Raw genomic sequence first — 57,671 nt, forward strand, 5'->3', positions numbered from 1 at the left:
ACCGGATACGTCACCGACCCCCTCCACACCCCTGTGCAGAACGTCAAACTTCACCCCCCTGTTTTGTACACATACGGCTCATGACGTGCCCCGGGTGAGGAGCGATAGCCTTGTGGCGTGATCAGCGCGATATCTCGCGGGGACGATCGTGTCCCTGCCCTGCGCCCGGGTTGCACGGAACACCTCCGTGACCGGGCGGCGGTCGCTGGTCTTCGCGGGCGGGGCGGGGCCGCAGGGGCTCCCGGGACGCCGAGGACGACCCCGGACACGGCGCTGCCGAGAGCAGCGTCACATCCGACGAGCACGTCGAGAATGGCCGAATTCCCCCCGCTCATCTCACCTCGCGGCATAGCGTCTGAACGGTCCGGACACCCCGGGCTGTGGCGTCGAGCCGGAGGGAAAGAGACCGTACTTCCTTCTACGTCACGCAACGGCGCGCGACAGGAGCCAGAGGACAATGCAGACCAAGCTGGACGAAGCCAAGGCCGAGCTGCTCGAGAGGGCTGCCCGGGTAGCTGAGAACAGCCCGGTCGGGGGGCACCTACCGACCGGGACCGCGGGCGAGGGCTCTCCGGACACCCCGGACAGCGAGTCCGTGCTCGCGTTCCTCCAGCGCTACTACCTGCACACCGCCCCGGAAGACCTCGCCGACCGCGACCCGGTCGACGTCTTCGGCGCCGCGGTCTCGCACTACCGCCTCGCCGAGAACCGCCCCCAGGGCACGGCGAACGTCCGGGTCCACACCCCGACCGTGGAGGAGAACGGGTGGACCTGCAGTCACACCGTCGTGGAGGTCGTCACCGACGACATGCCCTTCCTCGTCGATTCCGTCACCAACGAGCTGACGCGGCAGGGGCGCGGGATCCACGTCGTCATCCACCCGCAGTTCGTCGTCCGGCGTGATCTCACCGGCAAGCTGATCGAGGTCCTGCCGACCCCGCCGGGCGGTGACCTTCCGCACGACGCGCACTTCGAGTCCTGGATCCACGTCGAGATCGACCGCGAGACCGACCGCGCCGATCTGAAGCAGATCTCCGCCGATCTGCTGCGCGTGCTGTCCGACGTCCGCGAGGCCGTCGAGGACTGGGAGAAGATGCGCAGCACGGCGACCCGGATCGCCGACGAGCTGCCGGCCGAGCCCGCCCCGGGCGATCTGGTCACGCCCGAGGTCGAAGAGGCCCGCGAGCTGCTGCGCTGGCTGTCCGACGACCACTTCACCTTCCTCGGCTACCGCGAGTACCAGCTGCGCGACGACGACACGCTCGCCGCCGTGCCCGGCACCGGCCTCGGCATCCTGCGCTCCGACCCGCAGCACGCCGAGGACGACCAGCACCCGGTCAGCCCCTCCTTCGAGCGGCTGCCCGCCGACGCCCGCGCCAAGGCCCGCGAACACAAGCTGCTCGTGCTGACCAAGGCGAACAGCCGGGCCACCGTGCACCGGCCGTCGTACCTGGACTACGTCGGCGTCAAGAAGTTCGACGTGGACGGGAACGTCGTCGGCGAGCGGCGCTTCCTCGGGCTCTTCTCCTCCGCCGCGTACACCGAGTCCGTGCGCCGGGTCCCGGTGATCCGCCGCAAGGTCGAGGAGGTGCTGCACCGCGCCGGGTTCTCGCCGAACAGCCACGACGGCCGCGACCTGATGCAGATCCTGGAGACCTACCCGCGCGACGAGCTGTTCCAGACGCCCGTCGCCGAACTGCAGTCCATCGCCACGTCCGTGCTGTACCTGCAGGAGCGGCGGCGGCTGCGGCTGTACCTGCGCCAGGACGAGTACGGGCGCTACTACTCGGCCCTGGTCTACCTCCCGCGCGACCGCTACACCACCGGCGTCCGGCTGCGGATCATCGACATCCTGAAGGAGGAGCTCGGCGGCATCAGCGTCGACTTCACCGCCTGGAACACCGAGTCGATCCTGTCCCGGCTGCACTTCGTCGTGCGCGTCCCGCCGGGCACCGTGCTGCCCGAGCTGTCGGACACCGACAAGGACCGCATCGAGGCCCGCCTGGTCGAGGCCGCCCGCTCCTGGACCGACGCGTTCGCCGAGGCCCTGACCGCCGAGTGCGGCGAGGAGCACGCGGCCGAGGTACTGCGCCGCTACAACCACGCCTTCCCCGAGGGCTACAAGGCCGACCACACCCCGCGCGCGGCGGTCGCCGACCTGGTCCACCTGGAGCAGCTCAGCGAGGACAAGGCCTTCAGCCTGAGCCTGTACGAGCCGGTGGGTGCCGGACCGGAGGAGCGCCGGTTCAAGATCTACCAGAAGGGCGGCTCGGTCTCCCTCTCGCACGTGCTGCCGGTGCTCAGCCGGCTCGGCGTCGAGGTCACCGACGAGCGGCCGTACGAGATGCGGTGCGCGGACCGTACGACGTCCTGGATCTACGACTTCGGTCTGCGCATGCCGAAGTCGGTCAACGGCGGCGGGGAGTACCTCGGCGACGACGCCCGCGAGCGCTTCCAGGAGGCCTTCGCCGCCACCTGGACCGGCAAGGCGGAGAACGACGGCTTCAACGCCCTCGTGCTGAGCGCCGGGCTGTCCTGGCGGCAGGCGATGGTGCTGCGCGCCTACGCCAAGTACCTGCGGCAGGCCGGTTCGACCTTCTCGCAGGACTACATGGAGGACACCCTCCGCAACAACGTCCACACCACCCGGCTGCTCGTCTCGCTGTTCGAGGCCCGGATGTCCCCGGAGCGGCAGAAGGCCGGACTGGAGATCACGGACGCCCTGCTGGAGGAGCTGGACGCCGCCCTGGACCAGGTGGCGAGCCTGGACGAGGACCGGATCCTGCGGTCCTTCCTGACCGTCATCAAGGCGACCCTGCGCACCAACTTCTTCCAGGAGAAGGTCGACGGCACGCCGCACGACTACGTCTCCATGAAGTTCGACCCGCAGGCCATCCCGGACCTGCCCGCGCCGCGCCCCGCGTACGAGATCTGGGTGTACTCGCCGCGCGTCGAGGGTGTGCACCTGCGCTTCGGCAAGGTCGCGCGCGGCGGTCTGCGCTGGTCCGACCGGCGTGAGGACTTCCGTACCGAGATCCTCGGCCTGGTCAAGGCGCAGATGGTGAAGAACACCGTCATCGTGCCGGTCGGCGCCAAGGGCGGCTTCGTCGCCAAGCAGTTGCCGGACCCGGCCAAGGACCGCGACGCGTGGCTCGCCGAGGGCATCGCCAGCTACAAGACGTTCATCTCGGCGCTGCTCGACATCACCGACAACATGGTCGCCGGCGAGGTCGTGCCGCCGCAGGACGTCGTCCGGCACGACGGAGACGACACCTACCTGGTGGTCGCCGCCGACAAGGGCACCGCGACCTTCTCGGACATCGCCAACGGGGTCGCCGAGAAGTACAACTTCTGGCTGGGCGACGCCTTCGCCTCGGGCGGCAGCGCGGGCTACGACCACAAGGGCATGGGCATCACCGCGCGCGGTGCCTGGGAGTCCGTGAAGCGGCACTTCCGCGAGCTGGGCGTGGACACGCAGACCGAGGACTTCACGGTCGTCGGCATCGGTGACATGTCCGGTGACGTGTTCGGCAACGGCATGCTGCTCTCCGAGCACATCCGCCTGGTCGCCGCCTTCGACCACCGGCACATCGTCATCGACCCGACCCCGGACGCGGAGACGTCGTACGCCGAGCGCCGCCGTCTGTTCGAGCTGCCCCGCTCCTCCTGGGCCGACTACAACACCGAGCTGCTGTCGGCGGGCGGCGGGATCTTCCCGCGCAGCGCCAAGTCGATCCCGATCAACGCCCACGTCCGCGAGGCCCTCGGTATCGAGGACAAGGTCACCAAGATGACCCCGGCCGACCTGATGAAGGCGATCCTGCACGCGCCGGTCGACCTGTTGTGGAACGGCGGCATCGGCACGTACGTGAAGTCGTCGGGCGAGTCCAACGCCGACGTCGGCGACAAGGCCAACGACGCCATCCGCGTCGACGGCAAGGACCTCAGGGTCAAGGTCGTCGGCGAGGGCGGCAACCTGGGCCTGACCCAGCTCGGCCGGATCGAGTTCGCCCTGCACGCCGGCAAGATCAACACCGACGCGATCGACAACAGCGCCGGGGTGGACACCTCCGACCACGAGGTGAACATCAAGATCCTGCTGAACGGCCTGGTCGGGGACGGCGACATGACCGTCAAGCAGCGCAACAAGCTGCTCGCCCAGATGACCGACGAGGTCGGCGCGCTGGTGCTGCGCAACAACTACGCGCAGAACACGGCTCTGGCCAACGCGCTGTTCCAGGCGAACGCCATGCTCCACGCCCAGCAGCGGTTCGTCCGCCACCTGGTGCGCGAGGGCCATCTGGACCGGGCGCTGGAGTTCCTGCCCACCGACCGCCAGATCCGTGAGCGCCTGGGCCAGGGTCAGGGTCTGACCGGCCCGGAGACCGCGGTCGTGCTGGCGTACACGAAGATCACGGTCGCCGAGGAGCTGCTGCACACCTCGCTGCCCGACGACCCGTACCTGCGCGGCCTGCTGCACGCGTACTTCCCGACGGCGCTGCGCGAGCGGTTCGCCGACGCCATCGACAACCACCCGCTGCGCCGCGAGATCACCACGACCGTGCTGGTCAACGACACGGTCAACACGGGCGGTACAACGTATCTGCACCGGCTGCGCGAGGAGACCGGCGCCTCCCTGGAGGAGATCGTCCGGGCGCAGACCGCGGCCCGCGCGATCTTCCGCTCGGCGCCGGTGTGGGACGCGGTGGAGGAGCTGGACAACAAGGTCGACGCGGCCGTCCAGACCCGGATCCGGCTGCACTCGCGCCGGCTGGTCGAGCGCGGCACGCGCTGGCTGCTCAACAACCGGCCGCAGCCGCTCCAGCTCGCCGAGACGGTCGAGTTCTTCGCCGAGCGGGTCGAGCGCGTCTGGCAGGAGCTGCCGAAGCTGCTGCGCGGCGCGGACCTGGACTGGTACCAGCACGTGTACGACGAGCTGTCCGAGGCCGGCGTCCCGGACGAGATCGCCACGCGCGTGGCCGGTTTCTCCTCCGCCTTCCCGGCGCTGGACATCGTCTCGGTGGCCGACCGCACCGGCAAGGAGCCGCTCGACGTCGCCGAGGTCTACTACGACCTCGCCGACCGGCTGAACATCACCCAGCTGATGGACCGCATCATCGAGCTGCCCCGCGCAGACCGCTGGCAGTCCATGGCCCGCGCCTCCATCCGCGAGGACCTGTACGCGGCGCACGCGGCGCTCACCTCGGACATCCTCGTGACCGGCAATGGCACGTCGACGCCCGAGCAGCGCTTCAAGGCGTGGGAGCAGAAGAACGCGCCCATCCTCGGCCGGGCGCGCGCCACCCTGGAGGAGATCCGCAGCTCGGACTCCTTCGACCTCGCCAACCTGTCGGTGGCGATGCGTACGATGCGGACGCTGCTGCGTACGCATTCGTAAGATCCGTAGGGCCGTTACGGCACTGAAGACGCCCCGGGCACCCAGCGGCCCGGGGCGTCGCGTTTCTTGCTGACCCTTAAGAAAACTTGTGCAGCGAATTTACCGTTTCCTGCTAATCGGTATGGTTGGGCTAGGGTCGAGCGCGTGACAGTGAACCTCGAGACCCGCCCGGCGCCTCCCGCGCCGGCACCGGCGGCCCGGCCCGTCACGCGCGTCGTACTGGAGGTCGTGAAATTCGGGATCGTCGGTGGCAGCGGCGTCCTCGTCAATTTCGCGGTCTTCAACCTGCTGCTGCACGGCCTGGGTTGGCAGGCGATGACCGCGACGGTCCTGGCCAGCTGTATCGCGATGTCGGCCAATTACGCCGGCTTCCGCTATTTCGCCTATCGTGACCGGGCCTCGCGCACCCGCCGGCAGATCGCCCTGTTCTTCGTCTTCAGCGGCCTCGGGGTCGTCATGGAAATCGGCCTGTTCTGGATCGGTTACCACGGACTCGGTCTGCACAGCGTGATCGAGTCGAATCTGGCGAAGGCGCTCTCGATCGTGATCGCTTCCGCCTTCCGTTTTGTCGTCTATCGCACATGGGTATTTCAGCAGGATGCACGCCGCACCGTCTGACACCGAGCCGGTGAGGCGTACGACGCCGCCGCACCGCACCACCGCGCGGGCCGGGCGGATACTGCCGCAGGCCGTCGCCGCACTCGTCGTCGTACTGCTGCTCGCGGTGGTCGTCCGTCTGCCGTGGGCGGGCGACCTCGGCATGCACGCGGCCACCATCGAGCGGCTGCGCCACAACCTGCTGCATCCCGGCAACCCGCTGGTCGACGCGGACACGCCGAGCCCGTACTACTCGCCGTGGATGCTGCTGCTCGGCTGCCTCGCCAAGCTCACCGGTCTGTCGGTGTTCGTGATCCTGCGCGCCGGCGCGCTCGTCGGACTCGGGCTGCTGGTCACGGGCGTGTGGCGGTACGTCCGTACCCTCAGCGCCCATCGTGCGGCGCCCGCCCTCGCGCTGCTGAGCCTGGTCTTCCTGTGGGGCCCGGTGCTGTTCAACTGGTCCGGCTTCGTGGGCCTGAACTCGCTGGCGCTGACGGTGTCGTACCCGAGCGTGTTCGCGATCGGCCTCACCTTCCACTTCTGGGCGTGGCTGACGCGCGCGCTGCGTGCGAGCGAGCCGGTGGCATGGGTGCGCTGGGCGGCGTTGGGCCTGCTCTGGGCCGTGATCCTGCTCAGCCACCAGTTCACCGGAGTCGTCTCGTCCCTGGGCGCGCTGGCCATGGTGATCGCGGCCCGGCCCTCCCGCCCGGTACTGCTGCGACTGGCCGCCGCGCTGGCGCTCGGCATGCTGCTGCTGGGCCTGTGGCCGTACTACGACTTCTTCTCCCTCTTCTCGGCGGGCGCGGATCTGGAGGCCATCCACAAGCCGCTCTACGAGCACCTGGCCGGGCACTTCGGCTTCGTCCTGCTGGGCGTGGCGGCCCTCGTCCTGCGCTTGCGGCGCGACCGCTGGGACCCGCTCGTCCTGTTCTTCGCCCTGGGCGCGCTGATGTTCGCCGCGGGCGGGCTGACCGGCCACTACTCCTGGGGCCGCGCGCTGCCCGCCGCGCTGATCCCGGCCCAGCTCGCGGCCGCGCTGGAGGCCGTGACGGCGGGGCGGCGGGCGGTCCGGACAGGTTGGGCGTGCGTGCTCGGCGCCGTACTGGCCGTGGGGGCGTGGACGCAGGCCGGCACGCTCGGCTATGTGATCCCCAAGAGCTCGCTGCCGGCGCCGGTCGCGGACAAGTACCACACGCCGTGGGTGGGCTACCACTGGATCACGCCGTGGGCGAAGTACGGCGACGTAGTGATGGCACAGACGTTCCCGGCGCGGCAGATCCCCGCGTACGGGCCGTACACCGTGACGCCCGGCTATCCCGACTTCTTCCTGCCGGACGAGAAGCAGCGGGACGCGGCGGTGTCGCACTACTTCGCCACGGACACGTCCGCCGCCGAACGGCAGGCGATCCTGCGGAAGTACAAGGTGCGGTGGGTCGTCGGGGCGAAGAGCCTGGCGGGCCCGGGGCTGAAGAGGGTGACGACGGGTCCGGGGGACCAGGTCCTGTACCGGGTGGTGGGCTGAGCCACGAACGCCTGAATGCCGAAGGGGCGCGGGGAACTTCCCCGCGCCCCTTCGGCATTCAGGCGTTCGGCGCTGAAACAGCTACCGCAGCACGCTCGACAGCAGCTTCGCCGCCTTACGGACCTTGGGCCGCGCCACCTTCTTGATGACCGGACGGATCACCTTGGCCGTCACTCCCACCGGGCGCCAGCGGATCTGCAGACGGCCGGGGTTGCGGCCCTCCGGCTCCAGCGTGACCTCGTGCGGGGTCGCGCCGGAGCGGTAGTCGACGCGGGCCGTGACCGCCGTGAAGTCCAGCGGGGCCAGCAGGACGCCCGAGTGGGCCAGGCCCTGCTGCTGGAGGCGGACCTGGGGGTGCCGGATGCCCTCGAAGCCCTGGAAGGGGAGGGGCGCGGCCGACAGGTCCAGGTGGACCGTGCCCTCGAAGAAGCCCGGGCTGACGGGGTCGAGACGGAACGGGACCGTCATCCGGCGGTTGCCGGGCGACAGCAGCAGGCTCGCGCGCTGCGGGCCGACCGGCAGGCGCAGGCCCGGGTCGTAGGTGCGGATCGAGAGCGTCAGCGTGGCACCCCGGCCGCGCGTCAGTTCTGTGATCTCGTGGCGGAACTGCGCGCTCGGGAACGGGCGCGTGTCCAACTCGAGGTCGGAGAGGTCCAGTTCGCGGCGGGCGCGGTCCGACGCGGGAACCGTGTCGCCCCAGTACGGGACACCCGACGCGTCGGCCGTCACCTGGCGCGGTGCCACCCGGTCGCCGAGGCCGCGGGCCGCGAGCTGGGCGTCGGCCAGGCGGCCGTCCCGCAGCAGCTCCAGCACCACCCGCTCCGGACGCGGCAGCCGGGTGAAGGCACCGTCGGCCAGCGTGTCCAGGTACGGGTTCATGATCTCGGCGAAGGAGCGCATCCACTCCTCGTCCCGGAAGGGCAGGTCACCGGCGTACATCCGGAAGTCGTGCTTGAGGAACTTGTAGTCCTTGTCCTCGCGCAGGACCGCGTGCCCGCTCTCCACCAGGAACTCGTCGATCAGCGTCTGCACGTAGACGCGGTCGCGGACGTTGGTGACCTTGTGCCGCTGGTTGGAGATGGACGCCGAGGCGGCCGCCGCGTACGGGTCGATGTACCAGACGTACACCGGGTCCGGGATGATCGTGAACGCCTGGGCCAGGCAGTAGGCCTGGGCCGAGAACAGCTGGTCCTCGTAGTGGATGCCCTCGGGGAACCGCAGGTCGTGCCGGTCCAGGAAGGAGCGCGCGTACATCTTGCTGGTCGACAGGTGCTCGAACAGCAGGCGCGGGTCCTGCTCGATGCCCTCGACCGTGCGCTTCTCGGTCACCACGTGCGGCATCCACGTCGAACGCTTGCCGTTGTCCACGCGCACCCGGCGGACCGCGCCCATGGTGAAGTCGACCTCGCGCTCGCGGTGCGCGGCGAGCAGCAACTCCACGGCGCGGGGCGGGAGTTCGTCGTCGCTGTCGAGGAACATCAGATACGGCGCCCGGGCGATGTCGATGGCCCGGTTGCGCGGGGCGCTGCAGCCGCCGCTGTTCTCCGGCAGCCGGAGGTAGCGGACGCGCTCGTCCTGCGCCTCCAGCCGGCGCGCCACCGCGGGCGTGTCGTCGGTGGAGTGGTCGTCGCTGATGATGATCTCGATGTTCGCGTGCGTCTGCGCGCGCAGCGACTCCACGGCCCGGGGCAGGCGCTCCGCGTCGTTGAAGACGATGACCGTGACCGTGACGTCAGGGGTCGAGGTCGTGGTCGTCATGCCGAGGCCTCCTCGGGGGTCGGGGCGGGGGTGCGTTCCTCGATCGGGAGCACCGGGGGCAGGGACTCCTCCGGCTCGCCGAGGAACACCCGGCGTACGACCCGTTCGGCGGCGCGGCCGTCGTCGTACTCGCAGAACCGGCGGCGGAACGCGGCGCGTGCCTTCGCCGCGCTCTCGTCGCGCCAGGCGCCGGAGACGAAGATCTCCGTCAGCTCCTCCTGGGTGCGCGCGACCTGGCCGGGGTGCTCTTCCATCAGATCGAAGTAGACGCCACGGGTGGTCCGGTACGTCTCCCAGTCGTCGGCGTAGACGACGATCGGGCGGTTCAGGTTGGCGTAGTCGAACATGATCGACGAGTAGTCCGTGACCAGCGCGTCGGCGGCCAGGCACAGCTCCTCGACGGGGTCGTAGGAGGAGACGTCGATGATCCGTCCGGAGCGGCGCAGCCCGGTGAGCGGGGAGGCGGCGCCGCCGTAGAAGTAATGGGCGCGGACCAGCAGGACCGTGTCCTCGCCGAGGCGGTCGGCGAGTTCGGCGAGGTCCAGGCGCGGGGTGAAGCCGGCCTCGTAGTCACGGTGGGTGGGGGCGTACAGGACGGCCTTCTTGCCGGGCGCGATGCCGAGGCGGCGGCGGGCGGCGCGGACGTCCTCGGCGGTGGCCGTGTAGAAGACGTCGTTGCGCGGGTAGCCGTAGTCCAGCGAGGTGTAGCGGGCCGGGTAGGCGCGCTCCCACATGCGGGTCGAGTGGCTGTTGGCGCTGACGCTGTAGTCCCACTTGTCGATGCGGCCCAGCAGGGCGTTGAAGTCCAGGCCCTTGGCGGCGGCCGGGTGCTCCATCTGGTCCAGGCCCATGCGCTTGAGCGGGGTGCCGTGGTGGGTCTGGAGGTGGATCGCGTCGGGGCGCTTGACGACCGCGTTGGGGAAGTTGACGTTGTTCACCAGGTACTTGGCGGTGGCCAGGATCTCCCAGTAGCGGCGGGTGCCGGGGATCACGTGGTCGGTGCCGGGCGGCAGCAGGGACAGGTTCTCCTTGCTCACCACCCACACCTGGTGGATGTGCGGGGCGAGCTCGGCCATCTTGGCGGCGATCGCGGCCGGGTTGCAGGCCACTCCGCGCTCCCAGTAGGCGGCGAACACGGCCAGATGGGGGTTGACCGGGCGGCTCAGGGCGCGGCGGTACTGCTGGTCGCGGAGCTGGGCGCCGACCTGGCGCTTACGGGTGCGTACGGCCTTCTTGGCGGCGCGGCGGCTGCGGTTGACGGCCTGGAACGCGCGGTACTTGGTGTACGCGCCCTCCTCCAGCAGGGCGTGCCGTACGCCCTCCACACCGGCCGGGCGCTCGTGGTTCTCGGGGCGCCAGCGGACGGCGGCGAGGGAGGCGCGGCGGAAGAACTCGCGCGCGACGGCGTCGGGCAGGTTCTCGCCGGCGAAGGTGCGCACCAGGTCGCGCATCATCAGGTCGTACAGCACCGCGCGGGTGGCGCGGTGGTCCTTGGTGAGCGCGAGCAGCGACTCGTAGCGCTCGATGAGCGCGAAGCGGGCCTCGGGGTCGAGCGGCGGCAGGCTCTCGGGGCGCAGCTCGCGGTTCTCGTACGCCGCCTGGTTCAGGCAGGCGACGTGGCCGGCGTGCAGCAGGGTGGCGTGCGCGGCGTGCGGCTCGTCGCCGGTGGTGAGCCGCTCCTCGTGCGCCCGCCAGAAGTCGGCGCGCAGGGCGCGGTTGCCGAGGATCGGGGTGAGGCGCAGCAGGTCGGCGGACTCGTTCAGGGCGAGGCTCTCACGGCCGACGGCGGCGAGGAGGCGGCCGTCGCGGGAGGGCCGGGCGGCGGTCTGCCAGGTGGTGGTGACGTGGTCGAAGAGGAGCACGTCGACCGCGGTGCCGGTGGCGCCGGTCTCGGCGTCCAGCTCGGCGGTGCGCTCGGCGATCAGCCGCGGGGCGCCGGCCGGCAGGCTGTCCTTGGCGTGCACGAAGTGCAGCCAGCGGCCGCTCGCGCGGGCGGCGCCGGCCGCCCGGGCCGCCGCGTCACCGGTGTCCTCCGGCAGGGGGACGACGATCGTCTCGGGGGAGTGGCCCTCGGCCGTCTCGCGCGCCCAGTCACCGACGGCGGCGACGATGATCTCCGCGTCGGTGAGGGGGTGGGCTTCCACGGAGTCCAGCAGCTCTGTCAGGTGCCCCTGTGCGTTCGGTCCGTAGACGATGACGCTGAGTTGGGGCATCGCGGGAGACTCCTTTGGATCGTCGGTTTGGCCACCCTTCATAACATACTGTCACTAAGCGGATGAAAGGGATAACCACGCTTGGAGTAAGAGAGGCGGCCTACTGAGGTAGACGAACTTCTGTGGCCTGGGGTTTCGCTCCCCGTAACTTTTCGGCCGCCTTCTTACAATCGTTCTTGCAGACCGCTTACCTGGCGGTCAGGCCGCCTTCTTCTTGGCGGTCTTCTCGCCGCTGAAGGCCTCGTACTCCTTCATGACGTCCTCGGTCGGTCCGTCCATGCGCAGCTCGCCGCGTTCCAGCCAGATGGTCCGCTCGCAGGTGTCGCGGATCGACTTGTTGTTGTGACTGACCAGGAAGACGGTGCCCGCCTTCTCGCGCAGCTCGCGGATCCGGTCCTCGGAGCGCATCTGGAACCTGCGGTCGCCGGTGGCGAGCGCCTCGTCGATCAGCAGGACGTCGTGGTCCTTGGCGGCCGCGATGGAGAAGCGCAGCCGGGCGGCCATACCGGAGGAGTAGGTCCGCATCGGAAGGGTGATGAAGTCGCCCTTCTCGTTGATCCCGGAGAAGTCGACGATGTCTTGATATCGCTCCCTCACCTCCTCGCGGGACATGCCCATGGCGAGGCCGCCGAGCCAGACGTTCCGCTCGCCGGTGAGGTCGTTCATCAGGGCCGCGTTGACGCCGAGCAGGGAGGGCTGGCCGTTGGTGTAGATCTGGCCGTTCTCCACCGGGAGCACGCCGGCGATCGCCTTGAGCAGGGTCGACTTGCCGGAGCCGTTGGTGCCGATCAGGCCGACCGCCTCACCCTTGTAGGCGACGAACGACACCTTCTTCACCGCGTGCACCTTGCGCACGCCGGCCGCCTTCTCGGCCTGCTCGCGGCGCAGGATGCGGTTGAGGGCGGCGGTGGCGGATCCGCGGCCGGAACCGGTGCCGTGGACGCGGTACACGATGTCGACGTTGTCGACGACGATGGTGGGGACCGTCTTGGCCTTCGCGAGGCGCTCGTACCTCTCGCGCATCTCGCGCGCCTCGGGGGTCTCGGTCTCGGAGTCGTCGAGGAACTCGGGGTTCTCGGGAGTGTGCTCAGCCACGGCCGTACTTCTCCTCAGCCTTCCAGAAGTAGATGAAGCCGCCGACGCCGATGACCAGGGCCCAGCCGATCGCCGTGGGCCACACGTGCGGGGGCAGCTGCTTGGCGTGGAAGCTCTTGATCAGGGCGTACCGCATGAGGTCGATGTAGACCGCGGCCGGGTTGGCCTCCAGCAGGGTGGTGACGACGTGCGGGAGGTGGTCGCTCTTGGTGAGCTTGCTGATGCTCCACATCACGCCGGACATGTACATCCAGGTGCGCAGGATGAACGGCATCAGCTGGGCGATGTCGGGGGTCTTGGCGCCCATCCGGGCCATGATCATCGACATGCCCGCGTTGAACACGAACTGGAGGACCAGCGCCGGGATCACCAGCAGCCAGGACGCGGAGATCGGCAGGCCGAAGCAGAGCAGGATGACGACCAGCGCGGCCATCGAGAACAGCAGCTGCTGGAGCTGCTGGATGCAGAAGGAGATCGGCAGGGCGGCGCGCGGGAAGTGCAGGGCGCGCACCAGGCCGAGGTTGCCGGAGATCGCCCGGGTGCCGACCTGGATCGAGCTCTGCGTGAACGTCCACACGAACACGCCGGTGACCAGGAACGGGATGTAGTCCGGGACACCCTTCTTGGTGCCGAGCAGGACACCGAAGATGAAGTAGTAGACCGCCGCGTTCAGCAGCGGGGTCATGACCTGCCAGATCTGGCCGAGCTTCGCCTCGCTGTACTGCGCGGTGAGCTTGGCGGTGGCGAAGGCGGTGATGAAGTGACGCCGGGCCCACAGCTGGCGGACGTACTCGGGCAGGGTGGGGCGGGCGCCGCTGACCGTCAGGCCGTGCCGGGCGGCCAGTGCCGAGAGGTCGTCGTCCGGGACCTGGGTAGGGGGCGGTGTGTCGAGGACCTGGCTCACATCCGCTGCTTTCGCTCGGGGGAGGGGGAATGCGCGTCCGGCGGACGGCCGGGGCACGTCGGAGGCCGTCGTCCGACGTTTCCTTACGCTTCTCTTCACGTTCTCTTACGTCGGGACGGGACCGTATCGTCGCAACGTGAGCGTAGAACCAATCGACGTCGGAACGCAACCGTTTCGTCGTAACGCCCTATGCTGTGAGTCATGACGACGAACGCCGACGAGGCCCCGAAGCGTGAGCGGCGCAGGGCTCCGGCCGGGGCCGCCGTGCTCCGGGAGGACGTGACCGAGGCCATCCGGGGGGCGGTCTTCGAGGAACTCGCGGCGGTGGGCTACGCCCGGATGTCCATCGAGGGCATCGCGCGCCGGGCCGGAGTCGGCAAGACCGCGGTGTACCGCCGGTGGCGTTCCAAGCTGCACCTGGTGCTGGACGTCGTCTCCGCGATGGCGGTCCTGGGCCTGCCGGTCCCCGACACGGGTTCCCTGGAGGGCGACCTGCGCCTCCTCTACGAGGTCACCTCACGAGCCCTGCGCCACCCCGTCGCCTCGCAGATCATCCCCGACCTCCAGGCCGAGGCGGCCCGCAACCCCGACATCGCCGAGGCCTTCCAGAAGGCCCTGCGGGACGGTCAGGAGGGCGTGGCCAGCAAGATCGTGGCAGCGGCGGAGGCGCGGGGAGAGGTCCGCGCGGCCCTGGACCCGGACCTGGCCCTGGATCTGATCTCCGGCCCCCTGTACTGGCGAGCGGTGGTGATCAGGTCCCCCAAGCTGCCGAAGGGGTACCTGGAGAAGCTGGCCCGGGCCACGGCGGGGGCGCTGAAGGCGCTGTAAGGGGGCCGCGGCGCCGGGATCCGGCGCCGCGGCCATGCCCCTTACGGAGTGAGGAGCCCCTCGGCCAGTTCGATCAGGTCCGGCGCGCGCAGCACCCGCCCGTCGAACCCCGGCAGCGGCACGTGCAGCGGCTCGGTCCAGCGCGCTGGTACGGCGCGCAGGCCGTACACCGCGCCCGCCAGCGCCCCCGTGACCGCGGCGACCGTGTCCGTGTCGCCGCCGAGGTCGATCGCCGTGCGCACCGCCTCCTCGTACGACCCCGTGGTCCGCAGGGCCCACACCGCCGAGCCCAGGCACGGCCAGACCGCGCCGTTGAACTCGGTGGCCCGGTCGGGGTGCCAGTCGGGGGCGAGGACCGTCGTGTAGCGCTGCCGGTGGGCGGGGCGGAGTGCGCTCAGGGTGGCCGGGACGGCGCTGAGAGGGTCCGTGCCGGTCAGGGCGACGCGGATCAGCTCGTGCAGCACGGCCGTGCCCTCCCAGGCCGCCGGGTCACCGTGGGTGAGGGCGGAGAGGCGGCGGGCGGCGGTCATCGTGGTCTCGCGGCCATGGCGGGCGAAGCGCACCGCCGAAGGGGCCGCTCGCATCAGCGCGCCGTTGCCCGCCGCCCGTTGACTGACCCGGAAATGGAGTGCGGCCGCCGTGTCCCAGGGGGCGCCGCCGGTCAGGACCGCCTCCGTCTGGAGGCCGATGTCCTTGGGGTCGGCCGCCGCCCAGCGCCTCAAGCGGTGGAACACGTCCGGCAGGTCCAGGCCGCCGCAGGCCAGCAGGGACTCGCCGGTCAGGACCGCCATCTGCGTGTCGTCGGTCGCCTCGCCCGGCTCCCAGCCGCCGCCCCCGCACATCTCGCCGCCGTGCCCGGAGCGCGGGAAGCGGGCGGAGAAGGCGCCCTCGGGGCCGAACTCGAAGGGTGCTCCGAGGGCGTCGCCCACGGCAGAGCCGAGTACGGCGCCGAGGGCGCGCTCACGCACTCCCGGAACGTCCATCGGCGCAGCCTACGACCGGGCTGCCGCCGGATGCAGCCGTACCCAGCCCTCCCAGGCCGAGGTGATCATGTCGTGGACGTCGTACTTGGCCTGCCAGCCCAGTTCGACGGCGATGCGCTCCGCCGAGGCGACGACGCGGGCGGGGTCGCCGGGGCGGCGCGGGGTGACCGTCGGAGGGCGGTCGTAGCCGGTGACCGCGTTGATGCGGTCGATCATCTCGCGGACGGAGACGCCCTCGCCGCGGCCGATGTTCACGGTCAGGTCCGTGCCGGGGGTCGAGCGCAGGGCCCGGGCGACCGCCACATGCGCCTCGGCCAGGTCGACCACGTGGATGTAGTCGCGCACACAGGTGCCGTCGGGCGTGGGGTAGTCGTCGCCGAAGATACGCGGCGGCGCGCCCTCGGTGAGCTTCTCGAAGACCATGGGGATCAGGTTGAACACACCGGTGTCGGCGAGTTCGGGGGTGGCCGCGCCCGCCACGTTGAAGTAGCGGAGCGAGGCCGTGGACAGGCCGCTCGCCCGGCCCGTCGCGCGCACCAGCCACTCGCCGGCCAGCTTCGTCTCGCCGTAGGGGGACAGCGGGACGCAGGGGGTCTCCTCCGTCACCAGGTCGACGTCGGGCATGCCGTAGACGGCCGCCGAGGAGGAGAAGAGGAAGGACGGGACCTCGGCGGCGGTGACCGCCTCCAGCAGGACCCGCAGGCCCTCCACGTTCTCCCGGTAGTAGTGCAGCGGGCGGTCCACCGACTCGCCCACCTGCTTCTTCGCCGCGAGGTGCACGACTCCGGTGATCTCGTGCTCGGCGAGGGTGCGGGCCAGCGTCTCCGCGTCCAGCGTGGAGCCCCGCACCAGCGGGACCTCCGCCGGCACGCGCTCGGCGATGCCCGTGGACAGGTCGTCGTACACGACCGTGCGCTCTCCCGCCTCGGTCATCGCTCGTACGACGTGTGCCCCGATGTATCCGGCACCGCCGGTGATCAGCCAGGTCATTGCGGTCGTCCTCTTGTCGGTCGGCCCGTGGAACCGCTCGGTGGAGCAGCGGGCGTGTCTCAGTGAATCAGCAGGTGTGGAGCGCCCGCGAAGCGGCAGGCGCGCGGCGGGCGGGAAGCGGCACGCGCGCGTGCACTACCGCAGCAGGCGCTTGAGGCGCCCGCGGGCCACCCGCACCACCCCGCGTGCGCCGCTCGCCATCCGCAGGGCCAGCGCGCCGGAGTGCGTCGCGTACGGCTGGACCAGCAGCACACCGTGCCGGGCGCTCAGAACGGCGCGCCGGCGCAGCCGGCCGGCGCCCGTCAAGGCGTGCGCCGTGACCACCCGCTGCGTGCCGTCCGCGAAGTGCACGGTCAGCCGCAGGTCCCAGGTGCCCGCGCCGAGCGCGGCCAGATCGACGGGGACCTCGGCCGTCCAGCCTGCCGCGTCCGTGTTCGCGCCCGAGTCCGCGCCCGAGTCCGTGTCCGCGCCGAAGGGCGTGAGCGGGACCGTCGTGCGCCTGCGCACGTGCTCGTCCTCGCGCGCCGTCCACTCGACGTCCACCTCGCGCGGGCCCGCCTCGGCCACCCTGCCGTACATCTCGTGCAGCCGCAGGCGTACCTGCGCGCCACGCGCGCGTGGGTGCAGTTCCGCGTCCACGGTGACCGGGAGGGTCCCGCTGGGGCGGGTCAGGAACGGCGCCAGCGTGACCTGGGGGAGGTCGGCGGACCAGACGGGGACGCCGTCGGCGTCCCGGGCGTACGGCGGCAGCAGCCGCGCCGGGCGCGCGGCCAGCTCACGCAGCCGGGCCAGGTCGCGGGGCTCGGGCGACTCCAGGACGACCCGCGCGATCACGCGGCCCGGCGCGCCCGGGTTCAGTTCCCAGTCGGCGGCGTCGTAGCGCGCCAGGTATTCCTGGGTGTGCGTCCACCACGCGCGCCGGTAGTGCACGTCGCGCAACCCCAGCTCGCGCACGTACATCCGCACGTCGTGGTCGAGGAACTTGGCCCGCGCCGCCCGCGCCAGCTCCTTCTGCCCGGCGCCCAGCAGGATCTCGTACGCCTGCGCGCAGGCCTCGGTGCGCGCCTGCCAGTTCTCGACGCGCTCCCGGTCCAGCGAGATCGACAGCCGTTCGGCGGAGCGGCGTACGTGCCACACGTAGACGCGGTCCGGGACGAGCGCCATGCGCGGGCCGGCGGCCAGCACGCGCGCGGTGAAGACGATGTCCTCGTAGTGGAAACGGCCCTCGGGGAAGCGGATGCCGTGCTCGCGCAGGAAGTCGGTGCGGTACAGCTTGTTGACGCAGAGCGTGTCGTGGACCAGCCGGAGGCGCTGGGCGGGGCGCGCGAGGACCGTGTGCGCCGTGTAGAGGGGCGCCTGCCAGGGCTGCTCGCGCCCCGAGGGCAGCTCCCGGCGCACGCACAGCCCGGCCGCGACCTGGGCGCGCGACTCCGTGGCCGCCGCCAGCAGCGCGTCCACCGCACCGGGCGGCAGCACGTCGTCGCTGTCCAGGAACATCACGTACGGCGTGGTCACCGCGTCGATCCCGGTGTTGCGCGGGCTGCCGCACCCGCCGCTGTTCACGTCCCGGCGCACCACCCGCAGCCGGGGCTCCTCGGCGGCCAGCCGGTCGAGCAGCTCGGCGCTGCCGTCCGTGGAGCAGTCGTCGACGGCGACGACCTCGGCCACCGCAGGCCCCTGCGCGAGCGCCGAGCGTACGGCGTCGCCCACATGGGCGGCGTCGTTGTAGCCGATGACGACGACACCGACCTGCGCCGGGCGCGGCGGCTCGGCGGTGCCGACCGTGCCGGTCGCATCGGGCGCGTCGGTTATCTCCACCGTGGCCGGCGGGACTGCCGTGTCGGGCGTGTCGGGCGTGTCTTGCGGTTCTGGTCGCATGGGGTCCACGGGCCGGAGCGTAAAAATTTACGGTAATACTCGGTTAAGAGAGGCTTACGGCTCGGTCCGGAAGACGGTCGGAATCAGGTCGGGGTTCCGGCCTTTGCGCGCTCTTTCCGATCGGTCGTGCCGCCCGCCGCAGCCGCGTGAAGGACAGTACGGCGGCGGCCGCCAGGATCCCGTTGCGGGCCACCAGCAGCAGACATCCGGTCCAGGTGCCGTCGACGATCTCGCCGTAGTGCATCGGGAACACCAGGGTGCTCAGCGCGGTCGCGGCCAGGACCAGCACCGCGACCGGCCGCTGGCTGGTGTGCCGTGAGGTCAGACACACGGCGGCGAGGCCGACCAGCCAGATCATGTACTGCGGGCTGATGACCCGGCTGGTCACCGTGAACAGCAGCACCGCGCTCAGTGCCGCGTCGAACGGCGTGGCCTCGGTCCAGCGCCGCGCCCGCACCCGCCACACCACCAGCAGCGCGAACGCGACCACCGTCAGCGCGAGGAAGGCGGTGGCGACGGTGTGCACGTACGGGCCGACCAGCTCGACGGAGCCGTACTGGTAGCGCTCCCGGCCGGACCAGCCGGTGCGCCGCGCGAGGTTCAGCGCCGTACCGCCCAGCGACTCGATCTGCACCCCGCGTCCGCCCTGCTGCCGCAGGAAGGACAGCGGATGGTCGAACACCACGGCCAGCAGGCCCAGTGAGAGAGCCCCGGTGGCCGCCGCCCACGCCCACGCCCCGCGCGTCGTCCGCCCCCGGGGCGTGCCCAGCAGCACCAGCGCGGGCCACACCTTCACCAGCGCGCCCAGCGCCGCGAACGCGCCACCCGCGCGCGGGGAGCGCGCCATCGCCAGCAGGGAGAGCACGGCGAGGGCGGTGACCTCCACGTCGTACCGGGCGAGCGGGAGCTGGAGCAGCAGCGGCAGGCCGGCGGTCCACAGGACCGCGCCGTGCAGGCTGCGTCCGGGCCGTGTGCCCGCGCGGACCAGTGCCGCCATGACCAGCGCGTCCGCGGCCAGCGTCAGCGCCACGAACGCCTGGAAGTACGTCAGCCACGGCAGCAGGCCCGGCGCCAGCAGCACCGTGCCCGCGCCCGGCGGGTACTGCCACAGGGTGTCGTGCGCCGGGAAGGCGCCGTGCGCGAGGACGCCGTACCAGTGGAAGTAGAGCCGCCACACCTCACGGTCCACCGCGCCCCCGCCCAGCAGCGGGGACGCGTCGTGGACGAGCAGCCACAGCATCACGGCGCGGGTGATCGGCCAGAGAGCGGTGACGGCAAGCACCGGACCGGAGTTGGCACGGAGACGGTTCATCGCATGGGAGCCTAAGCGGCACGGATGGGGTATCCACGCCGATACGCCGTCATGACCGGAAATGGGTTGTCTCATCGCAAAAGATCGGGCCGTGGTGATGGTCGGGCTTCCTGTGACACCGCAGTCGCGCAGGGCGGCTGCAGCGACAGTCGTCGTACCGGCCGGCGCGGCCCCCCGCGCGCCGGGGGACCATCGGGCGCGGGCCCGCCGCCGGGCCGCTGTGTGGGTGCCCGCGCTGGTGATGCTCGCGGTCGGGCTCTGGGGGCTCGACCGGGGCGGGATGTGGCGCGACGAGGCCGTCACCTTCCAGGTCGGGCGGCGTACGGTGCCGCAGATCTGGCGGCTGCTGCACGACGTCGACGCCGTGCACGGCCTGTACTACCTCCTCATGCACGCCGTCCTCGCCGTCCACCCCGGCGAGGTCGTGCTGCGGCTGCCGTCGGTGTGCGCGGCGGCGGCGACGGCCGCGCTGGTCGCCGCGCTCGGCACCCGGCTGGCCCGGCCGCGTGTCGGGCTGTGGGCCGGTCTGCTCTACGCGGTCGCCCCGATGGCCGGCCACTACGCCCAGGAGGGCCGCTCCTACGCCCTCGTGGCGGCCGGTGCGACCGGAGCCACGCTGCTGTTCGTCCGGGCCGCGCAAGGGGGCTCCTGGTGGGCCTACGGCGCCGTCCTCGGGGCGACCTGCTGGCTGCACGAGTTCGCCGTGCTGCTGCTGTGCGCCCACGCGGTGTCGCTGGCGCTGGCCCGGCCCGGGGCGCGGGTGTGGCGGGGCTGGGGGTGTGCGGCGGGCGCAGTCGTGGTCTCGCTGCTGCCGATGGTGCTCGTGTCGCGGGGGCAGGCGGCGCAGGTGGCGTGGCTGCGCAGGCCTACGGCGGCTACGGCGGAGGGGGTGCTGCGGGGGTTCCTGGGACCGAGCTGGGGGGTGTACGGGGTGTGTCTGGGCCTTGCCGTGCTCGGGGTGGCGGGGATCCTGGGGCGGCGCAGTGAAATCACTCTTCCGGGGCTGGCGTTGCCGTTGACCCTGGTGCCGCCCGTGGTGTTGATGCTGGCGTCCCAGTTCTCGCCGCTGTTCGTCGACCGGTACGTGCTGTACGCGTTGAGCGGGGCGCCGTTGCTGGTGGCCGCGGGAGCCGAGCGGGCGGCGGGCGCGGTCGGACGCCTGCGGAACGCCCGCGCGCACCGCGACGGCAGGCCGGAAAGGCCCCCTTTCCCGCAGTCCCGTCTCGTCACCCTCGCCGGTGTCGCCGCCATCGCCCTCTCCTTCGTCCACCAGCTCCCCCTCCTCCGGGCCGACCGTGACCCCGCGACCCGGCCCGACGATCTCGCCGCCGTGTCCGGGGTCGTCGCGAGGGAGTCGGCCCCCGGGGCTCCGGTGGTGTTCCTGCCGTCGAGCGAGCGGAATGCGGCCCTTGCCTATCCGGGCGCCTTCCGGGCGACGCGGGACGTCGCGCTGGTGGAGGGGGCGGCCGGGTCCGGGACGCTGTACGGGCGGGAGGCCGGGCCCCGTGAGGTACGGCGGCGGATGGAGCTGCTGGACCGGGTGTGGGTCGTGGCGGACGGCGATCTGATCGCCGGGCGCCGGCGTCCGCGCGAAGCCGCCGAGCGGGCCGAACTCGCCGTCCTGGAAACCGAGTTCACCGTGCGGGAGACGATCGTGCGGGGCGGGATGACCGTACGGCTCTACGTCCGTACCGCCGTCCGGGGGTCGTCCCGCTAGCCCGCGTCCCGCACCGCCCGCACCGCCGCCTCGTCCAGTGCCGTCGTGAGCTGGTCGAGCCGTTCGCGCAGGTCGGCGATCTCCGCCGGGTCGAAGCCGGTCGCGCCGACGATGCGGCGCGGTACCTCCAGGGCCCGCTCGCGCAGCGCCGTGCCCTCCCCGGTGAGTCGTACCCGCACCGAGCGCTCGTCCTCGGCGCTGCGCTCCCGGCGCACCAGACCCGCCGCTTCCAGCCGCTTGACCAGTGGGGACAGCGTGCCGGAGTCGAGCCGCAGATGCTCACCGAGCACCTTGACGGGCAGGTCGCCCTGGTCCCACAGCACCATCATCACCAGGTACTGCGGGTAGGTGAGCCCGAGGTCCTTGAGGACCACGCGGTAGACGCCGTTGAAGGCGCGGGACGCGGCGTGCAGCGAGAAGCAGATCTGGCGGTCCAGGCGGAGCCAGTCGCTCTCGGCGGTGCGGGTCGTGGCGGTCATGCGTCCAGGGTAGCTCTTGCAGGCCATTTGATTGTGCACAACTTAATTGTGTGCTCTACTTGTGGTCGTGAGGCGGTCGGGACAGGGGCCGCCGGAACACCGACTTCGTAAAGGGATGGTCTTCATGGACGCGCTCTACACCGCCGTCGCCACTGCCACCCACGGCCGCGAGGGCCGTGCCGTCTCCTCCGACGCCAAGATCGACCTCCCCCTCGCCATTCCGGTGGAGATGGGTGGCAACGGCCAGGGCACCAACCCCGAGCAGCTCTTCGCCGCCGGTTACGCCGCCTGCTTCGGCAGCGCCCTCGGCCTCGTGGGCCGCCAGGCGAAGGTCGACGTCAGCGACGCCGCCGTGACCGCCGAGGTCGGCATCGGCAAGCAGGGCGAGGGCTTCGGGCTGAAGGTGACGCTGCGCGTCGAGCTGCCCGACACCGTGGACGAGGCGACCGGCCGCAAGCTGGTCGAGACGGCCCACCAGGTCTGCCCCTACTCCAACGCCACCCGCGGCAACATCGAGGTCGACCTCGTCATCGAGTAACCCCCCAGAAGACGCTTCAGGGTGCCGGTCCCCCTCCCCGGGGGCCGGCACCCTCGCGCGTACACGGCCCCTACGCCGACGCCAGCGCGTCCCGCCCCGCCGTCTGCCCCGGGATCCGCACCGCGTCCGGCTCCGGCATCGGCTCGCCCAGCAGCAGCGTCCGTACGACCCGCTCGGCCGCCCGGCCGTCGTCGTACTCGCAGAACCGGGACCGGAACCGGGCCCGCAGCCGGGCCGACTCCTCGTCCTGCCAGCAGCCGGAGGTGAACAGCCGGACCAGCTCCCGGTAGGAGTGCGCGACATGGCCCGGCGGTTCGGCGGTGATGTCGAGGTAGGCGCCCCGGCTCGCGGTGAACGCGGGCCAGTCGTCGGCGTGGAGGACGACCGGGCGGTCCAGGCACGCGTAGTCGAACATGATCGACGAGTAGTCGGTGACCAGCACGTCCGCCGCGAGCAGGACGTCCTCGACGCGCGGTTCGTCGGTCGCGTCGACGACGATCCCGCGCCGGGCCAGCTCGGCCAGGCCCGTCCCGCGCGCGGGACCGTTCGCCAGCGACGGGTGCAGCCGGACCACCAGGGTGTGCCCCGCGCCGAGATCGGCCGCGAGGCGGGCCGGGTCGAACCGGTCGACGTGCCCGTCGCGCCGGTAGTCACGGCGGGTCGGCGCGTACAGCACGACCGTGTGGTCCGCCGGGATGCCGTGCCGCGCGCGGAAGTCGCTGGGGCCGCCGGTCACCAGGACGTCGTTGCGCGGGCTCCCGGTGCGTGCCGAGCTGAAGTGGCACGGGTAGGCCCGCTCCCAGACCAGCTCGGAGTGGCGGCTGGCGACCAGGCTGTGGTCCCAGCGGTCGGCCCGGCGCAGCATCTGCGGCACGTCGAAGCCGAGCCGGGCGCCCGGCTTGTCCAGCAGATCGGCGCCCAGGTACTTCAGGGGGGTGCCCTGATGGGTGTGGATGTGCACGCTGCCGGGCCGTTTGACCAGCGTGCCGGGCCAGTTGACGTCGTTGACGAAGAACTTCGCGCGCGCGGTGACCTCCAGATACCGCCGGGAGCCCACGATCACGTGTTCCACACCCGGCGGCAGCAGCGCGGCGGTCTCCGCGTCCCGCACCACCCACACCCCGCGCAACCGCGGAGCGATCTGCCGGGCCTTGGCGTAGACGGCCGCCGGGTCGCCCAGCAGGCCCCGGTGCGAGGAGGCCGAGTACACGACGAGCCACGGGTCCAGCGGGCGGCGCCGGTGCACGGCCGCCCAGCCGGAGCGGGCCCGCGCGGCGGCCGCGGCGCGCACCACGCCGGCGCGCCGTGCCGCCTCCCGCCCGGCCCGCGCCGCCTGCCGCCTCATCCGGTACACCGGCCAGGAGCCCTCCAGCACCGCGACCTCGCCGTCCACCAGGGCGCCCGCGGGCCGGTGGATGCGGAACATCGCCTTCGTGTGCCGGAAGAACTCGGCCTTGTCACCCGCCGGCACCCGGTCCGGCTTGGCCAGGATGTCCAGGCAGTGCTCGCCCATCTTGCGGTGCAGATACGGCAGCCAGGGCGCGAGCCGCGGCCGTGCCGCCACGAACGCGAAGACCCGGTCGTACTGCGCGTGGATGTCGAAGTGCTTGCGGCTGGTCGTGGACAGGATGTTGCCCTGCCTGCGCTGCCGGTAGTACACGCAGATCCGGTCCAGGGTGGCGATCCGCCGGGCGCTGAGCATGACCGGGAAGGTCCAGGGGGTGTCCTCGTAGTAGCCCGGCGGGAACTCGAAGCCCTCCGCCGCCACGAACTCCCGTCGGTAGACCTTGTTCCACACCACCATCAGCAGGTCCAGGATCCGCGGGAACTCCTCGGCCGTGAAGGTTTCCGGGCCGGCCTCGGCGAGCAGGGACGCGAGGGCGTTGCGCCGGGTGCCGCCCCACCAGTAGGCGCGCGCGTAGTCGAAGACGAGCACGTCCGGTTCGGCCGCCTCCACGAGCCGGTCCGCAACGGCACGCAGCGCGCCCGGGGCGAGGGTGTCGTCGCTGTCCAGGAAGAAGAGGTAGTCGCCGGTGGCGTGCGCGAGCCCGGCGTTGCGGGCCCGGCCGAGGCCCACGTTCTTCGGCAGGTGCAGCACCCGCACCCGCGGGTCCCGCTCGGCGTACTCGTCGAGGATCGCGCCGCTGCCGTCGGGGGAGCGGTCGTCCACGGCGATCAGCTCGACGTCGCCGAAGGACTGCGCCAGCACCGAGTCCAGGCACTCGCGCACAAAGCCCTGCACCTGGTAGCAGGGCACGATCACACTGAAGCGGGGCACGGCGGGTCAGCTCCTCACGAGGGTCGCGCCGGCGGGGGCGGGGACGCGGTCCGCGAGCGGGATCACCGGCGGCAGCGCCTGCGGCGGCTCGCCGAGCAGCACCCGCCGGACGACCCGCTCGGCGGCCCGCCCGTCGTCGAACGCGCAGAACCGTTCCCGGAACGCGGCCCGCAGCGCCGCCGCCTCCGCGCCCGCGTACGAGCCGTCGCGGAAGACACCGGCCAGCTCCTCGGGGGTACGGGCGACCGGGCCCGGCGGCTCGGCCATCAGGTCGAAACAGACGCCCCGTGTCTCTTGGTAGACCTCCCAGTCGTCGGCGTACACGACGATCGGGCGGTCCAGGTTGGCGTAGTCGAACATGATGGACGAGTAGTCGGTGACCAGCGCGTCCGCGGCGAGACACACGTCCTCGGCGGACCGGTGCGCGGTCACGTCGATGATCCGGCCGAAACTCCTCACGGGCCCCCGGTCGTAGAAGTAGTGGGCGCGCAGCAGCACGACGACGTCCTCGCCGGCCGCCTCGCAGAAGGCCTCCAGGTCGAGTCCGGGCTCGAAGCCGGTGTGGTGGTCGCGGTGGGTCGGCGCGTACAACACGGCGGTCCTGCCCTCGGGGACGCCCAACTCCCGCCTGACGCGCGCCACGTCCTCACCGGTGGCCGTGCAGTAGACGTCGTTGCGTGGATAGCCGTACTCCAGCTGTTCGTACGAGCCGGGGAAGGCGCGCTCCCACATCTGGGTCGAGTGACGGTTGGCGGACAGGTTGAAGTCCCACCGGTCGACCCGGCCGAGCAGCTTGGTGTAACTGCCGGACCGGGCGGCCACCACGGGGTACGGCGCCTGGTCCACGCCCATCGTCTTCAGCGGGGTGCCGTGCTGGGTCTGCAGATGCACGCTGCCGGGCCGCTTGACGATCCCCTCGGCGAAGTTGGCGTTGTTGACCAGGTACGTGGCGCGGGCCAGCACCTCCCAGTAGCGGCGCGAGCCGATCACCGCGTACTCCACGTCCTTGGGCATCGTGTGTTCCTGGCCGGTCTCGACCAGGAACACCGCGCGCAGGTGCGGGGCGAGTTCGCGGGCCTTGGCGTGGATCGCGGCCGGGTTGCAGGCGTAGCCGCGGCCCCAGTAGGCGCAGTACACGACCAGGTCGGGGTCGAGCGGGCGGCGCAGGTCCAGGGCGTAGCGCAGCCGGGTGCGCGGCATGTGCGGGCGCGGCAGCCGCCCGGCCGCCCCGGACGCCATCCGGTTGGCACCGCGCAGCGCCCGGAACGCGCCGTACCCGCCCGCCGCCAGCAGCCGGTGCTGCACCCCCAGGCTGCCGCCCGGCGGCCGGAAACCGGCCGGGCGGTGGCGCCGGTAGAGGCGGCCCGCGCGGCGGAAGAACGCCCGGTGCCCGCCGGGCAGCCGCTCCGGCCGGGACGCGGTCTTCAGCACATGGGCGAAGAGCTGCCCGAACAGCGCCCGTGCGCGCACGGCGGGCAGGGCGCGCTCGGCGGCCCGGGCCAGTACCAGCTCCACCTGGTCGAGCAGGGCGTGCTGATGCGGCCCGGGCAGGTTCAGCCGGCTGCCCTGCCGGCGCAGCCGGTGCCGTACGACCACCCGGCGCAGCACCGCGATCCGCCCGGCCGCGAGCGTGGTCAGCCCGCCCCAGCCGAGGTCGGTGAAGTGGCTGTCGGGAAAGGTGAGTTCGTGCTCGACGAGGAAGGCGCGGCGGTAGACCGCGCTCCACGCCGGGAACGGCACGCCGGTCAGCTCGGGCTGGTCGGCGGGGGCGAAGGCGCCCTTCGGGGCGCGGGCCAGCAGCGGCGCGGCGGGGTTCGTCGGCTCGCCCTCCCACCAGGGCACGCGCTCGTGCTCGACGTACAGCACGTCCACACCGGCGGTCTCGCTCAGCCGCTGGTCCAGCGCGGCGAGCGCGCCCGGCAGCAACAGGTCGTCGCCGTCGAGGAACAGCACGTACGCGCCGGTCGCCACCCGCAGCCCGGCGTTGCGTGCCCCGCTCAGACCGGCGGACGGCGGCGAGTCGACCGGGGCCACCCGGCAGTCCCGCTCCGCGAACCCGGCGGCCACCTCGGCGGCCGGGGCGTCGGGAGCGTCGCAGACCGGGATCAGTTCCAGGTCGCCGAAGGACTGGCCGAGGACCGAGTCCAGCGCCTGGGACAGCCGGCCGGCGACCCCATGGGACGGGACGATGATGCTGAAGCGGGGCATTCTGTTCTTTCTGTCTTCTTGCGGACGCGGCCGGGCCGGCCCGCCGGGCGCCAGGTGGGCGGCCGGCTCGGGGTGGGCCGCGTCGAGCCGAGGGGCATGGGAACTCCCGGAATGACCAACGGTGTTCAGTGGCTCTCGGTGACGGGAAGATGGCCGGAAGGTTGCGGCACGGTGGCGAGCGGTGACCGTGCCCCCGCCGACGGCACCGGATTGCGCCTCGCGAGCGGCACCACCGGCGGCAGCGCCTGCGGGGCATCGCCCAGCACCACATGCCGTACGACGCGCTCGGCGGCGCGCCCGTCGTCGTAGGCGCAGAACCGCTCCCGGAACGCCGCCCGCAGCTGGGCCGAGCGCGAGCCGCACCAGTGGCCGCTCGCGAAGATGTCGATCAGCTCGTCCTCGCTGCGCGCGACCGCGCCCGGCGGGAAGGACCGCAGGTCGAAGTAGGCGCCACGGGCGGCCTCGTACGCCTCCCAGTCCTCGGTGTGCACGACGACCGGCCGGTCCAGGTTGGCGTAGTCGAACATCAGCGACGCGTAGTCGGTGAGCAGCGCGTCCGAGGCCAGACAGAGCGACTCCACGCTCGGGTGATCACCCACGTCGATGATCCGGGCGCCCGCGCCGAGGGGGCCGTCGTGAGCGGGCTGCGGCCGGGCCAGGATCACGAAGCGCGGGCCGAGGCGGCGCACGACGCGCTCCAGGTCCAGCAGCGGGCGCTGGGTGCGCCGATGGTCGCGGCAGGCCGGCGCGTACAGGATCGCCACCGCGCCCCGCGGGATGCCCAGCGACTCGCGCAGCCGGCTCACGTCCGCCGAGGTCGCCCGCTGGAAGACGTCGTTGCGCGGCGACCCGTACTCCAGCGTGCGGTAGCGGCCCGGGAAGACCCGCTCCCAGACGAGCGTCGAGTGCCGGTTGCCGGACAGGACGTGGTCCCACTGGTCCACGCCCCGCAGCAGCGCGGCGAAGTCGGTGTCACGGGCCGCCGCCGGACGCTCCAGCAGATCCAGCCCCATGTGCCCCAGCGGGGTGCCCCGCCGGGTCTGGATCACCACCTGCCCGCGCCGCTTGCGCAGCCGCCGGTCCAGCGCGTCGGCGTCGGTGACCAGGTACTTGGCACGGGCCAGCGCCGTCCAGTAGGCGGCACCGCCGGGCCGGATGCGGCGTGGGCCGGGCGGCAGCGTGTGCTGGTGCTCGGGGCGGACGATCCACGCGGTGCGGATGTGCGGGGCGAGGGCGCGGACGGCCTCCTCCAGCGCGCCGGGGTCGCCGCGCCCCGCTTCGGAGGCGAACACCGCCCGGTCGGCGCGCACCGGCAGCCGCAGCTGGACCCGGTAGTGCAGCCGCAGCGTGCCGGCGCGCACGGCGCGGGCCAGCTTCACCGCCGCCTTCAGCGTGCGCCGGCGGGCGGCCGAGGCCAACTGGAGCGCGCGGAACGTGCGGTGCAGGCCGAAGCGGACCAGGGCGGACCGGGGCTGCATCCGGATGCCCGGGACCCGGTAGCGGCGGTAGTGCGCGCGGGCCCGGCGCAGGAACGCGCCGTGGCTGCCGCGCGGCAGCCGGCCCCGCCTGGTGAACACCGTCGCGTAGTGGTCGACCATGCGGCGGAACAACTCCGGCCGCCACCGCGCCAGTTCGGGCCGCTCCTCGACGAACGCGAACACCCGCTCGTACTGCTCGAACAGGTCGAAGTGCCGATCGCTCGTGGTGCCGAGGATGCTGCCCTGCCGGCGCTGCCGGTAGTGGACGCACACCCGGTCCAGGGTCGCGATCGACTCCGCCGTCAGCAGCACCGGGAAGGTCCAGGGGGTGTCCTCGTAGTAGCCCGGCGGGAACGTGAAGCCGTGCTGTGCGACGAAGTCCCGCCGGCAGGCCTTGTTCCAGGCCACCATCAGCACCCTGAGCAGTCCCGGCCGGTCCTCCAGCCGGAACGGCGCGGGTCCCTGGTGGGTGAGCCGGCCGGCGAGCTGGTTGCGCACCGTCCGGCCGTCCCAGTACGTACGCGCGTAGTCGTACACCAGCACGTCCGGCTCGCCGGTCTCCTTGATCCGGTCCGCGATCGCCCGCAGCGCGTCCGGAGTGAGCGTGTCGTCGCTGTCCAGGAAGACCAGGTAGTCGCCGCTCGCCTCGGCCATCCCCGCGTTGCGGGCGCCGCCGAGGCCCTGGTTCCGCGCCAGGTGGACGGCCTTCACGCGCGCGTCCCGGGCCGCGTACTCGTCGATGATCGCACCGCACGCGTCCGGCGAGCAGTCGTCCACGGCGATCAGTTCCAGATCGGGATACGACTGCGAGAGCACCGAGTCCAGGCACTGCGAGAGGTACGCCTGGACCTGGTACGCGGGAACGATGACACTGAACCTGGGCAAGGGGCATCCATGAATCGGTCGGCGCGGGCGTATTGCCCGGGAACGGCCGATGGAGTGAATTGGTTACGCGCCCGTACGGCATGTGGGGGACACCCCCGGGCCCCTCGGCCCAGGAGTGTCCCGTTTGCGGCTACTTGACCGCGCCCGCCATCACTCCGGACACGAACTGCCGCTGGAACGCGAAGAACACGGCCAGCGGGATCACCATGGAGATGAACGCACCGGGCGCCAGCACGTCCACGTTGTTGCCGAACTGCCTTACCTGCGTCTGCAGCGCGACCGTGATCGGCTGGGTGCCCGACTTCGTGAACACCAGCGCCACCAGCATGTCGTTCCACACCCACAGGAACTGGAAGATGCCGAGGCTCGCGATCGCCGGCCCGCCGAGCGGCATCACCACCCGCACGAACAACCGGAGTTCACCGGCGCCGTCGAGCCGGGCCGCCTCCAGCAGCTCCCGCGGGATCTCCGCGAAGAAGTTCCGCAGCAGGAACACCGCGAAGGGCAGACCGAAGCCGGTGTGGAAGAGGATCACCCCGAAGATGGTGCCGAACAGCCCGACCTTGCCGAACAGTTCGGCGATGGGGATCAGCGCCACCTGCACCGGCACCACCAGCAGACTCACCACACCCAGGAACCACCAGTCCCGGCCCGGGAACTCCATCCACGCGAACGCGTAGCCCGCGAGGGAGCCCACCACGACGACCAGAACCGTCGCCGGGACCGTGATCAGCACGGTGTTCCACAGGGAGTGGGTGATGTCGCCGTTCTCCAGCAGCTTGCGGTAGCTGTCGAAGGTGAGCTGGGACGGCTTGGTGAACACCGTCCACCAGCCGCTCGCGCTCATGTCCTGCGGGGAGCGCAGCGAGGAGATCAGCAGGCCGACGGTCGGCACCAGCCAGAACAGCCCCACCAGGATGAGCACGACGCGGACCAGGCCACCGCTCAGCTGCTCGGTGACGCGCGAGCCGACGGACCGCCTCGCCTTCGCCGTCCGGACCGGCCCGGCCTTCCCGACGCCTTCGGCGGTCGCCGTCATCGCCGTACCTCCCGCTCCCGCCGCAGCCGCCGGATGTTGAATGCCATCACCGGGATCACCAGCACCAGCAGCAGCACCGCGATCGCGCTCGCGACGCCCGGCTGGTCCTCCGCGAAGCCCCTGCGGTACAGCTCCAGGGCGAGCACGTTGGCGTCGTCCTGGGAGGAGCCCGGCGCGATGATGTAGACGAGGTCGAACACCTTCAGCACGTTGATCATCAGCGTGACGGTGACGACCGCGAGGACCGGCGCGAGCAGCGGCACGGTGACCTTGCGGAACACCTGCCACTCGGTGGCGCCGTCCACCCGTGCGGCCTCCAGCAGCTCCCGGGGCACGCCCGCGAGCCCGGCCGCGATCAGTACCATCGCGAAGCCCGCCCACATCCATACGTACGCCCCGATGATCGCCGGGGTGACCAGCGTCGGGCCGAGCCACTCGATGCCGTTGTACGGCTCCTTGAAGTTGCTCGCCGGAAGCCGTAGTCGAGCGCCGTCGGCGGACGCGGGCAGGGTGAAGGTGCCGTCGCCGGCCGCCTTGGCGGAGGCGACCACCTTGCCGTCCTTCACCGCCTCGATCCGCATCCCGGCATAGCCCTGTTCGGACGGATCGGGCACGCCGAGCCGCCCCACCCCCTTGCCGCGGGTGAAGTCCTGCCAGGTGGTGCCGGTGATCTTCCCCGGCTCCGGCTTCGCGGCCACGGCCATCCGCACGCCGTCCGGCATCTGGTCCGGGGCGACGCCGACGAGGGGCAGAGCGACGCTCTGGCCGGTGTGGACGGTGGCCGAGGTGATGAACCCGCCCTGGTCGGGTGTGAGCGGCGACTCGCGGCCCGGGTGGGCCTTCGGGAACGCCGAGGACTGCGCGAAGGTGTCGTGCACGCCCACCCACACCGCGTTCGCCACGCCCTTGTGCGGATCCTGGTCGTACACCAGCCGGAAGATGATCCCGGCCGCCAGCATCGAGATCGCCATCGGCATGAAGACGACCAGCTTGAACGCCGTTCCCCAGCGCACCCGTTCGGTCAGCACCGCGAAGATCAGACCGAGCGCGGTGGAGACCGTGGGCGCGAACACCACCCAGACGACGTTGTTCTTGAAGGCGGTGCGGATGCCGTCGTCCGTGAAGAGCGTCCTGTAGTTGTCGACGCCCGCGAAGCCATGGCCGGAGTTGCCCACGAAGCTGCGGACGAGCGAGTACCCGATCGGGTAGACCACGAGCGCGCCGAGCAGTACCAGGGCGGGCAGCAGGAACAACGCTGCCACGGCCCTGCGGGTGCCGGTCACGCTCTTGCGGCTCTTGCGTCCGTAAGGCGCGGCGGGACCCGGTGGGGCCCCCGCCGCCGCTGCCGACGCCATCGCCGGGTCAGCTCCCGCTTCCGTACGCCGCCGCCGCGTCCTTCTCCAGCTTCGCCTGGGCGCCCGCCACATCCGTCGGGTTCCGCAGGAAGTCCTGGAGATCCTTCCACTCGCCCTTGCCCGGGGTGCCGCCGAAGGCCTGCGGGGCCTGGTCGGACATGTCGAAGCGGAAGTCGTCGCCGGACGCGATCAGCGACTTGGCGATCTTCTGCTGCACCTCGTTCGGGTACGCCGAGACCGGCACGTTCTTGTTCGGCGAGAGATAGCCGCCGAGCTTCGCCTGGATCGACGCCGCGTCCGGGGAGGCGAGGAAGGTGACCAGGGCCTGGGCCGCCTTGGAGTCCTTCAGGATCACCGCAGCGTCCCCGCCGGAGACCACGGGCGCGCTCGCGCCGACGGCCGGGAACGGGAACACCTTCGCGTCCGTGCCCACCTTCGCCTTGGTCTCACCGATGTTGACCTGCACGAAGTCGCCCTCGTAGACCATCGCGGCCTTCGGCTGGTCGCCGCCCGTGAAGGTCTGGGTGACCGAGGCCGGGAACTCCGTCTGCAGCGACCCGTCCTGACCGCCCGCGAGGTAGTCCTTCTTGCCCCAGATCTGCGCGAGCGTCGTCAGTGCCTGCTTGACCGACGGATCCGTCCACTTGATCTTGTGCTGGGTGAGCTGGTCGTACTTCTCGGGCCCCGCCTGGGACAGATAGACGTTCTCGAACCAGTCCGTCAGCGGCCAGCCGTCCGCGCCGGGCACCGAGAACGGGGTGACACCGGAGTCGTACACCGCCTGCGCGGTGGTCAGCAGGTCCTTCCAGGTCTTCGGCTCCTTGGCGCCCGCGTTCTCGAAGACCTTGGTGTTGTACCAGATCAGCGACTTGTTGGCGGCCTTGTAGTAGACGCCGTACTGCTTGCCGTCGACCTTGCCGATGTCCTGCCAGCCCTGCGAGTAGTTCTTCTGCAACTCCTTGAGGGCCTCCGGGCCGAGCGGCTTGGCCCACTTCTGCTGCACGGCCTGCTTGATGGCGCCCGGCTGCGGCAGCATCGCCACGTCCGGCGGCTGGCCGCCCGCGATCTTCGAACCGAGGAAGTTGATGATCGGGTCCTGGGCGGGCACGAAGGTGACCTTCGCGCCGGTCCGCCGCTCGAACTCGGCCAGCACCCGCTTGAAGTTCGTCTGCTCCTGGCCGGTCCAGACGGCGGCGATCTCCAGGCTGGCACCGTTCAGCTTCGGCAGAGTGACGGTGGAGCTGGTGGGGGTGGCCCCGCCACCGCCCCTCTTGTCCTTGTCGTGCTTGTTGTCGCTGCTGGAGCACGCGCTGAGCGCGAGGGCTCCCGCGAGCAGGGCGGCGAGCGTGCCGACGGTCCTGTGGGTCCGGATGGTGCTGCTCTTGCTGCGCATCACTTCCCCGTTCGTCGTTCTTCGTTGAACGTCGTGAACACCGTTGAACGTCGAGAAGACCGTTCCGTGCGGTCCGGTGTACGCCGGGCCGCTCAGGACGGGCAAGAGCGCCTGCGGTACCGAACCGGTGATCGTGACCGGCTCGTGACCAGGAACGTATGCACACCGATTCGGGTTTACGTGTACGGCTTCGGCCTCGCGGCTTCAGAGCAGGGAGGGCACCTGGGCCGCCGACACCTCCCGGGCCGCCCGCTCCACCGCGCTCGCCAGCAGGGCCAGGTCGGTCGGGCCGTTGCCCAGCTCGCGCACCGGCCGGCGGGCCGGCGGGTCGCCCATGCGCTGCCAGTCCAGCGGGACGACCGTGGGCCGCTGGGTCGCGGTCCGCGGGATACGGCCCGTCACCCGGCCCCCCTGGAAGGCGACGGCCCGCCCGTCCGGGTACGCCAACACTCCACGTCCCGGCGCCGGTTCGTCCGGACCCGCCTTCGGGGCGTCCAGCGCCACCCGCAGCGTGGCCCGGCGCGCCGGCTCGGTCTCCGCCGTACGACCCCCCGCCCCGGCCGCGGCCACCAGGTGCACACCGAGCCGCTCGCCCTCCCTGGCCACCGCCTCCAGTGCCCGCATCACGGAGCCCGCCGCGGGCCGGCCCGGCGAGCCGAGCGCGGGCGAGACCAGTGCGTCCAGGTCGTCGACGACCACCACGAGCCGGGGCAACGGCGGTGCGGCCTCGGCCCGTCCGCGCGCGGCGGCGCCCGGCCGCAGCCGCAGGGTGGAGCTGGGCGGCGCCTCTATGTCCCCGGAGGAACCCGAGGAGGACGTGCGCTGCGCGACGATACGGCCCGACACGGCGCGCCCCGCGTGCCACTGGGCGAAGTCCGTCCGGCCCAGCAGCTCCGCCCGCCGCTTCAGCTCGGCGGCCAGCGACTGGGCGAACTCCCGCATCCGTACGGGGTCGTTGGCGATGAGGTGCGTGGTGACATGCGGTATGTCGGTGCACACCCGCAGCCCTTCACCGCGCCCGGCGCCGGTCCCGACCCCGTCCCGCCCGTCGATCAGCACGATGCCCAGCCGGTCGGGCCGCTCGGCGGCGGCCAGCGAGGCCACCACGGCGCGCAGCAGCTCCGTACGGCCGCTGCCGCCCGGCCCCTCGATCAGCAGATGCGGCCCATCGGCCACCAGGTCGGCGGTGAGCGGCCCGCGCGGTCCGGCACCGAGCACCGCCCGCGCCCGCCCGCCCAGCGCCTGGGTGTCGTCCGCCGCGTCCGCCCAGCGGGCCATCAGTGACGCCGGGGTGGCCCGGGCCAGCCCCAACTCGTCCAGCAGCCGCGCCGATGGGGGCAACGGTGTGGCCACCGCGTGCCGCTCGGCACCCGGGCCGTCCGGCCGCAGCGGCGCCAGCGCCCGCGCGAACCGCTCGGCCCAGGCGCCGGACACCGCGTCCACGGCGGCGAGCACACCGGGACCCACCGGCCCCCCGGGCGCCACCCGCATCAGATGCAGCGCGCTCGCGACGTCCCCGCTGAGCTGCGCCACGGCACCGCAGTGCCGGAACGTCGGCGTCACCGCACACGCGGCCTCGTACGTCGACGCCAGCGGGGAGGCGGCCGACGCGGGCACGGTCTCGGCAAGACACACCACGTGCACCCCGACCCGCGGCCCGGCCACGGCCAACCGCGCCAGGGCGTCCTGCAACGCGGCTCCGCCGGGGTCGCCGTCCACGACGACGACGGTGTAAGGACCGCTGAAGCCACGGACTCGTCCGGCATCGACACCGTCCGTCGCCCAGGAGGGGCGCCGGGTGGTGGAGGCGGTGGAGGCGGTGGAGGCGGTGGTCCGTGCGGGCAGGTCGGGGGCGGTGGGCGCCGGGGTCGTGGAACTGCTGCTGTTGCCGGAGCCGATGCCCGGGTTGGCGGGGTGGGCCGCGCTTCTGCCGGTCGCGGCGTGGTCGTCCAGCCGGCGCAGCAGCTCCTCCGTGCGGGCCGCCGCTTGTTCGCGGTCGTAGGCCAGCAGCAGACGGCAGTCCTGGCCGTGGCCCGGCCGGACGTGCGGGAGCCAGCCCAGCCAGGACCACTCGGCCGTGCGCTCCTCCGCGGGACGGGAGCGGTCGGCACTGATCAGCACGATCTCCAGCAGATCGGGGGAGTGCACCGCGGTGAGCTGGGCCAGCACCGCGCGGGCCAGCCCGGACAGCCGGGGGCGCGGACCGGCCAGGCCGAGCGAGCCCGCCTCGCGCAGCGCCGCCGTCACGGGCACGGCGGGCAGCAGGCCCGAACCGTCCGGCGCGCTCCGGTCGGCCGTGCCGAGCCGCACGGTGAGCGCCTCCGGGTGACCCGGCCCGCGCTCCCACAGCCGGGGTCCGGGACCCAGTGCCGTCAGCAGCAGCGCGGCGGGATCCGGCCAGGTCTCCGGCTGCCGAGGGGCGTCGGCCGACGGGGCGGTGGCGGCGGAGCGGGCCGCCCTCGTGCCGTCGTACGACTCCTCGCCGCCCGGCTGCTCCGCCCGGCCGCCGGCCAGTCGCCGCGCCCATGCCCCGAGCCCACGGCGCCGGGCGCCCTGCGGGACCTCGACGCCGCCGACGCCGAAGCGACCCGCGTGGGTGTCCCCGTCGGAGGCGGTACCTCCACCGCCCGCCGTACCGCCCCGCCGCTCGATCCGGGGCGCACCGCCCTGCCCGGGCACCACGACCGACTCCCCGGCGGCCCCCCACCCCACGGATCCGTAACCATGCTGCCCAGCCTCCACCGACACGGCCGGACCCGAACCAGGCCCCTGCGCCCCGGTCCCGCCCGCACCGGTCGCCGGAGCCGCACCAGAACCGGTCCGCTCCGCACCCGACGACGGCCCCGCACCCCCATCGGGGCCACCCGCACCCGACGACGAAAGGTGTACGGGTGCTGCGGGTGGGAGCCCGTCGCCGGCCGAAGGCCGGGTGCCCCCCGACGCACCCGCACCCGACGGATCACCCGCACCCAACGCCCCCGCACCAACCCGAACGCACCCCTCCCCGTCCGGCACACCCCGCATCCGAGCCCCCGCCCCCCCGGACGGGGTAACCCGCAGCGCCGACTCACCGATCCGCAGCAACGCCCCCGGAGGGAACCGCACCGGCCGCTCTCCCACCCGCACTCCGTCCAGCGCCGTACCGTTCGTGGAGCCGAGGTCGGCGATCGAGACGCGGCCGTCGGCGCCGACCGTGACCGCGCAGTGCAGCCGGGAGACGTCGGGGTCGTCCAGCGGTACGTCCGCGTCGGCCGAGCGGCCCACGCTGATCCGGCCGCCGTGCAGCAGATGGACCCCGCCCGCGTCCGGCCCGGCGACGACGTGCAGCTGGGGCGGCGCGTCGTCCAGCTCGGGGTGCGGCTCGGGGGCCGCGGGGGCGCCCAGGGACAGCACGGCGCCGTCGACCAGCGGGGGCTCGCCGAGGGTGCAGCGGCGCGGGTCGAGGCGGTCGGTGCCGGCGTACAGGACCACGGAGGAGCCGGAGCCGTCGCGGCCCTGGCCGCCCTCCCCGGTGACCGCCCCGGCCAGCGCGGACGCGACCGCGGCCAGGTCCGTGCCCGTGGGCGCCGTGACCAGCACGTCGCGGCTCGCGGCGCGGCCCCGCTGCGGTGACGGGCCGAGCGGGTCTACGACGGTCAGCCGGATCTGCATCGGCGTCAGCGGTCCCTTCTGCGCGGGTCTGCGCGGGCGCGGACTTCCCCCCACCCCACACGAGCACGTCGGCCAGTACTGGGAGGCATCCTCGCACCTGCCACTGACAGCGCGCCCCGCACCCGGTAACAAGTGATCTTGATTGGTCGCCTCTGCCCCCAAAAGTGCCTGACCAGTGGTCCGCCGGCGATCACTTGAGATCGGTCACGTCCGTCCCCCGGCAACCAGTGGACAGAGACGAGCGTCTTTCCGTCGAACACGGCGAACACATCGCACGTATCGAACACATCGAACATGCTCCGGGAACATGGTCCGGAACGCTTACGTAGTGCCCTCAAGGGCGGCACTACAGTGGATCGGGACAACCGGAATGCAGGCAAGCAACCATCAGCAAGCAGCAGGGAGCGCGTGACGTGCGGCCAGTCGGCAGCAAGTACCTGCTTGAGGAGCCGCTCGGACGCGGCGCCACAGGCACCGTCTGGCGTGCCCGCCAGCGTGAGACGGCGGGCGCCGAGGCGGCTGTGCCCGGCCAGCCCGGGGAGACGCTCGCGATCAAGGTCCTCAAGGAGGAGCTGGCGAGCGACCCGGACATCGTGATGCGCTTCCTGCGCGAGCGCTCCGTGCTGCTGCGGCTCACCCACCCCAATATCGTCCGGGTCCGCGACCTGGTCGTCGAGGGCGACCTGCTGGCCCTTGTCATGGACCTCGTCGACGGCCCCGACCTGCACCGCTATCTGCGCGAGAACGGGCCCCTGACCCCGGTCGCCGCCGCGCTGCTGACGGCCCAGATCGCCGACGCGCTCGCCGCGAGCCACGCCGACGGCGTCGTGCACCGCGACCTGAAGCCCGCCAACGTGCTGCTGCGGCAGGACGACGGCCTGATGCACCCGATGCTGACCGACTTCGGCATCGCCCGCCTCGCCGACTCCCCGGGCCTGACCCGCACCCACGAGTTCGTCGGCACGCCCGCGTACGTGGCGCCGGAGTCCGCCGAGGGCCGCCCGCAGACCTCCGCGGTCGACATCTACGGCGCCGGCATCCTGCTGTACGAGCTGGTCACCGGCCGGCCGCCGTTCGCCGGCGGCAGCGCCCTGGAGGTCCTGCACCAGCATCTGAGCGCCGAGCCGCGCCGCCCTTCCACCGTCCCGGACCCGCTGTGGACGGTCATAGAGCGCTGCCTGCGCAAGAACCCCGACGAGCGGCCGAGCGCCGAGAGCCTCGCGCGCGGGCTGCGCGTCGTCGCCGAGGGCATCGGTGTGCACGCGAACGCGGCCCAGATCGCGGCCGCCGAGGGCGTGGGCGCGTTGCTGGCTCCCGACCCGGCCCCGACCGCCGTACCGGGCGTGCCCGGCGCCGCCGACCCCACCCAGGTGCTGTCGGCGAACGCGCCGCAGGGGGCGTACGCCCCGAACGCCGCGACCAGCTACCTGCCGCACACCGGCGTGCCCGGCGCCGCCGACCCCACCGCCGTACTGCCGAACACGGGCGCGGCGGACCCGACGGCCGTCATGCCGCCGGTGCCGCAGGGCCAGCCCGGCCAGCAGCCCGATCAGCCGCATCCGTGGCAGAACCAGCTGCGCGCCGCCCGCGACCGCAACGAGCAGACGCAGGTCCAGTACCTGCCCCCGGAGGACGACCCGCTGCGGCACCGGCCGCAGCGGCAGGTCGCCCGCCCCCAGCAGCAGCGCCAGGCCCCGCAGCCCCGCCCGCAGCAGCCGCAGCAGCGCGGCCGCCAGCAGGGGTACGGCTACGCCCCGCAGCAGCAGCCCCAGCAGTACGCCCCGCCGCAGCAGCCCCAGCAGCGGTACGCGCCGCCCGCCCCGGAGCCGCAGCGGCCCGTGCGCGAGCCGCGCGAGCCCCGCGCGCCGCGGCAGCGCAGCGCCAATCCGATGAAGATTCCGGGGCTCGGCTGCCTGAAGGGCTGCCTGTTCACGATCGTCATCCTCGTCGTGGCGAGCTGGCTGATCTACGAGCTGACCCCGCTGCACACCTGGGTCGGCCAGGGCCGCGGCTACTGGCACGAGGTGACCCACTGGACCCGCCAGGTGGGCAGCTGGGTCAAGGATCTCGGCGGCTCCTCCGGCGGCGGCAACTGAGCCCGCGCACCCGCGTCGACCGACTGGGCAAACCCGTGGTAATCGACCGCGGGTTTGCTGATTTGTCGACATCTGGCGGGTGATTTCCGCCTCCACGGTGAAGGTTGGCTCGTCGGACGCGTAGTTTTAGCGACAACACGCGTCTGTAGGAGCAGTCTTGGCACGGAAGATCGGCAGCCGGTACACCGCGCATCAGATCCTGGGGCGGGGCAGCGCCGGCACGGTGTGGCTGGGCGAGGGACCGGACGGGCCCGTCGCCATCAAGATGCTGCGCGAGGACCTCGCCTCCGACCAGGAGCTCGTCGGACGCTTCGTCCAGGAGCGCACCGCGCTGCTCGGCCTGGAGCACCCGCGCATCGTCACCGTGCGCGACCTGGTGGTCGACGGCAACGACCTGGCCCTGGTCATGGACCTGGTGCGCGGCACCGATCTGCGTACCCGGCTGGAGCGCGAGCGGCGGCTCGCCCCCGAGGCGGCCGTGGCGATCGTCGCCGACGTCGCCGACGCGCTGGCGGCGGCCCACGCGGCCGGCGTCGTGCACCGCGACGTCAAGCCCGAGAACGTGCTCCTCGACATGCAGGGTCCGCTCGGCCCCGGCGGTGCCCACCCGGCGCTGCTCACCGACTTCGGCGTCGCCAAGCTGATCGACTCGCCGAAGCGGACGAAGGCCACGAAGATCATCGGCACGCCGGACTACCTGGCCCCGGAGATCGTCGAGGGCCTGCCCCCGCGCGCGTCCGTCGACATCTACGCCCTCGCGACCGTCCTGTACGAGCTGCTGGCCGGCTTCACGCCCTTCGGCGGCGGCCACCCCGGCGCGGTACTGCGACGGCACGTCACGGAGACGGTCGTCCCGCTCCCCGGCATCCCCGAGGAGCTGTGGCAGCTGATCGTGCAGTGCCTCGCCAAGGCGCCCGCCTCCCGGCTGCGGGCCTCGGAGCTGGCGGCGCGGCTGCGCGAGCAGCTGCCGATGCTGGCCGGTATGCCGCCGCTGGACGTGGACGAGCCGGACCAGAGCGAGGAGCCGGACCAGGAGCCGACGGCCGCACCCGCCGAGCCGGTACGACGCCGGGGCGCCGTGTCGCTGGTGCCGGGCGCCAAGCCGGACTCCAACCGGGACACGCACACCTCGATGCGGGTACCGGGCCCGGACGAGCTGGCGGGGGGCGCCCACGGGACCGCTCGCGCTCCCCGGGCCGCCGGTGCACCCCGCCCGGGGTCGGCCAGGCACAAGGCGGTGGTCCGGCGGCGCCGGATCACGCTGGGCGTGGCAGGGGTGGCCGTGGCGGCGGCCGTGGGCGTCGGCGCGTGGTTCGCCTCGTCCGGCGGGGACGACCATCCGTCGCAGGACACCCACAGCACGTCGGCACCCTGATCGCCCAGGGGGCTCAGCCCCCGGACCCCCGCTTCGTCCGCCCGGCCCGGTCGGCCCGGTCGGCCGTCAAGCGCCCCGGCCCGGCTCCCCCGGCACCCCGGGCTGCCGGGGGAGCGGGCGCGGTCCTCGGACGGGAGACCCGGGCTCCCGATCCCGCCCGGCTCTCCACGCTTGCCGCAGCCGTTACGCTGGAGGCGTGGCAGTCGTCGATGTATCCGAAGAGCTGAAGTCCCTCTCCTCGACCATGGAGTCGATCGAGGCCGTCCTGGACCTCGACAAGCTGAGGGCAGATATCGCCGTGCTCGAGGAGCAGGCGGCGGCCCCGTCCCTGTGGGACAACCCGGACGAGGCACAGAAGATCACCAGCAAGCTCTCCCACCTCCAGGCCGAGGTCAGGAAGGCGGAGGCGCTGCGCGGCCGGATCGACGATCTCGTCGTCCTCTTCGAGATGGCCGAGGAGGAGGACGACCCGGACACCCGCGCCGAGGCCGAGTCCGAGCTGGCCGCGGTGAAGAAGTCGCTGGACGAGATGGAGGTCCGCACGCTCCTCAGCGGTGAGTACGACGCCCGTGAGGCGCTCGTCAACATCCGCGCCGAGGCCGGCGGCGTCGACGCCGCGGACTTCGCCGAGAAGCTCCAGCGCATGTACCTGCGCTGGGCCGAGCAGCGCGGCTACAAGACGGAGCTCATCGAGACGTCGTACGCCGAAGAGGCCGGCATCAAGTCGACCACCTTCGCCGTCCAGGCGCCGTACGCCTACGGCACCCTCTCCGTCGAGCAGGGCACCCACCGGCTCGTGCGGATCTCGCCCTACGACAACCAGGGCCGTCGCCAGACGTCCTTCGCCGGTGTCGAGATCCTCCCCGTGGTCGAGCAGACCGACCACATCGAGATCGACGAGTCCGAGCTGCGCGTGGACGTGTACCGGTCCTCCGGGCCCGGCGGCCAGGGCGTCAACACCACCGACTCCGCGGTGCGCCTGACCCACATCCCCACCGGCATCGTCGTCTCCTGCCAGAACGAGCGGTCGCAGATCCAGAACAAGGCCACCGCGATGAACGTCCTCCAGGCCAAGCTGCTCGAGCGGCGCCGGCAGGAGGAGCAGGCCAAGATGGACGCCCTCAAGGGCGACGGCGGCAACTCCTGGGGCAACCAGATGCGTTCGTACGTCCTGCACCCTTACCAGATGGTCAAGGATCTGCGCACCGAGTTCGAGGTGGGCAACCCCGAGGCCGTGTTCAACGGTGAGATCGACGGGTTCCTGGAGGCCGGCATTCGCTGGCGCAAGCAGCAGGAGAAGTAACTTTGTCGACATGACAACTGCCGCCCCAGTGGCGGCAGTTGTTGTTATGTCTGGGTTTTACATCACAATTACAGGCTCCAACTCACCGCAAACGCACCCCCAAGGGACATGGCGCCCGCAACGGCCTTGACGTTGCTTTGAAGAATGGGAAGAGTTGCACGCGGCATGCGTACTTGCGGGGCGCATGTGAACCGGGGGAATGAGTTGACGCGCTTCGTCACCGGCTGCCTCCCGTCGATCACGGCAACGCCCCTCGCGCCGCCTCATTGACGAACAGCTACTGGGGGTAGCAACCATATGACGAAGAAGACGCGGATCCGGGTCGCGCGGATAGCCGCGGGCGCCGTGATCGCGGCCGGTGCGTCACTGACCGCCGCCGGTGCGGCCTCCGCCCTGGACCTCGGTGTCCAGGCGGGCCCGATCAGCCTGGGTGTGCACACGAACGCCGGAAGCGACGACGGTGGCACCGACGGCGGCTGCCCGGTCGCCGTCTGCACCGACGGCGGCACCACGACCGGCGGTGACTCCACCACGGGTGGCGACTCCACGACCGGCGGTGACTCCACCACGGGCGGTGACTCCACGACCGGTGGCGATTCCACCACGGGCGGTGACTCCACGACCGGCGGTGACTCCACCACGGGCGGTGACTCCTCGACCGGCGGTGACGTCACCATCGGTGGTGTCATCGGCGGTGGCGACAGCTCCACCGGCGGGGACTCCTCGACCGGTGGCGACAGCAGCACCGGTGGTGACAACGGCGGCAACGGCGGCAACACCGGCGGCGACAACGGCAACACCGGCGGTGGCAACGGCACCGGTGGCGACAGCGGCACCTCCGGTTCCACCGGTACCTCGGGTTCCACGGGCACCTCGGGCTCCACGGGTACCTCCGGTTCCACGGGCACCTCGGGTTCCACCGGCACCTCCGGTTCCACGGGTACCTCCGGTTCCACCGGTTCCACCGGTGGTTCCAGCACCTCGGGCGGCTCCGGCGGCACCGGTGGCTCCACCACGGGCGGCAACCACGACAACCCGCAGGGCGGCAGCGGCAAGGCCACCCAGGACGAGGGCTCCTCGCAGCTGACCGACACGGGCTCCGACAGCAAGGCCCAGGGCGGCGACAAGCAGCTCGCCGAGACCGGTGCCGGCCAGACCGCGTTCCTGGTCATCGGCGCCGCGACGATGATCGCCGGCGGCATCGGCTTCCGCGTGCTGCCGCGTCTGGTGAACGGCCGGGGCGGCGCCGCCGCCTGACCGTAGCCCTACGGTCACGCAGCGCACGCACCCCGTATGCGTAAGGGCCCGGAGCTTGGCGCTCCGGGCCCTCAGCCGTCTCTGCGGCGTTCTCGCGCTCTGTGTCGCGCGCTGCGCTCCGCTATGCGGTCTGGTGCGCCAGCAGCGCCACCGCGGCGATCAGCACCGCCAGCAGCGCGATGAGCGCCATCGGGTTCACCCCGCCGAGGAAACCCTCGTGCTGCAGTCGCTCGCGGTTGGCACGGCACACCGGGCACCGGCCCTCGCTCACGGGCGCCGCGCAGTTCGCGCACACCAACCGGTCGTACGTCATGCGCTCGCCCTCCTTGCACCGGCCATCACTTGTAGAACGCGCACGGGAACGAGAACGTTCCCCCTCCACTGTGCCAGGTTCCCGCAAGCCCTGCGCGGGGCCCCGGGGCAGCGGTACGGAAGCGGAGGCCAGTACAAAAACGTACAAGTCTTGCCCAACCTCTACCTGCGACTGCACTTGCACACCCGGGTCGCGTATGGTCACGCTCATCTACCCCCGGCTACCCGTGGTGCATCCGTGATCCGATTCGACAACGTCTCCAAGGTCTACCCCAAGCAGACCCATGCCGCGCTCAGGGATGTCTCCCTGGAGGTGGAGAAGGGCGAGTTCGTCTTCCTCGTGGGATCCTCCGGCTCCGGAAAGTCCACCTTCCTGCGGCTCATCCTCCGCGAGGAGCGGTGCAGCCACGGCCAGGTGCACGTGCTGGGCAAGGACCTCGCGCGCCTCTCCAACTGGAAGGTGCCGCAGATGCGCCGCCAGCTGGGGACCGTCTTCCAGGACTTCCGGCTGCTGCCGAACAAGACCGTCGCCGAGAACGTGGCCTTCGCGCAGGAGGTCATCGGCAAGTCCCGCGGTGAGATCCGCAAGTCCGTGCCGCAGGTGCTCGACCTCGTCGGGCTCGGCGGCAAGGAGGACCGCAGGCCCGGCGAGCTGTCCGGTGGTGAGCAGCAGCGCGTGGCCATCGCGCGGGCCTTCGTCAACCGGCCCAAGCTGCTCATCGCCGACGAGCCCACCGGCAACCTCGACCCGCAGACCTCCGTCGGCATCATGAAGTTGCTCGACCGCATCAACCGGACGGGCACCACCGTCATCATGGCGACGCACGATCAGAACATCGTGGACCAGATGCGCAAGCGCGTCATCGAGCTGGAGAAGGGCCGCCTCGTCCGCGACCAGGCCCGCGGCGTCTACGGCTACCAGCACTGAATCACGTTCACGACGGAAAGGCTTGACCCGACGCCATGCGCGCCCAGTTCGTCCTGTCGGAGATCGGTGTAGGTCTCCGCCGCAACCTGACGATGACCTTCGCCGTCATCGTCTCCGTCGCCCTGTCCCTGGCCCTGTTCGGCGGCTCCCTGCTGATGAGCGACCAGGTGTCCACCATGAAGGGCTACTGGTACGACAAGGTCAACGTCTCGATCTTCCTGTGCAACAAGCACGACGCCGAGTCGGACGTCAACTGCGCCAAGGGCGCGGTCACCGAGGACCAGAAGAAGCAGATCCTGTCCGACCTGCACAACATGCCGATCGTCGAGAAGGTCTCGTACGAGTCGCAGGACGAGGCCTACAAGCACTACAAGCAGCAGTTCGGCAACTCCCCGCTGGCCAGCTCGCTGACGCCGGACCAGATGCAGGAGTCGTACCGCATCAAGCTGAAGGACCCGCAGAAGTACCAGGTCATCGCAACCGCCTTCAACGGGCGGGACGGTGTGCAGTCGGTGCAGGACCAGAAGGGCATCCTGGACAACCTCTTCCAGCTGCTGAACCTGATGAACCGCGGCGCGCTCGGCGTGATGGCGATGATGCTGATCGTCGCCCTGCTGCTGATCGTCAACACCGTGCGCGTCTCGGCGTTCAGCCGCCGACGCGAGACCGGGATCATGCGCCTGGTCGGTGCCTCGGGCTTCTACATCCAGGCGCCGTTCATCGCGGAGGCCGCGGTCGCCGGACTCATCGGCGGCGGCCTCGCCTGCGTGGCCCTCGTGGTCGGCCGGTACTTCACGATCGACCACGGCATGGACCTCGCGCACAAGCTCACGCTCATCAACTTCGTCGGCTGGGACGCGGTGTTGACCAAGCTGCCGCTGATCCTCGCCACGAGCGTGCTGATGCCGGCGCTGGCCGCGTTCTTCGCGCTGCGCAAGTACCTGAAGGTGTGACGCATGCCAAGAGGGCCGTACGGGCAACCGCCCGTACGGCCCTTCGCGTTGTCCTAGACTCACGGCCATGTCAGGCCGAGAACTGTGCCGAGACCTGTTCTGCCAGCCCCGCCGCATCCGCCGCGGGGCCGCCCTGACATTGGTCTTCGCCGGCGTCCTGGTCGCCGGCGCCGCCACCGGCTCCTTCCCCGAGACCGCCCCCACGGCACGCGAGACGGCCGTCGGCCCCTCGCCCGCGACCACCGGGCACGAGGACGTCCAGAAGGCCGCGGCCGAGGCGATGGCCGACGGCAAGTCCCCGATGGAGGCCGCCGAGCGGGCCGTCAGCCGCAGCGGCGACCGCTGGGGCGCGGTGTACACCGAGGGTGAGTACGAGGAGTTCCAGGAGGCCCTCGACGGCAAGTACACCGGCGTCGGCCTGTGGGCGGGACGCGAGCAGGACGGCCGGATCGAGGTGACCTGGGTCCAGCCCGACTCGCCCGCCGCTGCGGCAGGCATCCGCGAGGGCGACCGGCTGACCAGTGTCGACGGCGACAGGGTCGACGGCCGCCCGGTCACCGACGTGGTCTCCTTACTGCGCGGCGACGCCGATGGCGCGGCCGCCGGTACGACCGTCACCCTGGGCCTGGAGCGCGGCACGCGCGCGTGGACCGAGAAGCTGCGCCGGGCCAGCCTGTCCACCGACTCCGTGACCGTGCGCCGGCTGCCCGACGGGGTCACCGTCATCAAGATCGCCGCCTTCACCAAGGGCTCCGGCGACGCCGTCCGCGCCGCGGTGCGCCGGGCCCCGGCCGACGGCGGGATCATCCTCGACCTGCGGGGCAACTCCGGCGGCCTGGTCACCGAGGCCGTGGAGACCTCCTCCGCCTTCCTCGACGGCGGCCTGGTCGCCACCTACGACGTCGACGGCGCCCCGCGTTCCCTGCACGCCGGCCCCGGCGGGGACACCGCCCGGCCCCTGGTCGTCCTGGTCGACGGCGGCACGATGAGCGCGGCCGAGATGCTCACCGGCGCCCTCCAGGACCGGGGCCGCGCGGTGGTGATCGGCTCCCGCACCTTCGGCAAGGGCTCGATCCAGATGCCGACGAAGCTGCCCGACGGCTCGGTGGCCGAGCTGACCGTCGGCCACTACCGCACCCCCTCGGGCCACACCGTCGACGGCCGTGGCATCACCCCCGACCTGGAGGTCGATCCGGCCGACGGGCAGGCCGCCGTTGAGCGGGCCGGGACCGTGCTCAGCGGTCTGGGCGACGCCGATTAAAGGCTGGCCTCAGGACCCCTCCGTAGTGCGAAAATGGACGGCACTATGAGCAAGGGAATGTACGTACCCAAGGAGTCCCAGCCCAAGCAGGGCGGCGGGGCCGCCAAGGCCAGGGACGGCGAGAAGGGCGGCAAGCGCAAGATCGTCGCCCAGAACAAGAAGGCCCGGCACGACTACGCGATCATCGACACCTACGAGGCCGGGCTCGTACTCACCGGCACCGAGGTCAAGTCGCTGCGCGAGGGACGGACCTCGCTGACCGACGGCTTCGTCCACATCGACCGGGGCGAGGCGTGGCTGCACAACGCCCACATCCCCGAGTACCACCAGGGCAGCTGGACCAACCACTCCGCGCGCCGCAAGCGCAAGCTGCTGCTGCACCGCGAGGAGATCGACAAGCTGGAGTCCAAGGCCCAGGAGACGGGGCACACCATCGTGCCGCTCGCCCTGTACTTCAGGGACGGCCGCGCGAAGGCCGAGATCGCGCTCGCACGAGGCAAGAAGGAGTACGACAAGCGCCAGACCCTGCGCGAGCAGCAGGACCGGCGGGAGTCGGACCGTGCGATCGCGGCGGCGAAGCGGAGGCAGCGCGGCGCGTAAGCCGGGAATACGGTGGCATCGGCGTGCGTTGGTCACGTACGATGGCACCAACACCGGTTGAACCCGGTGTGTGCATTGAAAACACAACATGGGGATGATCGGTTTCGACAGCGGCTGTCGAAGCAGGGGAAGCGTGTCGAGGAAGCGGCAATGATCTCGTAAACCATATGTCGCAAAAAATAATCGCCAACACCAAGCGCGATTCCTTCGCCCTCGCTGCCTAAGTAGCGACTTGCGAAGTGTCAGCCCGGGGCTGTTCCCGACCCGGATCCTGGCATCAGCTAGGGAACTAAACCTTGATCCCGGTCACGGGGTGAAGAGGGAAACCAAACAGTGACTGAGCCCGTCGGCGACTTGTTCGCGTGATCGCCGGGGCTGAGAAAATCACAGCGAACTGCACACGGAGAAGCCCTGATTCCGCACCGTTGGACGCGGGTTCGATTCCCGCCATCTCCACCAGTCCCTCCGGGGGCACCCCATGTGGGCAAAGGCCCCGTCGCTTCGAGCGGCGGGGCCTTTGTCATGCCGTGGCCTCCCTGATCTCTCCCTGCCCCCTTCCTGACCTGGACGTTCATCGTTTGTTGATCGTCGCGAGTAAGTGTGGTGAAGCCATCTGCGCACGAACTTCACAAGAGGGCGTGCGTGACGTCTTCACCCTGAAAGGGGGTGCAGTGATGAAGCTTCTCTTCGCCCTTCGCAACAAGGTGTCCGCTCAGAAGAGCCTGAAGGCCAGCGCCTGGTACTTCTGGTACTAGGCCAAGAGGTCGTCCCCGCCGCACGGCGGGGACGACGCCGTCTGCCGACGTCTGCTCCCTCGGCCTTCCCGGAGACCCCCATGCGCGCCACGTTGTTCCATCCACGACTCGCCGCCCTGTTCCGGGACCACCTCGGGCAGGACGTCTTCCGGCTCGAATCCGACACGGTCGGAATCGCCGGCCACGAGGTCGCCGACCGGATCCTCGCCGCCCGGCGGGCCACCGAGACCGAACGGCCCACGTTCAAGCCGCTGCACGGGCGCTCGATCTCGCGGGGCGAGGCCTCCTCGGTGATGCGGACCATCGGCGGCGACGTGCGCGAGGCGCTGAAGAAGCCCCGTCCCCGGCCCGAGGACGTCGACCTGTCCGGGGTCTGGCCCCTCACGGGGCATCTGTTCCTGCGGGACCTGATCCTCGGCGAGGACCCCCACCGGCTGCGCATCCTGATGAGCCGCAACCTCGAACTGACCCCCAAGCTCACCTGGGCGGTGATCGCGGCAGGTGCGGCGCTGCCGGGGCGGGTCGGGCGGCGCGGTGCCCCGCTGACCGCCATCGCCGGTCTGACGGCCGACGCCACCGGCTACCACGAGCGCCGCTACGCCATGGGCATGTACCGGCGCGCGGCGGCCCCCGTGTGCTTCACGGTCTCCACCCTGGTCGCGAACGCACTGTGGCTCGGCTCGCCGTTCGACCCCGGCACGCCGAACCGGCACATCCTGCACGAGGCCATGCGCCTGCTGCCGCCGTCCTGGAACATCCTGCGCAACGCCTCCCCCGAGTACGGCGCCATCGACCGGCGCATCGGCGCGGGCGACGACGTCCTCCTGCTGCCCCTGCTCTCCCACCGGGATCCGAAGCTGTGGGAGGACCCGCACGAGTTCCGCCCGGAGCGCTGGGACACCCTCGACCCCGACACCGCCCCCGGCTACCTCCCCTTCGGCCACTCCTCCGAGCGTTGCTGGGGCCGGCACATGGTGATGCCGCTGGCCGAGCTGCTCCTGGACCTGATACGTGACACGGGCCTGGCGGTGAGCCCCGACCAGACCTCCGCCAAGGTCCCCCTCGTCGGTCTGCTCGGCGTCGAGGACGTCCGGGTGACGAGGGTGCGCCGTGCCGCTGCCTGAGCCTTCGGACGGCGCCGAGACGGTCGACGGGTCCTTCGCCCGCGACCCGCACGAGGTCTACCGGCGCTGGCGCGAGGAGGGCGGGGTCCGCAAGGTCCGTTTCTCCGGTGCCGCCCCCTTGGCCGGCTGGGTCGTCACCGGGCACGCGGCCTGCCGGGCGGCCCTCGCCGACCCCCGGCTGAGCAAGGACGGCGCGACCGAGGCGTACGCCCGCCACGAGGGGCTTCCCACCGGCGGCCCGGGCGGCGCGCTCACCAGCCACATGCTCAACTCCGACCCGCCACGCCACACCCGCCTGCGCCGGCTGGTGCAACAGGCGTTCACCCAGCGGCGGGTGGCGGAGCTGCGCCCGAGGATCGAGGCGCGCGTCACCGCACTCCTCGACGCCCTGGACGGGACGGACGAGGTGGACCTGATCGCCCGGTTCGCGCTCCCGCTGCCGCTCGCGGTGATCTTCGACCTGCTCGGCGCGGACCCCGGCGGGCAGGGGATCCTCCGGGTCCGGGGCCACACGGTGCACGGGGACGGGGGCGACGGGGAGGTGTCCGTCCCGACGGCCGAGGCGATGCTGGACCGCCTGCGCGCCCTGATCGACGCCAAGCGCGCCCACCCCGGCGACGACCTGCTCTCCGCTCTGATCGCCGCCCGCGACCACGGCGACCGCCTCACCGAGCAGGAGGTCACCTCCATGGCCTTCCTGCTGGTGATCGCGGGCCACCAGACCACCGCCAACCTCCTCGCCAACGGCCTGCACGCCCTGCTCGCCCACCCCGGCCGGCTCGCCGCCGTGCGCGCCGACGCCGCGCTGATCCCCGGCCTGACCGAGGAAGTCCTGCGCCACGACAGCCCGTTCGCCCTGGCGAGCCTGCGCTACACCACCGAGCCGGTGACGATCGCCGGTACGGCCATCCCGGCCGGGGAGTTCGTACAGATCGCGCTGCTGGCCGCGAACCGTGATCCGGACGTCTTCGAGGACCCCGACCGCTTCGACCCCGGCCGCGACGCCTCCCGGCATCTGGCGTTCGGCCACGGCGTTCACCGCTGTCTGGGCGCACCGCTGGCCCGTCTGCAGGCGGAGATCGCCTTCGGGCACGTACTCCGGCGCTTCCCCGGCCTGCGTCTGGCCGATCCGCAGCGCGCCCCCCAGTGGCAGGACAACCCCCGCCACCGCGGACTGCTCACCCTCCCGGTCCGCCTCCGCTGACGGCCGGCGCCACTTGACGGCTCGCGGCGCGATGCCCCGGGTGACGCCTTCGTGCCCTCGACAGGTCTGACGGGAATCAGCGCGGGCGGGCCGCCTGGGACGCCGTGTGGACGAGCAGCGCCAGGGCGGCCGCGCCGGCCGGGACCAGGAAGGCGGTGCCGGGGGAGAGGTGTTCGGCCGCCCAGCCGCCCGCCGCCGAGCCGCAGGCGATGCCGGTGAGCAGCCCGGTCACCACCAGGCTCATGCCCTCGTTGAGCCGGTCGGCCGGGGTGCGCTTCTGCACCTGGGTCATCGCCGTCACCATCGTCGGCGCGGTCGCCATGCCCGCCACCAGCAGCGCGCCCGCGAGCACCGGCAGCGAACCGGCGACACCGGCGGCCACCCAGGGCAGCGTCATCAGGACGGCCATCGCCGCCAGGCAGTGGCCCAGCCGCGACCCGGCCGGTCGCCGGGCGCCGAACACCAGGCCCGCCGCGCCCGAGCCCGCCGCCTGGAGCGCGAGTACGGCCCCGGCGACCGTGCGATGTCCGTGCGCGCCGGCGAAGGCGATCGTGGCGACCTCCATCGAGCCGAACACCGCGCCGGTCGCCGTGAAGCAGGCCAGCAGTGGCGGGATGCCCGGGATGCGCCACGGTGTCCGCGCGGAGCGGGCGGTGCGCACCGGCGGTTCGGTGGCCCGCTGCGCGGTGAACACCAGCATGCCGGACAGCAGCAGCACCGCCCCGGCGAGAGTGCCCGCCTCCGGGAAGAAGGTGCCGCTCAGGAAGGACGCGAGCACCGGGCCGAGCATGAAGCACAGCTCGTCGGCGGCCTGTTCGAAGGAGTTCGCGGTGTGCAGCGCACCGGGTTCGTCGCGCAGCAGATGGGCCCAGCGGGCGCGGGAGAGACCGCCGATGTTTGGAGTGGCCGCGGTCGCGGCGTAGGCGGCGAACAGGGTCCAGTGGGGGGCGTCGTAGCGGACGCACAGCAGCAGCGCGAGGCTGCCGAGCACGGCGGTGAGCGTGGCCGGTACGGCGATCCGGGCCTGTCCGTGCCGGTCGACCAGCCGGGCGATCCAGGGCCCGGCCAGCGCGGTCGCCGCCAGCCCGGTCGCGGTGACGGCACCGGCGAGGGCGTACGAGCCCCGGGGACCGGCGATCATCACGACGGCGCTCACGCTGAACATGCCCATGGGCAGCCGGGCGAGCAGGTTGCCGGTGGTGAAGGCACGGGTGCCGGGGAGGGCGAAGAGCCGGCGGTAGGCTGCGGTGGCTGATATGGGCATGCCGATACGGTCCCCCGGAGTCGATCATCCGGTCCAACACCTTCCCGGTGCCGATTCACGCACCCGTGTTGTAAGTTCGCCGTCATGGCCGCCGACCTGGACCCCCGTCTGCTGCGTGCCTTCGTCGCCGTCGCCGAGGAACTGCACTTCACCCGGGCGGCCGCCTGCCTCTACGTCGCCCAGCAGGCGCTCAGCCGGGATGTACGGCGCCTGGAGCGGGAGTTGGGTGCCGAGCTGTTCGTGCGGACCACCCGGCAGGTGACGCCGACCGCCGACGGTGAACGCCTGCTGCCGTACGCGCGCCGGGTCCTGGCGGCACAGGACGACCTGCTGGCGGCCTTCGCCTCCGGCCCCGCCCGCCCGCTGCTGGTGGACCTCAACTCGCCGGGCCTCGCCACCGGCCGCCGGGTGCTGCACCGGGCCCGTGAACTCGCCCCCGACTGCGAGCTGATGGCCCGCTACGAGAGCGGTCTGACCGGAGCCGCGTCCGAGGTGCTGGCCGGCCGGCTGGACGCCTCCTTCGGCCGCTTCGCCGGTCTGGACCCGGCGCTGCGGTCCGGGCTGGAGCGGCAGCCGGTGCGCTACGAGCCGATGGCCGTCGTCCTGCCCGAGGCCCACCCCTTGGCCGGGCTGTCCGAGGTGCCCGTCGCCGCGCTGGCCGGCGAGACGGTGTACGCCGGTGCCGGCGACCCGCGCACCCCGGAGTGGACCGACCTGGCGTCCCGCCTCTTCGCGGAGCACGGCATCCGGCTCGCCCCGCCGTTGCCGCCGGCCGTCGGGGACGAGGAGTTCGAGCGGATCATGGCCAAGACCCGTCACCCGGTGCTGGCTGTCGTGGACTTCCCGGACCTGCCCCGCACGGTCCGTCGCCCTCTGGTCGACCCGGTCCCGCTGTCGCCGGTGTCGCTGGTGTGGCGCAGGGGCCTGGTCCATCCGGGGCTTGACGCGCTGCGCAGGGCGGCGGCGGAGATCGCGGCGGCGCGGGGGTGGCTGCGGCGGCCGGGCGGGAGCTGGCTGCCGGCGGTGGACGAGATGACGAGGACGGCCTGATCGAGGGGCCGCGGGCGAACGGGCCCGCCCGGTCGTGGTCGACCCGGCGGGCCCGCAGGCGTGTGGGTGATCAGCCCGCCGAACCGGCCGGGGTCGTGGTGGGGGTGAAGCCTTCCTTCTTGTTGGCCGCCGTGGCGAAGTCGTTGGTGAAGGTCGTACCGAGGTTCACCGAGGACTTGACGTCACCGACCAGCTGCTCCGTCGCCAGCACGGTCTTCGGGCCGCCGGCCGGCATGATGCCGTCGGGCAGGAACTGCCCCTTGTCCTTCGTCAGGGCACTGATGTAGTCGGCCTTGGTCACGAGCTGGTTCTGCACGAACGACTGCGGCAGCTTGTCCGCGATGTCGGCGGCGCTGTGGGTGTTGATCCAGTGCATGGTGGCCACGAGCGCGTCGACGACCTTCTGCACCGTGTCCTTGTGCGCGTTCACCCAGTCGGTGCGGGCAAGGACGCCGGCCGCGGGGTAGGCGCCGCCCATCGCGTCCTGGGCCCCCTTGGTGGTGGCCAGGTCGACGGCGGAGTAGCCGACGCCCTTCTTCTCGATCGCGGCGACCGTCGGCTGCGTCGTCATGACGCAGGCGGTCTTGCCGTTCTGGAGCGCCGCGATGGCCGTGGAGCCCGCGCCCACCCCGATCCGGTGGAAGTCGCCGTTCTTGAGGCTGTTCTTCGCGGCGAGGAACTGGGTGAGGGTGTCGGTGCCGGAGCCCAGGTCGGTGACGCCGAGCGTCTTGCCCTTGAAGTCGGCGCCGGAGCGGACGCCGCTCTTCGTGGCGCACATCTCCCGTTCGCCCGGCGCGCCGGACAGCTGGACGACGTCCTCGACGGCCTTGCCCTTCGCCTGGAACTCGATCGTGTGGTTGTACCAGGCGCCGGCCATGTCCACCTGGCCCGACGCCATGGCCTCCTCGGCGCCGGTGCCGCCGTCCTGCTCGGTGCTCAGTACGACGTCGACGCCGTACTTCTTGTAGAAGCCGAGGCTTTGGGCGAGCTGGTACGGCAGGTAGATCTGCTTGTCGAGACCGCCGGCCATGAGCTTGACGGTCGGGGTGCCGCCGGAGCCGGACGAGCTTCCGGAGCCGCTGGAACACGCGGTGGCCGCGCCGAGGGTGAGGACGGTGACGAGCGATGCGACGAGGCTTCTCTTGAGCATGGCGGGGCACGTGCCTTTCGAGAGGGAGGTGAGGAGGGAGAAGTTCAGAGGGAGTTCGCCTCGGTCGGGGCCGGCGGGCGCCAGGCCAGCAGCCGGTGTTCGAGCTTGCCGATCAGCCACTCCGCGCCCAGCACGATGACCGCGATGACGAGCATCGTGGCGAACACGCCGTTGGGGTCGAAGTTGTTCTGCGCGGTCTTGATGACGAGACCCAGTCCGCTCTGCGCGCCGAGCACCTCGCCGACCAGCGCGCCGACGATGGCGAAGCCGAAGGCGCTGTGCAGGCTGGCGATGATCCAGGTGAGCGCGGAGGGCACGATGACGTGCCGGACGATCTGCAGCTGGGAGGCGCCCAGCACGCGGGCGTTGGCGAGGATGTTGCGGTCGACCTCGCGGACGCCCTGGAAGGCGTTGAAGAAGACGATGAAGAACACCAGCACGGCGGCGAGCAGGATCTTCGGGGTCACGCCGATGCCGAAGGCGACGATGAAGATCGAGCCGAGGACGATGCGCGGGATCGCGTTGACCATCTTGATGTAGGGACCGAGCACGTCGGAGAGGAACCGGCTCTGGCCGAGGGCGACGCCGACGACGACTCCGGTGACGGAGCCGACGGCGAAGCCGATCAGCGCCTCCTCGATGGTGGTCCAGATGTTGGAGTAGAAGGAGCCGAACTCGGTGCCGTGCTGGAAGAGGTCGATCAGCCGCTTCCAGATGCCCGACGGCTGCCCGAAGAAGAACGGGTCGACGATGCCCCAGGTGGTGAAGGCCTGCCAGCCGCCGATGACGAAGGCCGCGAGACCGATGCGGCCCGCCCACACCAGCGCGACCCGTCGCCGGGCGGCCCGCTTCGCGGCGGCCGTCGCCGAGGTCTGGCTGCCGCCCTCGGCCGGCGCGGCGGAAGCGGTGGACGTCGTACTCATGCGGTGCCTCCCGCGGTGCGTGCGTAGGCGCGCTCGACCTCTTCGCGCAGCGTTTCCCAGATCTGTTGCTGGAGTTCGATGAAGCGGGGCTGGAAGCGGATCTCCTGGACGGAGCCGCGCGGCCGGGGCAGGTCGATGTCGAAGACCGCCTTGACCGATCCGGGGCCGGAGGTCATCACGACGACCCGGTCGGCGAGCGCCACGGCCTCGTCGAGGTCATGGGTGATGAAGACGACCGACGGCCGGATCTGCTCCCACAGCCCCAGCAGCTCGGTCGACATGATCGCCTTGGTCTGCACGTCCAGGGCGCCGAACGGCTCGTCCATGATCAGGATCTTGGGCTCGTTGATCAGCGCCGCGGCCATGGCCACGCGCTTGCGCATACCGCCGGAGAGCTGGTGCGGATAGCGGTCCTCGAACCCGGTGAGGCCCACCCGGCGCAGCCAGTCCCGGGCGGCGGCCTGCGCCTGCTGCCTGGGCACACCACGGAAGACCGGTCCCATCAGCACATTGCCGAGGACGGTCTTCCAGGGCAGCAGCGCGTCCGCCTGGAACATGAAGCTGACCCCGTCGGTGATGCCGTCCACCTCGCGGCCGCCGACCCTGACCGAGCCCTCGGTGGGCCGGTCGAGCCCGGACACCATGCTCAAAGTCGTCGACTTGCCGCAGCCGGTGGGGCCGACCACCGCGCAGAACTGGCCCGGCTCCACGGTGAACGACACGCCTTGCAGCGCCGTGAACACCTCACCGGCAGGAGTCAGGAATCGCTTGGTGAGCCCGGAGATCTCGATGCGCGCGTCCTCGCGCGCCGCTGTACCGGCGCTGCCGCCGGCGATCGGGCTCTTCGCGACATCGTTTCGCGAAGCCATGTGAGGGCCTCTCCTTCCACACCTGTCGGGTCGGGGAAGGCAGACGCTAGGGGTCACCCGGTGTTACGTCGCTGTTTCCCGGGTATCCCGCGATAGCCGCGTAACCAGGGGTTCTGCTCGTTTAGCTCAGTGCGCCGGGGGTGGGCAGAAAATCGGCCATCAGGCACAATCACGCCACCACGGGTGCGGCGCAGGGCCGGCCCGGCACCAACCGGAACAGGGGCGATGAGGCACCTGTGACTCCCATCCGCATACGGATCGGGCGCGGCGGGAGGGGGAGGCTGTCCGCGCGGATCCTCGCCGGCCAGCTCGCCATCCTGGCGCTCACGGGCGTCATCGGCTTCGCCCTGTTCGCCTTCGCACAGCGCTCCGCCCTCGACCGCACCTACGAGGAGCGGGCCGTGGCCATCGCCAGGACGACGGCCGCCGACCCGCAGATCCGGCGGGCCATGCAGGACGGCAGCGACGACGCCGCGCGGACCGGCGTCGTCCAGGCCGTCGCCGAACGCATCAGGCAGTCGTCGGGGGCGTCGTACGTCGTGGTCATCGACCTGCACGGCGTCCGCCACTCGCACCCCATGGCGCAACTGGTCGGCTCGCCGGTGGCCGAGCCGGTCGTGGCGCGGGACGGCCGGCCGCACGTCGGCACCGACCAGGGCGCGACCGGGCGGTCCGCCAACGGCAGGGTCCCGCTGTACGGGCCGACGGGCGAGCTGGTCGGCGAGGTGTCGGTGGGCATCCCGGAGCACGACGTGCTCGGGGAGCTGTGGCACGAGCTGCCGACCTTCGGCCTCTATGCCGCGATCGCCACCGCACTCGGTGCCGCGGCCGCGTATCTGCTGGCCAGACGCCTGAAGCGAACGACCTTCGGGCTGGAGCTGGAGGAGATCGCCGGGCTGCTCCAGGACCGCGAGGCGATGCTGCACGGCATCCGCGAGGGCGTGCTCGCCTTCGCCCCGGACGGCAGGATCTCCGTGGTGAACGACGAGGCCCGCCGCCTCCTCGGCCTCGGCACCGCGCTCGGCAGCACCCTGGAGGAGACGCTGCCCGACGGACGGCTGCGCCGCGCCCTGGACGGCACCCTGACCGGCACGGACATCAGCGTGCTGACCGACGAGCACTGTCTGGTCGTCAACCGGATGCCGGTGACCCTGCACGGGCGCGCGCTGGGCGCGGTGGTGACCGTCCGAGACCGCACCGAACTGGTCGGACTCCTGCGGGAGTTGGACTCCGTGCGCGGGCTGACCGACGCGTTGCGGGCGCAGCAGCACGAGTTCACCAACCGGATGCACACGCTCGCCGGGCTGCTGGACATCGGGGCGTACGACGACGCGTACGACCTGGCCGTCGAGGCGGCCGGCACCGGGCAGGCGCTCACCGAGTCCGTGCGGGGGCGGATCGGCAACCCACTGATGGTCGGCCTGGTCGTGGCCAAGACCACGGTGGCCGCCGAACGCGGGGTGTGGGTCGAGCTGGACGACGACTCCGCGCTGGGCGAGGACCCGCCGCAGCTGCCCCGGCTGCTGACCATCGTCGGCAATCTGCTGGACAACGCGATCGACGCGGCGGGCGACGGACCGCCCCCGCCGGGCGGACGCGCGGTCCGCCTCACCCTCACCGAGGACGCTGCCGGGACGACCGTACGGGTGGCGGACACCGGCCCCGGCATCCCGCCGGGCGCCCATGACTCGATCTTCGAGGACGGCTGGTCGACCCGCCCCGACCGGGGCACCGCCCGGCGCGGTCTGGGTCTCGCCCTGGTCCATCGCCTGGTGTCGCGGCACGGCGGCACGGTCACCGTCAGCGAGGGCACGGGCGCGGTCTTCACCGTACGCATGCCGCTGCCGCATCTCGTGTCCGCCGGGGAGCCGAAGACGCTGCGGACGGGATCCGCGGGAGGTGACCGCTGATGATCCGCACCCTGGTCGTGGACGACGACTTCCGGGTCAGCCACATCCACTGCGACTACGTGTCCCGGGTCCGGGGCTACGAGGTGGTGGGCGAGGCGGCGACGGTGGCTGAGGCGCTGGAGGCGGCGCACGAGCTGCGCCCCGACCTGCTCCTCCTCGACATCTTCCTGCCCGACGGCAGCGGACTGGACGTACTGCGCCGGCTGACCGGGGCCGCGGGAGGCGCCCGCCCCGACGCCTTCGTGATCACCGCGGACCGTGACATCGCCTCCGTCCGCACCGCCATGAAGCTCGGCGCCGTCGGCTACCTGGTCAAGCCCTTCGGCGCCGCCGACCTGGCCGAGCGGCTCACCTCGTACCGCGAACTCCAGCACCGTGTCGACATCCTCGGGGAGAGCACGCAGACCGAGCAGGCCGACGTGGACGCCCTGTTCAGCGCCGTCCGGCCGCCCGCCGTCCCCCGGGTGCCGGCCAAGGGCCACTCGGCGCCCACGCTCGCCCTCGTCCAGCAGACGTTGCGCACCGCCCACCGCGACCTGTCGGCCGCCGAGGCCGCGGAACTGACCGGCGTCTCCCGGGCCACCGCCCAGCGCTACCTCTCCTACCTCGTCAAGGAGGGCATGGTCCGGCTGATCCTCCGCTACGGGGCGACGGGCCGCCCGGAGCACCGGTACCGCATCGCGTCCTGAGGCCCCGGGGCCTTCCGGCTTCCCCTCACCGGTCGGCCTCCCGTCGAGTGAGAGCAAAGTTCCTTTCCGGTCACCCACAGCCACAGCGCGGAAACGCCCGCTCCCTACCTTCGGGCTCAGTGTCGTAGCCGGAGCCCGTGGAGGAGCGA

At 71.8% G+C, this 57,671-nt stretch carries 42 protein-coding genes and 1 other RNA gene (1 of these 43 running past the window's edge); 22 read left to right on the forward strand and 21 right to left on the reverse strand.

Translation table 11 applies throughout. The features are described from left to right. The first annotated feature begins 457 nt into the window (after window positions 1-457). From ADK64_RS33170 to ADK64_RS33180, 3 genes are all read left to right on the forward strand, one after another. Entirely contained in the window at window positions 458-5,398 is a 4,941-nt protein-coding gene (locus ADK64_RS33170) for an NAD-glutamate dehydrogenase (RefSeq protein ID WP_053665215.1), read from the forward strand. A 144-nt stretch (window positions 5,399-5,542) separates the two neighbouring features. Further along, entirely contained in the window at window positions 5,543-6,016 is a 474-nt protein-coding gene (locus tag ADK64_RS33175; protein ID WP_053665217.1) for a GtrA family protein, read from the forward strand. A gap of 10 nt (window positions 6,017-6,026) precedes the next feature. Next, window positions 6,027-7,517, forward strand: a complete 1,491-nt coding sequence (locus ADK64_RS33180; protein ID WP_053665219.1) for a hypothetical protein — start codon at window positions 6,027-6,029, stop codon at window positions 7,515-7,517. A gap of 81 nt (window positions 7,518-7,598) precedes the next feature. On the opposite strand, the gene ADK64_RS33185 is transcribed toward ADK64_RS33180, so the two are convergent. The 4 genes from ADK64_RS33185 to ADK64_RS33200 form a co-directional block, all read right to left on the reverse strand. After that, window positions 7,599-9,275, reverse strand: a complete 1,677-nt coding sequence (locus ADK64_RS33185) for a glycosyltransferase family 2 protein (RefSeq protein ID WP_053665221.1) — start codon at window positions 9,273-9,275, stop codon at window positions 7,599-7,601. Further along, window positions 9,272-11,488: a CDP-glycerol glycerophosphotransferase family protein gene (locus ADK64_RS33190; protein ID WP_053665224.1), complete on the reverse strand. Its 2,217-nt coding sequence runs from the start codon at window positions 11,486-11,488 to the stop codon at window positions 9,272-9,274. The genes ADK64_RS33185 and ADK64_RS33190 overlap by 4 nt, the downstream gene beginning before the upstream one ends. 198 nt (window positions 11,489-11,686) lie before the next feature. Further along, on the reverse strand, window positions 11,687-12,511 hold the full coding sequence (locus ADK64_RS33195; RefSeq protein ID WP_053665769.1) for an ABC transporter ATP-binding protein: 825 nt from the start codon (window positions 12,509-12,511) through the stop codon (window positions 11,687-11,689). 64 nt (window positions 12,512-12,575) lie between these two features. Continuing rightward, window positions 12,576-13,487, reverse strand: coding sequence for an ABC transporter permease (locus ADK64_RS33200; RefSeq protein WP_053665225.1), 912 nt, complete (start codon window positions 13,485-13,487; stop codon window positions 12,576-12,578). 201 nt (window positions 13,488-13,688) lie between these two features. On the opposite strand from ADK64_RS33200, the gene ADK64_RS33205 reads away from it, so the two are divergent. Then, window positions 13,689-14,315 carry a TetR/AcrR family transcriptional regulator gene (locus ADK64_RS33205; protein ID WP_053665227.1) on the forward strand — a complete coding sequence of 209 codons (627 nt, stop codon included), beginning with the start codon at window positions 13,689-13,691 and terminating at the stop codon, window positions 14,313-14,315. Between the two features lie 41 nt (window positions 14,316-14,356). On the opposite strand, the gene ADK64_RS33210 is transcribed toward ADK64_RS33205, so the two are convergent. From ADK64_RS33210 to ADK64_RS33225, 4 genes are all read right to left on the reverse strand, one after another. Then, window positions 14,357-15,298, reverse strand: a complete 942-nt coding sequence (locus ADK64_RS33210; protein ID WP_053665229.1) for an ADP-ribosylglycohydrolase family protein — start codon at window positions 15,296-15,298, stop codon at window positions 14,357-14,359. A 9-nt stretch (window positions 15,299-15,307) separates the two neighbouring features. After that, window positions 15,308-16,288, reverse strand: a complete 981-nt coding sequence (gene galE / locus ADK64_RS33215) for a UDP-glucose 4-epimerase GalE (RefSeq protein ID WP_053665231.1) — start codon at window positions 16,286-16,288, stop codon at window positions 15,308-15,310. A gap of 135 nt (window positions 16,289-16,423) precedes the next feature. Next, window positions 16,424-18,166, reverse strand: coding sequence for a glycosyltransferase family 2 protein (locus tag ADK64_RS33220; RefSeq protein ID WP_078992999.1), 1,743 nt, complete (start codon window positions 18,164-18,166; stop codon window positions 16,424-16,426). 43 nt (window positions 18,167-18,209) lie between these two features. Next, window positions 18,210-19,478, reverse strand: a complete 1,269-nt coding sequence (locus tag ADK64_RS33225) for a glycosyltransferase 87 family protein (protein WP_053665233.1) — start codon at window positions 19,476-19,478, stop codon at window positions 18,210-18,212. A gap of 226 nt (window positions 19,479-19,704) precedes the next feature. On the opposite strand from ADK64_RS33225, the gene ADK64_RS48540 reads away from it, so the two are divergent. Continuing rightward, the gene (locus ADK64_RS48540) at window positions 19,705-21,195 is read left to right on the forward strand and encodes a glycosyltransferase family 39 protein (protein WP_267888593.1); all 1,491 of its coding nucleotides are present in this window, start codon (window positions 19,705-19,707) and stop codon (window positions 21,193-21,195) included. Here ADK64_RS48540 and ADK64_RS33235 read toward each other — a convergent pair. Next, window positions 21,192-21,701, reverse strand: coding sequence for a MarR family winged helix-turn-helix transcriptional regulator (locus ADK64_RS33235; RefSeq protein WP_078993000.1), 510 nt, complete (start codon window positions 21,699-21,701; stop codon window positions 21,192-21,194). The genes ADK64_RS48540 and ADK64_RS33235 overlap by 4 nt on opposite strands. Before the next feature lie 97 nt (window positions 21,702-21,798). Here ADK64_RS33235 and ADK64_RS33240 point away from each other — a divergent pair, with 97 nt between their 5' ends. Continuing rightward, on the forward strand, window positions 21,799-22,212 hold the full coding sequence (locus ADK64_RS33240; protein ID WP_053665773.1) for an organic hydroperoxide resistance protein: 414 nt from the start codon (window positions 21,799-21,801) through the stop codon (window positions 22,210-22,212). A 70-nt stretch (window positions 22,213-22,282) separates the two neighbouring features. On the opposite strand, the gene ADK64_RS33245 is transcribed toward ADK64_RS33240, so the two are convergent. From ADK64_RS33245 to ADK64_RS33275, 7 genes are all read right to left on the reverse strand, one after another. Continuing rightward, window positions 22,283-24,490 carry a bifunctional glycosyltransferase/CDP-glycerol:glycerophosphate glycerophosphotransferase gene (locus ADK64_RS33245; protein ID WP_053665237.1) on the reverse strand — a complete coding sequence of 736 codons (2,208 nt, stop codon included), beginning with the start codon at window positions 24,488-24,490 and terminating at the stop codon, window positions 22,283-22,285. A 6-nt stretch (window positions 24,491-24,496) separates the two neighbouring features. Beyond that, entirely contained in the window at window positions 24,497-26,698 is a 2,202-nt protein-coding gene (locus ADK64_RS33250; RefSeq protein WP_053665239.1) for a bifunctional glycosyltransferase/CDP-glycerol:glycerophosphate glycerophosphotransferase, read from the reverse strand. A gap of 125 nt (window positions 26,699-26,823) precedes the next feature. Further along, entirely contained in the window at window positions 26,824-29,061 is a 2,238-nt protein-coding gene (locus tag ADK64_RS33255; RefSeq protein WP_053665241.1) for a bifunctional glycosyltransferase/CDP-glycerol:glycerophosphate glycerophosphotransferase, read from the reverse strand. A gap of 130 nt (window positions 29,062-29,191) precedes the next feature. Further along, complete coding sequence (locus ADK64_RS33260) at window positions 29,192-30,100, reverse strand: carbohydrate ABC transporter permease (RefSeq protein ID WP_053665243.1); 909 nt, start codon at window positions 30,098-30,100, stop codon at window positions 29,192-29,194. Beyond that, on the reverse strand, window positions 30,097-31,455 hold the full coding sequence (locus ADK64_RS33265; protein ID WP_078993001.1) for a carbohydrate ABC transporter permease: 1,359 nt from the start codon (window positions 31,453-31,455) through the stop codon (window positions 30,097-30,099). The genes ADK64_RS33260 and ADK64_RS33265 overlap by 4 nt, the downstream gene beginning before the upstream one ends. A gap of 7 nt (window positions 31,456-31,462) precedes the next feature. Further along, entirely contained in the window at window positions 31,463-32,848 is a 1,386-nt protein-coding gene (locus ADK64_RS33270) for an ABC transporter substrate-binding protein (protein WP_053665247.1), read from the reverse strand. Window positions 32,849-33,052: 204 nt separating this feature from the next. Beyond that, window positions 33,053-36,499: an FHA domain-containing protein gene (locus ADK64_RS33275; protein ID WP_053665249.1), complete on the reverse strand. Its 3,447-nt coding sequence runs from the start codon at window positions 36,497-36,499 to the stop codon at window positions 33,053-33,055. A 413-nt stretch (window positions 36,500-36,912) separates the two neighbouring features. On the opposite strand from ADK64_RS33275, the gene ADK64_RS33280 reads away from it, so the two are divergent. The 4 genes from ADK64_RS33280 (at window position 36,913) to ADK64_RS33295 (ending at window position 42,530) form a co-directional block, all read left to right on the forward strand. Beyond that, the gene (locus ADK64_RS33280; protein ID WP_053665251.1) at window positions 36,913-38,595 is read left to right on the forward strand and encodes a serine/threonine-protein kinase; all 1,683 of its coding nucleotides are present in this window, start codon (window positions 36,913-36,915) and stop codon (window positions 38,593-38,595) included. Between the two features lie 157 nt (window positions 38,596-38,752). Beyond that, window positions 38,753-39,970, forward strand: coding sequence for a serine/threonine-protein kinase (locus ADK64_RS33285; protein ID WP_053665253.1), 1,218 nt, complete (start codon window positions 38,753-38,755; stop codon window positions 39,968-39,970). A 196-nt stretch (window positions 39,971-40,166) separates the two neighbouring features. Then, window positions 40,167-41,273, forward strand: coding sequence for a peptide chain release factor 2 (gene prfB / locus ADK64_RS33290; RefSeq protein WP_053665255.1), 1,107 nt, complete (start codon window positions 40,167-40,169; stop codon window positions 41,271-41,273). 297 nt (window positions 41,274-41,570) lie between these two features. Beyond that, window positions 41,571-42,530 (forward strand): hypothetical protein, encoded by a 960-nt coding sequence (locus ADK64_RS33295; RefSeq protein WP_053665257.1) that lies wholly within the window; start codon window positions 41,571-41,573, stop codon window positions 42,528-42,530. A 121-nt stretch (window positions 42,531-42,651) separates the two neighbouring features. Here ADK64_RS33295 and ADK64_RS33300 read toward each other — a convergent pair whose 3' ends face one another. Then, a complete protein-coding gene (locus ADK64_RS33300) occupies window positions 42,652-42,843 on the reverse strand; it encodes a hypothetical protein (protein WP_053665259.1) in 192 nt (63 codons plus the stop codon). Window positions 42,844-43,080: 237 nt separating this feature from the next. Between ADK64_RS33300 and ftsE the strand changes: the two genes are divergently transcribed. The 8 genes from ftsE to ADK64_RS33330 all read left to right on the forward strand — a co-directional run bounded on the left by ftsE (window position 43,081) and on the right by ADK64_RS33330 (window position 49,667). Then, entirely contained in the window at window positions 43,081-43,770 is a 690-nt protein-coding gene (gene ftsE / locus ADK64_RS33305; RefSeq protein WP_053665261.1) for a cell division ATP-binding protein FtsE, read from the forward strand. Window positions 43,771-43,805: 35 nt separating this feature from the next. Continuing rightward, the gene (gene ftsX / locus ADK64_RS33310; protein WP_053665263.1) at window positions 43,806-44,723 is read left to right on the forward strand and encodes a permease-like cell division protein FtsX; all 918 of its coding nucleotides are present in this window, start codon (window positions 43,806-43,808) and stop codon (window positions 44,721-44,723) included. A 67-nt stretch (window positions 44,724-44,790) separates the two neighbouring features. After that, the gene (locus tag ADK64_RS33315; RefSeq protein ID WP_199829778.1) at window positions 44,791-45,984 is read left to right on the forward strand and encodes a S41 family peptidase; all 1,194 of its coding nucleotides are present in this window, start codon (window positions 44,791-44,793) and stop codon (window positions 45,982-45,984) included. Window positions 45,985-46,041: 57 nt separating this feature from the next. Next, the gene (gene smpB / locus ADK64_RS33320) at window positions 46,042-46,584 is read left to right on the forward strand and encodes an SsrA-binding protein SmpB (RefSeq protein ID WP_053665267.1); all 543 of its coding nucleotides are present in this window, start codon (window positions 46,042-46,044) and stop codon (window positions 46,582-46,584) included. A gap of 90 nt (window positions 46,585-46,674) precedes the next feature. Next, window positions 46,675-47,043: a transfer-messenger RNA gene (gene ssrA / locus ADK64_RS42285) on the forward strand. Window positions 47,044-47,258: 215 nt separating this feature from the next. Next, window positions 47,259-47,339, forward strand: a complete 81-nt coding sequence (locus ADK64_RS49265; protein WP_351248186.1) for a tryptorubin family RiPP precursor — start codon at window positions 47,259-47,261, stop codon at window positions 47,337-47,339. Window positions 47,340-47,419: 80 nt separating this feature from the next. After that, a complete protein-coding gene (locus ADK64_RS33325) occupies window positions 47,420-48,463 on the forward strand; it encodes a cytochrome P450 (RefSeq protein WP_053665269.1) in 1,044 nt (347 codons plus the stop codon). Next, a complete protein-coding gene (locus tag ADK64_RS33330; protein ID WP_234384803.1) occupies window positions 48,450-49,667 on the forward strand; it encodes a cytochrome P450 family protein in 1,218 nt (405 codons plus the stop codon). Before ADK64_RS33325 ends, ADK64_RS33330 begins: the two co-directional genes overlap by 14 nt. A 76-nt stretch (window positions 49,668-49,743) precedes the next feature. On the opposite strand, the gene ADK64_RS33335 is transcribed toward ADK64_RS33330, so the two are convergent. After that, complete coding sequence (locus ADK64_RS33335) at window positions 49,744-50,931, reverse strand: MFS transporter (RefSeq protein ID WP_053665271.1); 1,188 nt, start codon at window positions 50,929-50,931, stop codon at window positions 49,744-49,746. An 84-nt stretch (window positions 50,932-51,015) separates the two neighbouring features. Between ADK64_RS33335 and ADK64_RS33340 the strand changes: the two genes are divergently transcribed. Further along, window positions 51,016-51,981 (forward strand): LysR family transcriptional regulator, encoded by a 966-nt coding sequence (locus ADK64_RS33340; protein WP_053665273.1) that lies wholly within the window; start codon window positions 51,016-51,018, stop codon window positions 51,979-51,981. Window positions 51,982-52,051: 70 nt separating this feature from the next. On the opposite strand, the gene ADK64_RS33345 is transcribed toward ADK64_RS33340, so the two are convergent. From ADK64_RS33345 to ADK64_RS33355, 3 genes are read right to left on the reverse strand one after another with little or no spacing between them, the layout of a single operon-like run. Further along, a complete protein-coding gene (locus ADK64_RS33345) occupies window positions 52,052-53,131 on the reverse strand; it encodes an ABC transporter substrate-binding protein (protein ID WP_053665275.1) in 1,080 nt (359 codons plus the stop codon). Between the two features lie 44 nt (window positions 53,132-53,175). Beyond that, window positions 53,176-54,054 carry an ABC transporter permease gene (locus ADK64_RS33350; RefSeq protein WP_053665277.1) on the reverse strand — a complete coding sequence of 293 codons (879 nt, stop codon included), beginning with the start codon at window positions 54,052-54,054 and terminating at the stop codon, window positions 53,176-53,178. Beyond that, window positions 54,051-54,923, reverse strand: a complete 873-nt coding sequence (locus ADK64_RS33355; RefSeq protein WP_078993002.1) for an ABC transporter ATP-binding protein — start codon at window positions 54,921-54,923, stop codon at window positions 54,051-54,053. Before ADK64_RS33355 ends, ADK64_RS33350 begins: the two co-directional genes overlap by 4 nt. A 236-nt stretch (window positions 54,924-55,159) precedes the next feature. Here ADK64_RS33355 and ADK64_RS33360 point away from each other — a divergent pair, with 236 nt between their 5' ends. The 3 genes from ADK64_RS33360 to ADK64_RS33370 form a co-directional block, all read left to right on the forward strand. Further along, window positions 55,160-56,833, forward strand: coding sequence for an ATP-binding protein (locus ADK64_RS33360; protein WP_053665279.1), 1,674 nt, complete (start codon window positions 55,160-55,162; stop codon window positions 56,831-56,833). Beyond that, a complete protein-coding gene (locus ADK64_RS33365; RefSeq protein ID WP_053665281.1) occupies window positions 56,833-57,522 on the forward strand; it encodes a response regulator in 690 nt (229 codons plus the stop codon). Before ADK64_RS33360 ends, ADK64_RS33365 begins: the two co-directional genes overlap by 1 nt. 148 nt (window positions 57,523-57,670) lie before the next feature. Continuing rightward, window position 57,671, forward strand: partial view of a nitrate/nitrite transporter gene (locus tag ADK64_RS33370; protein ID WP_053665283.1) — a 1-nt sliver only. The gene runs 1,370 nt beyond the window's last position; just 1 of its 1,371 coding nucleotides falls inside the window; its start codon straddles the right edge of the window (only 1 of its three bases is visible, at window position 57,671); its stop codon lies beyond the right edge, outside the window.

Origin of the sequence: Streptomyces sp. MMG1121, from assembly GCF_001280015.1 — a bacterium.
Classification (GTDB): domain Bacteria; phylum Actinomycetota; class Actinomycetes; order Streptomycetales; family Streptomycetaceae; genus Streptomyces.

Bases quoted from the DNA above. Each gene is read 5' to 3' on its own strand.
- ADK64_RS33295 (WP_053665257.1), top strand. From the start codon at position 41,571: ATGACGAAGAAGACGCGGATCCGGGTCGCGCGGATAGCCGCGGGCGCC.
- ADK64_RS33250 (WP_053665239.1), bottom strand. From the start codon at position 26,698: ATGCCCCGCTTCAGCATCATCGTCCCGTCCCATGGGGTCGCCGGCCGG.
- ADK64_RS33270 (WP_053665247.1), bottom strand. From the start codon at position 32,848: ATGCGCAGCAAGAGCAGCACCATCCGGACCCACAGGACCGTCGGCACG.
- ADK64_RS33220 (WP_078992999.1), bottom strand. From the start codon at position 18,166: ATGCGACCAGAACCGCAAGACACGCCCGACACGCCCGACACGGCAGTC.
- ADK64_RS33355 (WP_078993002.1), bottom strand. From the start codon at position 54,923: ATGGCTTCGCGAAACGATGTCGCGAAGAGCCCGATCGCCGGCGGCAGC.
- ADK64_RS49265 (WP_351248186.1), top strand. From the start codon at position 47,259: ATGAAGCTTCTCTTCGCCCTTCGCAACAAGGTGTCCGCTCAGAAGAGC.
- ADK64_RS33185 (WP_053665221.1), bottom strand. From the start codon at position 9,275: ATGACGACCACGACCTCGACCCCTGACGTCACGGTCACGGTCATCGTC.
- smpB (WP_053665267.1), top strand. From the start codon at position 46,042: ATGTACGTACCCAAGGAGTCCCAGCCCAAGCAGGGCGGCGGGGCCGCC.
- ADK64_RS33325 (WP_053665269.1), top strand. From the start codon at position 47,420: ATGCGCGCCACGTTGTTCCATCCACGACTCGCCGCCCTGTTCCGGGAC.
- ADK64_RS33350 (WP_053665277.1), bottom strand. From the start codon at position 54,054: ATGAGTACGACGTCCACCGCTTCCGCCGCGCCGGCCGAGGGCGGCAGC.
- ADK64_RS33265 (WP_078993001.1), bottom strand. From the start codon at position 31,455: ATGGCGTCGGCAGCGGCGGCGGGGGCCCCACCGGGTCCCGCCGCGCCT.
- ADK64_RS33195 (WP_053665769.1), bottom strand. From the start codon at position 12,511: ATGCGCGAGAGGTACGAGCGCCTCGCGAAGGCCAAGACGGTCCCCACC.
- ADK64_RS33225 (WP_053665233.1), bottom strand. From the start codon at position 19,478: ATGAACCGTCTCCGTGCCAACTCCGGTCCGGTGCTTGCCGTCACCGCT.
- ADK64_RS33340 (WP_053665273.1), top strand. From the start codon at position 51,016: ATGGCCGCCGACCTGGACCCCCGTCTGCTGCGTGCCTTCGTCGCCGTC.
- galE (WP_053665231.1), bottom strand. From the start codon at position 16,288: ATGACCTGGCTGATCACCGGCGGTGCCGGATACATCGGGGCACACGTC.
- ADK64_RS33335 (WP_053665271.1), bottom strand. From the start codon at position 50,931: ATGCCCATATCAGCCACCGCAGCCTACCGCCGGCTCTTCGCCCTCCCC.
- ADK64_RS33260 (WP_053665243.1), bottom strand. From the start codon at position 30,100: ATGACGGCGACCGCCGAAGGCGTCGGGAAGGCCGGGCCGGTCCGGACG.
- ftsX (WP_053665263.1), top strand. From the start codon at position 43,806: ATGCGCGCCCAGTTCGTCCTGTCGGAGATCGGTGTAGGTCTCCGCCGC.
- ADK64_RS33235 (WP_078993000.1), bottom strand. From the start codon at position 21,701: ATGGCCTGCAAGAGCTACCCTGGACGCATGACCGCCACGACCCGCACC.
- ADK64_RS33170 (WP_053665215.1), top strand. From the start codon at position 458: ATGCAGACCAAGCTGGACGAAGCCAAGGCCGAGCTGCTCGAGAGGGCT.
- ADK64_RS33365 (WP_053665281.1), top strand. From the start codon at position 56,833: ATGATCCGCACCCTGGTCGTGGACGACGACTTCCGGGTCAGCCACATC.
- ADK64_RS33240 (WP_053665773.1), top strand. From the start codon at position 21,799: ATGGACGCGCTCTACACCGCCGTCGCCACTGCCACCCACGGCCGCGAG.
- ADK64_RS33345 (WP_053665275.1), bottom strand. From the start codon at position 53,131: ATGCTCAAGAGAAGCCTCGTCGCATCGCTCGTCACCGTCCTCACCCTC.
- ADK64_RS33275 (WP_053665249.1), bottom strand. From the start codon at position 36,499: ATGCAGATCCGGCTGACCGTCGTAGACCCGCTCGGCCCGTCACCGCAG.
- ADK64_RS33300 (WP_053665259.1), bottom strand. From the start codon at position 42,843: ATGACGTACGACCGGTTGGTGTGCGCGAACTGCGCGGCGCCCGTGAGC.
- ADK64_RS33190 (WP_053665224.1), bottom strand. From the start codon at position 11,488: ATGCCCCAACTCAGCGTCATCGTCTACGGACCGAACGCACAGGGGCAC.
- ADK64_RS33210 (WP_053665229.1), bottom strand. From the start codon at position 15,298: ATGGACGTTCCGGGAGTGCGTGAGCGCGCCCTCGGCGCCGTACTCGGC.
- ADK64_RS33315 (WP_199829778.1), top strand. From the start codon at position 44,791: ATGTCAGGCCGAGAACTGTGCCGAGACCTGTTCTGCCAGCCCCGCCGC.
- ADK64_RS33205 (WP_053665227.1), top strand. From the start codon at position 13,689: ATGACGACGAACGCCGACGAGGCCCCGAAGCGTGAGCGGCGCAGGGCT.